52 protein-coding genes (2 of these 52 running past the window's edge) are annotated in these 57,127 nt (G+C 65.1%); 33 read left to right on the top strand and 19 right to left on the bottom strand.

Translation table 11 applies throughout. The features are described 5' to 3' along the window. A protein-coding gene (locus KKR91_RS15430) for a DUF6308 family protein (protein ID WP_210227511.1) crosses the window boundary here: on the top strand, nt 1–78 show its 3' portion. The gene continues 615 nt to the left of window position 1, outside the view; 78 of the gene's 693 nt are visible here — the last part of the coding sequence; the start codon falls outside the window, past its left edge; the stop codon is at nt 76–78. 37 nt (nt 79–115) lie between these two features. Here the strand turns inward: KKR91_RS15430 and KKR91_RS15425 are convergent, their stop codons facing one another. From KKR91_RS15425 to KKR91_RS15400, 6 genes are all read right to left on the bottom strand, one after another. Continuing rightward, a complete protein-coding gene (locus KKR91_RS15425) occupies nt 116–1,819 on the bottom strand; it encodes a hypothetical protein (protein ID WP_210227513.1) in 1,704 nt (567 codons plus the stop codon). A 301-nt stretch (nt 1,820–2,120) separates the two neighbouring features. Next, nucleotides 2,121–5,312, bottom strand: coding sequence for a type I restriction endonuclease subunit R (locus tag KKR91_RS15420; protein ID WP_210227515.1), 3,192 nt, complete (start codon nt 5,310–5,312; stop codon nt 2,121–2,123). Further along, complete coding sequence (locus tag KKR91_RS15415; RefSeq protein WP_210227516.1) at nt 5,309–6,331, bottom strand: 5'-nucleotidase; 1,023 nt, start codon at nt 6,329–6,331, stop codon at nt 5,309–5,311. The genes KKR91_RS15420 and KKR91_RS15415 overlap by 4 nt, the downstream gene beginning before the upstream one ends. Nucleotides 6,332–6,388: 57 nt before the next feature. Then, nucleotides 6,389–7,543: a restriction endonuclease subunit S gene (locus KKR91_RS15410; protein ID WP_210227518.1), complete on the bottom strand. Its 1,155-nt coding sequence runs from the start codon at nt 7,541–7,543 to the stop codon at nt 6,389–6,391. Then, on the bottom strand, nt 7,543–9,156 hold the full coding sequence (locus KKR91_RS15405; protein ID WP_210227520.1) for a class I SAM-dependent DNA methyltransferase: 1,614 nt from the start codon (nt 9,154–9,156) through the stop codon (nt 7,543–7,545). Before KKR91_RS15405 ends, KKR91_RS15410 begins: the two co-directional genes overlap by 1 nt. Continuing rightward, nucleotides 9,156–11,246, bottom strand: coding sequence for a hypothetical protein (locus KKR91_RS15400; protein WP_210227522.1), 2,091 nt, complete (start codon nt 11,244–11,246; stop codon nt 9,156–9,158). Before KKR91_RS15400 ends, KKR91_RS15405 begins: the two co-directional genes overlap by 1 nt. 255 nt (nt 11,247–11,501) lie before the next feature. On the opposite strand from KKR91_RS15400, the gene KKR91_RS15395 reads away from it, so the two are divergent. The 4 genes from KKR91_RS15395 (at nt 11,502) to KKR91_RS15380 (ending at nt 14,491) form a co-directional block, all read left to right on the top strand. Then, nucleotides 11,502–12,101 (top strand): hypothetical protein, encoded by a 600-nt coding sequence (locus tag KKR91_RS15395; RefSeq protein ID WP_210227524.1) that lies wholly within the window; start codon nt 11,502–11,504, stop codon nt 12,099–12,101. 11 nt (nt 12,102–12,112) lie between these two features. Next, nucleotides 12,113–12,328: a hypothetical protein gene (locus KKR91_RS15390; protein ID WP_210227526.1), complete on the top strand. Its 216-nt coding sequence runs from the start codon at nt 12,113–12,115 to the stop codon at nt 12,326–12,328. A gap of 64 nt (nt 12,329–12,392) precedes the next feature. After that, nucleotides 12,393–12,806, top strand: a complete 414-nt coding sequence (locus KKR91_RS15385; protein ID WP_210227528.1) for a DUF4352 domain-containing protein — start codon at nt 12,393–12,395, stop codon at nt 12,804–12,806. Between the two features lie 206 nt (nt 12,807–13,012). Further along, on the top strand, nt 13,013–14,491 hold the full coding sequence (locus KKR91_RS15380; protein WP_237687405.1) for an HNH endonuclease: 1,479 nt from the start codon (nt 13,013–13,015) through the stop codon (nt 14,489–14,491). Here the strand turns inward: KKR91_RS15380 and KKR91_RS15375 are convergent. Next, complete coding sequence (locus tag KKR91_RS15375) at nt 14,419–14,724, bottom strand: hypothetical protein (protein ID WP_210227529.1); 306 nt, start codon at nt 14,722–14,724, stop codon at nt 14,419–14,421. The genes KKR91_RS15380 and KKR91_RS15375 overlap by 73 nt on opposite strands. Nucleotides 14,725–14,883: 159 nt before the next feature. Here KKR91_RS15375 and KKR91_RS15370 point away from each other — a divergent pair, with 159 nt between their 5' ends. The 3 genes from KKR91_RS15370 to KKR91_RS15360 are packed head-to-tail and all read left to right on the top strand — an operon-like array spanning nt 14,884 to nt 17,571. Continuing rightward, on the top strand, nt 14,884–16,335 hold the full coding sequence (locus KKR91_RS15370; RefSeq protein ID WP_210227530.1) for an APC family permease: 1,452 nt from the start codon (nt 14,884–14,886) through the stop codon (nt 16,333–16,335). A 25-nt stretch (nt 16,336–16,360) separates the two neighbouring features. Beyond that, nucleotides 16,361–16,909 carry an acyl-CoA thioesterase gene (locus KKR91_RS15365; RefSeq protein ID WP_210227531.1) on the top strand — a complete coding sequence of 183 codons (549 nt, stop codon included), beginning with the start codon at nt 16,361–16,363 and terminating at the stop codon, nt 16,907–16,909. 47 nt (nt 16,910–16,956) lie between these two features. Beyond that, a complete protein-coding gene (locus KKR91_RS15360) occupies nt 16,957–17,571 on the top strand; it encodes a dihydrofolate reductase family protein (protein WP_210227532.1) in 615 nt (204 codons plus the stop codon). 107 nt (nt 17,572–17,678) lie between these two features. On the opposite strand, the gene KKR91_RS15355 is transcribed toward KKR91_RS15360, so the two are convergent. Further along, nucleotides 17,679–19,283 carry a YhgE/Pip domain-containing protein gene (locus tag KKR91_RS15355; protein WP_210227533.1) on the bottom strand — a complete coding sequence of 535 codons (1,605 nt, stop codon included), beginning with the start codon at nt 19,281–19,283 and terminating at the stop codon, nt 17,679–17,681. A 378-nt stretch (nt 19,284–19,661) separates the two neighbouring features. Here KKR91_RS15355 and KKR91_RS15350 point away from each other — a divergent pair, with 378 nt between their 5' ends. Beyond that, on the top strand, nt 19,662–20,696 hold the full coding sequence (locus tag KKR91_RS15350) for an NAD(P)-dependent alcohol dehydrogenase (RefSeq protein WP_210227534.1): 1,035 nt from the start codon (nt 19,662–19,664) through the stop codon (nt 20,694–20,696). A gap of 11 nt (nt 20,697–20,707) precedes the next feature. Here KKR91_RS15350 and KKR91_RS15345 read toward each other — a convergent pair whose 3' ends face one another. The 3 genes from KKR91_RS15345 to KKR91_RS15335 are packed head-to-tail and all read right to left on the bottom strand — an operon-like array spanning nt 20,708 to nt 23,824. Further along, the gene (locus KKR91_RS15345; protein WP_237687404.1) at nt 20,708–21,829 is read right to left on the bottom strand and encodes a phosphotransferase family protein; all 1,122 of its coding nucleotides are present in this window, start codon (nt 21,827–21,829) and stop codon (nt 20,708–20,710) included. Beyond that, the gene (locus KKR91_RS15340) at nt 21,819–23,024 is read right to left on the bottom strand and encodes an acyl-CoA dehydrogenase family protein (RefSeq protein WP_210227536.1); all 1,206 of its coding nucleotides are present in this window, start codon (nt 23,022–23,024) and stop codon (nt 21,819–21,821) included. The genes KKR91_RS15345 and KKR91_RS15340 overlap by 11 nt, the downstream gene beginning before the upstream one ends. 17 nt (nt 23,025–23,041) lie before the next feature. Beyond that, nucleotides 23,042–23,824 (bottom strand): SDR family oxidoreductase, encoded by a 783-nt coding sequence (locus KKR91_RS15335; protein WP_237686094.1) that lies wholly within the window; start codon nt 23,822–23,824, stop codon nt 23,042–23,044. A gap of 161 nt (nt 23,825–23,985) precedes the next feature. Between KKR91_RS15335 and KKR91_RS15330 the strand changes: the two genes are divergently transcribed. Next, on the top strand, nt 23,986–24,585 hold the full coding sequence (locus tag KKR91_RS15330) for a TetR/AcrR family transcriptional regulator (protein WP_210227539.1): 600 nt from the start codon (nt 23,986–23,988) through the stop codon (nt 24,583–24,585). A gap of 20 nt (nt 24,586–24,605) precedes the next feature. On the opposite strand, the gene KKR91_RS15325 is transcribed toward KKR91_RS15330, so the two are convergent. Further along, nucleotides 24,606–26,582, bottom strand: coding sequence for an acyl-CoA dehydrogenase family protein (locus tag KKR91_RS15325; RefSeq protein ID WP_210227540.1), 1,977 nt, complete (start codon nt 26,580–26,582; stop codon nt 24,606–24,608). A gap of 232 nt (nt 26,583–26,814) precedes the next feature. On the opposite strand from KKR91_RS15325, the gene KKR91_RS15320 reads away from it, so the two are divergent. The 7 genes from KKR91_RS15320 (at nt 26,815) to KKR91_RS15290 (ending at nt 32,763) form a co-directional block, all read left to right on the top strand. Then, the gene (locus KKR91_RS15320; RefSeq protein WP_210227541.1) at nt 26,815–27,252 is read left to right on the top strand and encodes a MarR family winged helix-turn-helix transcriptional regulator; all 438 of its coding nucleotides are present in this window, start codon (nt 26,815–26,817) and stop codon (nt 27,250–27,252) included. A gap of 83 nt (nt 27,253–27,335) precedes the next feature. Next, complete coding sequence (locus tag KKR91_RS15315) at nt 27,336–27,680, top strand: bifunctional 3-phenylpropionate/cinnamic acid dioxygenase ferredoxin subunit (RefSeq protein WP_210227542.1); 345 nt, start codon at nt 27,336–27,338, stop codon at nt 27,678–27,680. 149 nt (nt 27,681–27,829) lie between these two features. After that, nucleotides 27,830–28,876: an iron-siderophore ABC transporter substrate-binding protein gene (locus tag KKR91_RS15310; protein WP_210227543.1), complete on the top strand. Its 1,047-nt coding sequence runs from the start codon at nt 27,830–27,832 to the stop codon at nt 28,874–28,876. A 102-nt stretch (nt 28,877–28,978) separates the two neighbouring features. Further along, nucleotides 28,979–30,193: a mechanosensitive ion channel family protein gene (locus tag KKR91_RS15305; protein ID WP_210227545.1), complete on the top strand. Its 1,215-nt coding sequence runs from the start codon at nt 28,979–28,981 to the stop codon at nt 30,191–30,193. Between the two features lie 42 nt (nt 30,194–30,235). Then, entirely contained in the window at nt 30,236–30,547 is a 312-nt protein-coding gene (locus KKR91_RS15300) for a PRC-barrel domain-containing protein (RefSeq protein WP_210227546.1), read from the top strand. A gap of 103 nt (nt 30,548–30,650) precedes the next feature. Next, complete coding sequence (locus tag KKR91_RS15295) at nt 30,651–31,724, top strand: YhjD/YihY/BrkB family envelope integrity protein (protein ID WP_210227547.1); 1,074 nt, start codon at nt 30,651–30,653, stop codon at nt 31,722–31,724. A gap of 43 nt (nt 31,725–31,767) precedes the next feature. Continuing rightward, complete coding sequence (locus KKR91_RS15290) at nt 31,768–32,763, top strand: NAD(P)/FAD-dependent oxidoreductase (protein ID WP_210227548.1); 996 nt, start codon at nt 31,768–31,770, stop codon at nt 32,761–32,763. On the opposite strand, the gene KKR91_RS15285 is transcribed toward KKR91_RS15290, so the two are convergent. Beyond that, entirely contained in the window at nt 32,729–33,766 is a 1,038-nt protein-coding gene (locus tag KKR91_RS15285; RefSeq protein ID WP_210227549.1) for an NAD-dependent epimerase/dehydratase family protein, read from the bottom strand. The genes KKR91_RS15290 and KKR91_RS15285 overlap by 35 nt on opposite strands. 198 nt (nt 33,767–33,964) lie before the next feature. On the opposite strand from KKR91_RS15285, the gene KKR91_RS15280 reads away from it, so the two are divergent. The 6 genes from KKR91_RS15280 to KKR91_RS17140 all read left to right on the top strand — a co-directional run bounded on the left by KKR91_RS15280 (nt 33,965) and on the right by KKR91_RS17140 (nt 40,575). Next, the gene (locus KKR91_RS15280; protein ID WP_420481405.1) at nt 33,965–35,023 is read left to right on the top strand and encodes a glutathione S-transferase family protein; all 1,059 of its coding nucleotides are present in this window, start codon (nt 33,965–33,967) and stop codon (nt 35,021–35,023) included. A gap of 107 nt (nt 35,024–35,130) precedes the next feature. Next, nucleotides 35,131–36,210 (top strand): FecCD family ABC transporter permease, encoded by a 1,080-nt coding sequence (locus KKR91_RS15275; protein ID WP_420481436.1) that lies wholly within the window; start codon nt 35,131–35,133, stop codon nt 36,208–36,210. Then, entirely contained in the window at nt 36,207–37,277 is a 1,071-nt protein-coding gene (locus tag KKR91_RS15270) for a FecCD family ABC transporter permease (protein ID WP_210227551.1), read from the top strand. The genes KKR91_RS15275 and KKR91_RS15270 overlap by 4 nt, the downstream gene beginning before the upstream one ends. 1 nt (nt 37,278) lies before the next feature. After that, nucleotides 37,279–38,217: an ABC transporter ATP-binding protein gene (locus KKR91_RS15265; protein ID WP_210227552.1), complete on the top strand. Its 939-nt coding sequence runs from the start codon at nt 37,279–37,281 to the stop codon at nt 38,215–38,217. Continuing rightward, the gene (locus KKR91_RS15260; RefSeq protein ID WP_210227553.1) at nt 38,214–39,275 is read left to right on the top strand and encodes a siderophore-interacting protein; all 1,062 of its coding nucleotides are present in this window, start codon (nt 38,214–38,216) and stop codon (nt 39,273–39,275) included. Before KKR91_RS15265 ends, KKR91_RS15260 begins: the two co-directional genes overlap by 4 nt. Before the next feature lie 232 nt (nt 39,276–39,507). Next, nucleotides 39,508–40,575 carry a M23 family metallopeptidase gene (locus tag KKR91_RS17140; protein WP_273544672.1) on the top strand — a complete coding sequence of 356 codons (1,068 nt, stop codon included), beginning with the start codon at nt 39,508–39,510 and terminating at the stop codon, nt 40,573–40,575. A 53-nt stretch (nt 40,576–40,628) separates the two neighbouring features. On the opposite strand, the gene KKR91_RS15250 is transcribed toward KKR91_RS17140, so the two are convergent. Further along, on the bottom strand, nt 40,629–41,600 hold the full coding sequence (locus tag KKR91_RS15250; RefSeq protein WP_210227554.1) for a diacylglycerol/lipid kinase family protein: 972 nt from the start codon (nt 41,598–41,600) through the stop codon (nt 40,629–40,631). Nucleotides 41,601–41,732: 132 nt separating this feature from the next. Between KKR91_RS15250 and KKR91_RS15245 the strand changes: the two genes are divergently transcribed. From KKR91_RS15245 to KKR91_RS15200, 10 genes are all read left to right on the top strand, one after another. Continuing rightward, on the top strand, nt 41,733–42,512 hold the full coding sequence (locus KKR91_RS15245; protein WP_210227555.1) for an SGNH/GDSL hydrolase family protein: 780 nt from the start codon (nt 41,733–41,735) through the stop codon (nt 42,510–42,512). 266 nt (nt 42,513–42,778) lie between these two features. After that, nucleotides 42,779–44,287, top strand: coding sequence for an MFS transporter (locus KKR91_RS15240; protein ID WP_210227556.1), 1,509 nt, complete (start codon nt 42,779–42,781; stop codon nt 44,285–44,287). Between the two features lie 77 nt (nt 44,288–44,364). After that, nucleotides 44,365–44,874 (top strand): MarR family winged helix-turn-helix transcriptional regulator, encoded by a 510-nt coding sequence (locus tag KKR91_RS15235; RefSeq protein ID WP_210227558.1) that lies wholly within the window; start codon nt 44,365–44,367, stop codon nt 44,872–44,874. A gap of 6 nt (nt 44,875–44,880) precedes the next feature. After that, nucleotides 44,881–46,026, top strand: coding sequence for a glucose-1-phosphate adenylyltransferase family protein (locus KKR91_RS15230; protein WP_210227560.1), 1,146 nt, complete (start codon nt 44,881–44,883; stop codon nt 46,024–46,026). Between the two features lie 391 nt (nt 46,027–46,417). Further along, the gene (rpmB, locus tag KKR91_RS15225) at nt 46,418–46,654 is read left to right on the top strand and encodes a 50S ribosomal protein L28 (protein WP_210227561.1); all 237 of its coding nucleotides are present in this window, start codon (nt 46,418–46,420) and stop codon (nt 46,652–46,654) included. Next, entirely contained in the window at nt 46,654–46,821 is a 168-nt protein-coding gene (gene rpmG / locus KKR91_RS15220) for a 50S ribosomal protein L33 (RefSeq protein ID WP_013602737.1), read from the top strand. The genes rpmB and rpmG overlap by 1 nt, the downstream gene beginning before the upstream one ends. 2 nt (nt 46,822–46,823) lie before the next feature. Next, complete coding sequence (gene rpsN, locus KKR91_RS15215; protein WP_104053171.1) at nt 46,824–47,129, top strand: 30S ribosomal protein S14; 306 nt, start codon at nt 46,824–46,826, stop codon at nt 47,127–47,129. 288 nt (nt 47,130–47,417) lie between these two features. Beyond that, nucleotides 47,418–47,705, top strand: a complete 288-nt coding sequence (locus KKR91_RS15210) for an HU family DNA-binding protein (protein ID WP_273544392.1) — start codon at nt 47,418–47,420, stop codon at nt 47,703–47,705. 84 nt (nt 47,706–47,789) lie between these two features. Continuing rightward, nucleotides 47,790–49,910, top strand: a complete 2,121-nt coding sequence (locus KKR91_RS15205; RefSeq protein ID WP_210227564.1) for a bifunctional copper resistance protein CopD/cytochrome c oxidase assembly protein — start codon at nt 47,790–47,792, stop codon at nt 49,908–49,910. After that, nucleotides 49,907–51,886, top strand: coding sequence for an NHL domain-containing thioredoxin family protein (locus KKR91_RS15200; protein ID WP_210227566.1), 1,980 nt, complete (start codon nt 49,907–49,909; stop codon nt 51,884–51,886). Before KKR91_RS15205 ends, KKR91_RS15200 begins: the two co-directional genes overlap by 4 nt. A 28-nt stretch (nt 51,887–51,914) precedes the next feature. On the opposite strand, the gene KKR91_RS15195 is transcribed toward KKR91_RS15200, so the two are convergent. The 5 genes in view from KKR91_RS15195 to KKR91_RS15175 are tightly spaced (at most 38 nt apart) and all read right to left on the bottom strand, a layout consistent with a single transcriptional unit that may run on beyond the window. After that, entirely contained in the window at nt 51,915–52,898 is a 984-nt protein-coding gene (locus KKR91_RS15195; RefSeq protein WP_210227568.1) for a hypothetical protein, read from the bottom strand. A gap of 31 nt (nt 52,899–52,929) precedes the next feature. Then, nucleotides 52,930–54,198 (bottom strand): ABC transporter ATP-binding protein, encoded by a 1,269-nt coding sequence (locus tag KKR91_RS15190; RefSeq protein ID WP_210227570.1) that lies wholly within the window; start codon nt 54,196–54,198, stop codon nt 52,930–52,932. A 38-nt stretch (nt 54,199–54,236) separates the two neighbouring features. Then, nucleotides 54,237–55,079, bottom strand: coding sequence for a carbohydrate ABC transporter permease (locus KKR91_RS15185; protein ID WP_210227572.1), 843 nt, complete (start codon nt 55,077–55,079; stop codon nt 54,237–54,239). Beyond that, nucleotides 55,079–56,050, bottom strand: a complete 972-nt coding sequence (locus KKR91_RS15180) for a carbohydrate ABC transporter permease (protein ID WP_237687403.1) — start codon at nt 56,048–56,050, stop codon at nt 55,079–55,081. The genes KKR91_RS15185 and KKR91_RS15180 overlap by 1 nt, the downstream gene beginning before the upstream one ends. Further along, a protein-coding gene (locus KKR91_RS15175) for an extracellular solute-binding protein (protein WP_210227574.1) crosses the window boundary here: on the bottom strand, nt 56,047–57,127 show its 3' portion. The gene runs 239 nt beyond the window's last position; only the last 1,081 of its 1,320 coding nucleotides appear in the window; the start codon falls outside the window, past its right edge; it ends in the stop codon at nt 56,047–56,049. The genes KKR91_RS15180 and KKR91_RS15175 overlap by 4 nt, the downstream gene beginning before the upstream one ends.

The following is a 57,127-nucleotide window of genomic DNA, read 5'->3' as shown; positions in this document are numbered from 1 at the left end:
GTGATGGACGTGGTGCTCTGGATGAACGGCACGGACGGCGGGGCCAAGGCGCCGTCCAGCGAAGACGAAGTGGCTTAGCCTCGGATATCCCATGTTGCGCCGACCATATTAACGATTAACGGCGACGGATCGTGACCGTCGGGAGCAGCTTCATGTCCGCGAATGCGCCGCGTCCTCCTCGGACGTGCCCGCTGACAAATTCGGTTCGAGGAGCGCTGGGCGAGGATCCTTTGGGCCGGCGGTAGAAGGACCGGACTTGATGTGGTTTCTTGTCGTCCGGCGAGGTGAAAAAATCCTCGTCAAGGGTCGTGTCGACATGCCCGTCGGTGATCGTAATCGGGACCAGCCAGGTGTTCTCCGGTCGGTACCCAAGCGTCCTCGGCCCTGACGATGCCGACGCTCCCGATGTTCGAGACTGCAACGCGGCACCACCATTGGTGGCCTTTCTACCCCGGACTCCGCGGACACCTTGGCGAAGATTCTGTGCGGCTTCCGACATGAACTTCACGATGTCGTGATCCCGGTTAGATAAGTTCGCGCACGTGGCAAGGTTCGGATAATTCCCAAGGGGAATGTGGTGCGTTGTGAGTGGAACATATTCTCCGGCGGCCAGGCCCTCCAGCCAGTCATGCACGTCGTCGAACCGCACTTCTAATAGGTCCCAGATCTTTCCAACCCGCCAGAAAACAAAACGTCGGTGACACAGGTCCGTCAGTACGCCCTTGTACATAGGACGGAGGTTCATCAGAGCGGATTTGACCTTATTGGTGGACGGGGGTGGAAGGCTCCGGGCCTTTCGGCCGATCTTGGATCCCATCTCCCAATAGGCGAATATCCCGTAGCTGTACTCGCAAACGTCATTGATGATCCGGACATGCTCCGGGTCCGTCGCGAAGAATCCCCTCCCTGTCCGCATGGTCCTCGAGACCAGCCTGTCCACGTCCAAGACATCCCGGAACTGATCAAAGAATGTGGCATACATTCGCGGATGAAACTCTCTTAGGGTCTCCTGCAGGTCTGCAACCGCGGCGGAACCAGCACTGACGGTGGTGCGATAGGTCCGGAAGGCGGGTTCGGGAGACACCCCGGTATGCTGTCCACCCTCCACCTCCTTATTGATCAGTCCGACAACTTGCCGATTCTGAAGTTGCAGCACGGACGCGGGTTTCGGCGGGATCAAAGCCGTGTTTGTCGCTGCCGCGGCCTGTAATTTCTTCGGCGGCGTGGTCGAACTGGTAACTCTTATTTGGTTCGCGGGAGGTTGCTTGCTAGGGGAGACTGCGGCCCTCGCCATACGGGATGTTGAAAGGGGGGACACCGTAGGGGGGATTTGGGTAACCTTGCCGGCGAGAGCCGCCGATGTCACTTGTTTCTTGGCATGCGTTTGGTGCCGCAATATCTGTGGCCATGCGCGCAGCGGTTGACGAGAGATCAGCTTGCGTGAAGGTAAGAAACCTCCTCTTTCCAGGCGTTCGCGCTCGGAAAGGCGGATCCGTTCATATGTCTCGAAGGAGATCCGGCCGTCGGCGGAAGGTTGGTACTCGATCGGATGGTCCTGTCGCCACTTCCATCGCTCGGCGAAGAAGCCGAGCAAAATGTCTACCTCGGAGGCGTACAGAGCCAAGGATGGCCGTGCCTCTGAGCGAGGCAGCCCTTCTTGAACGGCCGCATGCAGAACGTCTGAGATGGGCACCCCAATCTCCACCGCCAACTCATCAATGGTCGAGGCAAACGGATTGTTCCGTTCGTCGCTTTGCGATTGAGGTGGCACGTGGGCGGGCTGCTCTTGGCCGACCCTCTCCTCCAACACGTCACTCATTCTCTGAACGGGGGCGTTGCTAGCGCCACGGACTCGAGTGACCCACTCCGGTGTTCGCTGCCCTTGCCCTGAGGGCCTTGCGGCCACGATTTCTGTTGTCTCGGTGGAGTCGGAAGCAGGGATCAGGCCCTTGAGGAGGGGCTGGAGTTTGTCGCGCAGTTCTTTATCTAGCAAGGTGAATCATCTTTCGGGCAGCGCGTCAGCGTTGACGCGGTGGAGAGGCAGAAGGGGAACGTAGAGCAGGACAAACTTGTGGCCCGGCACAACCTGCCGGGCCACTGAGTGGACCAGAAGCGGGAAGCTACCCCGCCCGAGCCTCCGCAAACCGAGGGGCCATGGACTCCATCTGCTCCATGACGAGCTTGATGGCGGCCGGCTGCTTGTCCGGCGGATAGCCGTTCAGGACCAGGAGCCGTTTGATGGAGGAGCGCAGCTTGGCCCGGACGTCGTCGCGCACGGTCCAGTCCGTACGGACGTCGCGGCGCATCACCTTCACCAGGTCACGGGCGATGTTCGCCAGCACGCCTTCGCCCTGCACATCCACCGCTGACTCGTTCTGCGACACTGCGTCGTAGAACGCCAGCTCGTCCTCGTCCAGCGCCGGGGAGAACTGCTTGCCGCGGTCCTTCTCCTGGGAGACCTCCTTGGCCAGCTCCACCAGTGCGGCGATAACTTCGGCCGAAGTCAGCTGCTGGTTGGTGTACTTGTTCATCAGCTCGGTGATCCGCTCCGAGAAGGCCCGCTCCCGGATCGCGTTGTTCCGCGTGGTGCGCGTGGCCTCCTCCGAGATGAGTTTCCGCAGCGCCTCGATGGCCAGCTGCGGGTTCCTCGCGTGCTGGGTCTTGGCCATGAACTCCGGCGTCAGATCATCCAGGGACGGCTTCGGCATGCCGGCTGCCTCGTAGATGTCCAGCACCTCCCCGGAGACGGTGGAGGTGGCGATCAATTGTCCAAGCAGCCGGGAAATGTCCTCGGGCACGGGCTCGCCGCGGGACTGGCGGTCCTCGGCATCCCACTTGGCCATCCAGACCCGGATTTCCTCGTAGACCTTGATCTCGGGCAGCAGCTGGGACAGATGATCGGAGCCCGAGCACAGCGCCCAGGCCCGGGCCAGCTGTCCGGAATACCGCCGGTACTGGGAGGCGAGGCTTTCGCCGTCGGGCTCCGGCTGGTTGCCGGGGGTGAGCGGATCGCGCAGGTAGTTCACCGCACCGGTGACGGCGTGCAGGAACGCCTTCGGGCCGCCCTTGTTCAGCGTGGCCTTCCAATTGTGCCCGGCGAGCAGCTCCCGCAGCTTTTCCACCAGAGTCTCGGTCAGCGCGATGGCTTCATCGATGTTCTTACCCAGGGGCTGCTGCTTGCCGTCCTGCCGACTGTATTCCTTCAGCGCGGCCGCCAGGTTTTCCGCCAGCGGGGCGTAGGCCACGAGCAGGCCGTCCTCCTTGCCGCGGAAGGTTCGGTTCACCCGGGCGAGGGTCTGCATCAGCAGGGCGCCCTTCAGCGGCCGGTCCAGGTAGAGGGTGTGCAGCGGCGGGGAGTCGTAGCCGGTGAGCATCATGTCCTTGACGATCACCAGTTCCAGCTCGTCATCCACGGTCTTGAGCCGTTCCTTGATGACGGCGTTCATCGAGTCGCGGCGGACATGGTTGGAGACCGGGGGCGTGTCCGAGGCGGTGCCGGAGTACACCACCTTGATCTTTCCCTTGTCGAGCTCATCCGAGTGCCAGTCCGGACGGATCTGCACAATGGCGTCATACAGCCGGGCACAGATCTCGCGGGTGGCCCCAACGACCATGGCCTTGCCCGGCGCGTCGATGAACTTGCCCATCTGCTCCCGGCGCCGCTCCCAGTGCTCCACCAGGTCCTGGGCGAGTTTGGCGATGCGCTCCGGAGCCCCGTACACGGCGTTGACGACGGCGACGCTCTGCTCGATGCGCGCCCGCTCGGTATCGTCCAGGCCAGCCGTGGCTTCGTCGGCCGCCTCGTCCAGGGATTCCTCGGTGATGCCCTCGGCCAGCCCGACCTTGATCAGCCGCGGCTCGAAGTACACGGGGACGGTGGCGCCGTCGTCGACCGCCCGGTTGAGGTCGTAAATGTCGATGTAGTCACCGAATACATCGCGGGTGTTGCGGTCCTCGAAGGAGATGGGGGTGCCGGTGAAGGCGATGAGGGTGGCGTGCGGCAGGGCGTCGCGCAGGTGCCGGGCGTAGCCGTCCAGGTTGTCGTAGTGGCTGCGGTGCGCTTCATCCACCACCACAATGATGTTGGTCCGGTCCGAGAGCAGCGGGTGCTCGGCGCCGGCGTCGCGCTCGGCCTGGCTGCGGCCGAACTTCTGCAGCGTGGTGAAGTAGATGCCGCCGGTGGTGCGGCTGCTCAGCTCCTCGCGCAGTTCGGAACGTTTGCGGATCTGCCGGGCGGTCTCGGGCAGCAGCTGGCTCTGCACAAAGGTTTCGAACAGCTGCCCGTCCAGTTCGTTGCGGTCGGTGATCACGACGACGGTGGGGTTGCGCAGCTTGGGGTGGCGGACCACCAGGTTGGTGTAGAGCTCCATTTCCATGGACTTGCCCGAGCCCTGGGTGTGCCAGACGACGCCGGCCTTGCCATTGCTGCCCACGGCCTGGACGGTGCTGCCCACGGCCTTGGTGACGGCGAAGTACTGGTGCGGCTTGGCGATCCGCTTCGTCAGCCCGGAGGCGCCCTCGTCGAAGGCCGTGAAGTTGTGGACCAGCTGCAGGAACCGTTCCTGGTTGTACAGGCCCAGCAGTGCGGTATCCAGTCCGGTGGCGGGTTCACCGTCGAGCAGGGCGCCGGGCGCGACGGGGTTGCCGTCGTCGTTCACGTTCCAGGGCGAGAAGTGGTTGAACGGGGTGAACGGGGTGCCGTACTTGGCGAACAGGCCGTCGGAGGCGAGCGTGAAGACGCAGAAGCGGAAGGCCATGGGGAATTCGCGCAGGTAGGTGGCGAGTTGGTTGTGGGCGGCGGCGACGTCGGCATTCTTGCTGCCGGCCTTTTTCAGCTCGACAATGCTTACGGGCATGCCGTTGCAGTAGAGCACCAGGTCGAAGCGGCGTTTGTAGTCGCCGTGCTGGAGGGTGACCTGGTTGACGGCCAGCCAGTCGTTCTCATCCGGGTCGTGGCTGAGCAGGCGCAGTGTGGGGCTGACCTCGGTGCCCTCCGCGTCGATGTAGGTGAGCCGGAAGCCGCCGGTGAGGTAGTCGTGGATGCGCTTGTTCTCGGTGATGGCATCGGCGGACTTCGGGGCGGCGATCTCCGCCAGCGCCTGCTTCAGGTACTGGACGGGCACCGCCGGGTTGAACTTCTGCAGGGCGGCCAGCAGCCGGGGCCGGATGAGGAGTTCATCCCAGGTGTCGCGCTCGCCGGTGCCGGGAGCGATGTCGTGTCCCATTCTCGGGTCCCACCCGAGTTGTTCCCCGAGAAGATCCAGTGCGCTGGCTTCCCAGTCGGCTTCGGAGTACCCCAGCTGCATGCTCATTCCTCTTCCGACCCATCCGTGGTCGTCCGACTGCCAGTTGTCAGACTCTCATTTGGGGCAAGGTGGTTTGGTTTCAGCGATGGCTGTTTGATCACTTGGTTGGCGACACCGTAGGGGACATGCACGCCTGCGACGAATGACGAGGAGGGAACAAGGTGTGTTGTCTGGTCATCAAAGAAGATATGCGGATGCAGAACTTCAAGCACCTTTGACTTTTCGATACCGCCGAGGAAGAAGGCGTCGTTGACGGTCACGCCCCAGTCTCGCAAGCTTCGAACAGCACGCTCGTGCGCCGGGGCGCTACGGGCGGTGATTAGAGAAACACGGAGCCGCACACCGTAGTCCGGTTCATCGGTCTTCCTTGCCAGCTCAAGTTCCTGAATCATGTTGAGGTCCTCCAGCAAGTTCTTGAGCGGGCCCGGGTCAAGGGCGCGGTCGACATTCTCGGTTTCATGTTTCTGGTATTCCGCCAGATCTGCGGATTCCTTGAAAACCCGCTCCGACTCATCTCCTCCCAGCACGCCGTCGAAGTCAAATGCAACGCGGAGGGCTGGATCGTTTTCGTCGTATTTCGCTGTCGACGGTAGAACATGGCCAGCCGGAAAGCCGAGAGCTGTTGCTGCGTCCACATCTTTTCGGTTGCCCGAAAGGAATAGAGACATGTCGAATGCCTCGATGTATTCCACAGGTGCCTTGCCTTGTGTAAAGACAGCCCTGGAAATACTCAGCTTGTGCGCTTCGACTGATCGCAGGAGTCGGAGTCCAGTTGATGGGTCATTTTTCGATAGCACAATCACTTCCACAACCGGGTCGCCAGGCCGTAGATCATTGAGCCCCAGCAGGCCTTTAATAAATGGAAATGCGTCTCCGGGTTCGAGCGTTTCACCTATGCGCTCATCCTGGTAAAGGCGATAGTCCTCTTCACCGTTTTCGACAAAAAAGGCATCTGATTCTGTGAGATCAAAGAGCGCACTCGACGCTATTCCGATCACCAAGCGGTTTTTGAGACTGTACGGCAAGATTCCCCCATTTTGTTCAAGCTGATCTAGTAGTTGTCCGGCAGCGAAACGCTATTTCTAGATATCTCCTACTCGCAGTTTTCCGGACATCAGCTGCGGGAGCAGCATGTCACGGGTGGCGGCGAGGGTTCTGTTTTCCTGCTGGAGACTACTGATCGACTTCCCCAGCGCTGTGATTTGTCTCTGTACGGCACCTGTGATTCGTGTGGGATCGACGACTTCTGTCGCAAGCAAATCTGAGGGTTTGACACGCTGGTGGCTTCCAGAGGTGCCCGCCACCTTCGATTCGAGCCGGAGGCCAAAATCGCTCTGTGAAAGGACAGCCCAGAGAACTGAAGTGCTGATTGGCTCCCGAGGTTCGAGGACCAAGAACTCGGTGGAGGCGAGTGCAGGGAATTCAGTGAGTTCCTGGATGTCCCAAACACGAGGAAAGCGTGGGTTCAATTTTGATATAAGCACGGACGGTACCTCGACCGAGAACTTTGAGCTCTTGATGGTGGCGGGACTCGTCATTTCCGGGGAACCGTCGACGTCGAAGGCTGGAAGGCTGTAGTGCGCAACCGTATTAGATGCCGCAGATGCTGGATCGACAGTGATCTTCCGATGCGTGACAAAATCCCAAAGAGGCGCTGTGTCCCCGCGGAAAGGTGCCACGGACTGGATCGCCAGACCCGCAGCGGTTTCAGCGAGCTTGGTGTTGGCGGCGATCTTGTCGTCGAGGGCACCCAGTACCTCTGCGATCGCTCGTTGCTCGGGCATGGGTGGGACGGACAACCGGTGACGCTTAACAATTTCTGTTTTCAGATTGGTGAAGATCGACCCGTTGCCTTGGCCAGCTAAGTCCTTTCTGTCGTTGAGGAAGACATAGTAGAAATACATCGGCTCGATGTCGTGGAGATCGCGGAGGAGTAACCAGCCATCATGGATGCACGCCTCGATACCCAGAAACTTAGGAATGCCGGGTGTAGCACTGTTGGACAGGATCAGATCTCCGGGATAAACAACGACGCTTTTACTACGTCCTTCGTTGCGAATGAACTCCTTTGTCTTCGTGATGTATTTTGACGGGTCAGCGGTAGCATCCGAAATCTTGATCCAGGGTGTGCCAAAGGTGGAAACCCATTCATGTATGGGACGAGGAGAGGCTCCTCTTGTAACACGGCAAAGCTCATCTACGCGCTTAAGCTGCCAGCCAGCGGGGAGTTCGGACATCAGATCCGCCCCAACTGCTCGCGCACAACCTTGGCGAGCCGGTCGGATTCCTCGAACTGCTCGAACAGTTCCTTCTTCAACCGCTCGATCTTCTCCTCGATCGGCTCGCCGTCATCCTCAACCGCGGCGGCACCGACGTACCGGCCCGGGGTCAGGGCATAGTCGGCAGCCTTGATTTCCTCGAGGGTGGCCGAATAGCAGAAGCCGGGCTCGTCGTCGTACTCCAGGCCCGATTCGACCGCGGAAGCCTTGCCGCGCCAGGCGCGGAAGGTGTTGGCGATCTTGCTGATGTCGTCCTCGGACAGAGCACGCTCGGCACGGTCCACCATGTAGCCCAGGTTGCGGGCGTCAATGAACAGCACCTGGCCGGAACGGTCGATGGAGCCGTTGGGGCCCGCGGCCTTGTCCTTGGCGAAGAACCAGGTGCAGACCGGGATGCCGGTGCTGCGGAACAGCTGGGTGGGCAGGGCAATCATGCAGGAGACCAAGTCCGCTTCCACCAGCTGGGCACGGATCTGCCCCTCGCCGCCGGAGTTGGAGGACATGGAGCCGTTGGCCATGACCACGCCGGCCTTGCCGCCAGGGGCCAGCTTGGAGATGATGTGCTGGATCCAGGCGTAGTTGGCGTTGTTGGCCGGCGGGACACCGAACTTCCAGCGCGGATCGGACTCGGAGCGGGCCCAATCCTTGATGTTGAACGGCGGGTTGGCCAGCACGTAGTCGGCTTCCATCTCCGGGTGCTGGTCCCGGGCGAAGGTATCGCCCCAGCGGGACGCCAGATTGCCGTTCAACCCGTGGATAGCCAGGTTCATCTTGGCCATCCGCCAGGTGCGCTCGTTCAGTTCCTGTCCGTATACCGAGATGTCCGAGCCCTCCTTCTGGTGGGCTTCGAGGAACTTCTCGGTCTGTACGAACATGCCGCCGGAGCCGCAGCACGGGTCGTAAACGCGGCCGTGGTCCGGTTCGAGGACCTCCACGAGCACGCGGACGACGCCGGCGGGAGTGTAGAACTCGCCGCCCCGCTTGCCCTCTGCGCGGGCGAACTTCTCGAGGAAGTATTCGTAGACCTCGCCGAGCAGGTCGCGGGCCTTCTTGGCGCCGTCACCGGTGAAGCGGGCCGAGTTCAGCAGGTCCAGCAGTTCGCCGACGCGGCGCTGGTCCACGTTGTCGCGGTTGTAGATGGTGGGCAGCGTGGCGGCCAGGGTGTGGTTGGCGGCCATGATGAGCGTCATTGCGTCATCGATCAGTTCGCCGATGGACTTCGCCGGGGCGTCGGCGGAGGCCTGGATGCCCTTGGCGTTTTCGGCCAGGTACTGCCAGCGGGCCCGGGCCGGCACCCAGAAGACGCCGCGGCCGGTGTACTCGTCCACGTCGTCGATCAACTGGGCGATTTGGTCCTCGTTCATGCCAGCCGCTTCGAGCTCCGCCCGGATCTGGCTGCGGCGTTCCTCGAACGCGTCGGAGACGTATTTCAGGAACACCAGGCCCAGGATCACGTCCTTGTACTGGGACGCGTCCATCGAACCGCGCAGCTTGTCGGCGGCCTTCCAGAGCGTGTCCTTGAGTTCCTTCATGGTCGACGGCACAGCGGCAACCTTGGTTTTCGGGGGCACTAGGGTGTTCCTTCCATAATGACGGATGTGTCGGTCAGGGCGAGGCTTCCGCCCGCTACGCCGTCCATGACAAGCGTAGTGAGTTCTTCAAGCTGTTCGAGCCGGGTGCGGGCCGCATCACGCTGCCGGGCAAGTTCGCCCAGCACCTGCGTGAGAGTTCCCCGTTCCGTCTCGTCCAACCGGCGCACGGGCCACCGCTTCCAGCTGCCGCGCCCGGAAGGCAGGTTGTTGATGTCGGCAGCCAGAACGTGCTGCTGCAGGCCGCCGGGACGCTGGGAATTGATCCGCAGAATGCGGGCCGGATAGAGCACGACGGCGGAGCCCTCGGTATCGACGAAGGCGGCGGGCCGCGTGCCGGTACAGAACACGACGTCACCTGCTTCGGTGAGCTGACCGGCCGGATAAGCCTGCGAAAACGTGAAAAAGCTGATGGTCCGTGAGCCTGGGGGAATGATGCCGGTAATTTCCTCCGGCCCGAAAACCGGGGTTCCGCCGTCGTGGTGGTCGATATGCGCCGCGTCGATGCGGTGGCCGGGCCGGTAGGCGAGATGCTTGGCTTCCATCAGATCCTGGATTGGCGATGACTGTCCCAAACCACTTCCCGGCCGGCCTCCCGTCAGCGTTCCGGCCGGCCCGCTGTCCGGGGCGGACTCGATCGAATAGCGGTACAGGACATCGGGCGTGGGCGGAGCGCTCAGGAGTTCCAGCAGTCCGTCGGCACGAAGTGCTGCTTCGGGGCCGCCAAGTGTTCGGCGGCCGCTTGAGGCCGCTGCTGCCGCGACGAGTGAACCGCGTGAGGCCAGCAGGACACGGGTCAGGGACAGGCGTGCAAAGCGGAATGAATGTGCGCGGATCTGCGCCAGCGTTCCCATTGCGGCAGAAATATCTCCGACCAGATCCTGGACCACATCGGGCGACAGATGGGCGCTGCTCAGGTCCGCCACCATGGTCCACTTGGCCGTATCCTCGACGGAGCGGTGGGCGGGGCCCAGCACCCACAGGGCGAGTGCCTGCCGGGATTTGCTGAGGAGCAGCCCCTGGGGCAGTTTCACCACGGCTCGAAGACGGCCGGAGCGCAGAAGATCCGAGCGGACGTTTTCGGCGTCGCCGCGCAGCGGTTCAGCCAGTGTGCCCGCCGGTCCAATGATGACTGCGCGTTGATCTTCGCGCATCTGCAGCTGGATGTGATCCACCGCTGAAAGGATCTGCAGCGGGTCCATCACCGGGGTGCCCGGCGCCGGATACTGGGCTACCAGGACAGCGGGGCGGGAGAGCGCAAATTCGCCGGCTGCATCGACATCCAGCTGTTCGCGATGGATGCCATGGACGGCAAGCCTCCGCCGTGCGAGCCGGGCGTCGTCGTCATCATGCGATCCGGTCATGAGGACAACGTCCTCGGTATCACTCAACCGGCGGGCCACCGCCATCAACAGGTCGCTACCGCCGCTGGTCGGATCGGCGAAGACCGGGGTCTCCGGCAGGCCGGCGGCCAGTTCTGCGGCGATGGCAGCAACCATGTCCGTTGCCTCTTCGGCCAGCGCGACGCGGGAAAGGCTCTGCAATCGGGCGCGGAACCGGTCGGCCATGAGCTTTTCAAAGGCGGCCGCCGGATGGTAGGCGGCATCCACCAGCAGGTCGGTGTAGCGCGCCAGCGGAACGAGGTCCGGTTCGACCTGTTCGAGCTCACGGTAGAGCAGGACATTGTCCGGATCCTGGTCGTCCGCGGCGTCCATCAGGTCCGCTTTGTCCAGGCCGGTGAGCTGGCTACCGGAGAGGGCCCGAAGGGCGAGGAGTGAGGTCAGCGCATTGAACAGCAGCTCACCCTGGGCGGAAACACCGGCCAGCACGGCGAAGGAGGCGACGTCGTCGAGCGCTTCCTGATTGTTGCCACGGCCGGTATCGCTGAGCCAGCTGGCCACCTCATAGGCGTCAAAGAGGTCCTGGCCGCGTATGTGCTGCAGCGGCTGGGGAAAGGGGTGCGCTGATTCCTTGGTGCGGGATCTCCACGTGGTTACAACCGGTCGTTTTACCCGGGCGAGAAGCGCGATATCCGGCAGCGAGATCAGCAATTGGTTGTCGCTGTCATTCATCGCTGCTCCTTTCCCGGATATGTGGTCTCCATCTCATCAGCGTAGTGCAGCACTGGCTTTTTCAACTCCAAGTCTTGATAAGGGGGGTTATCACTAATCGTTGGTGGAAAAGCAAAGGGCTGAGCCTAGGTTCATAGGGCAGGACAAACGCCAAGCGTTGGTTCTGCTGGAGCGGAAGCCGTTGCACGTTTAGTGGGGGGACGGCTTCCGCTCCGTATCCAACGCTTATTCGTCGTCCAGCCAGGGGAGCAATTCATGTCGCAACACCGAGAAACGGGTGAAATCCCGCCGGATTCAGTCGGACCGGAAGGCCGGCAGCAGACCGGTGTGCCGATGGCCGAGGCGCCGGGGATATGGCCTCCGGTAACGCCGGCAGCGCCGCCGGCTCCTCCCGGTGGGCCAGCCCCGGGTGCCCCGGAAGGTAGCTCGGGACCGGGACCGGGAACGGGAACTACCCGTGGCGGTCGTAAGCACCTGATCTTCGGTGCAGCCGGGCTTGGCATTGGCCTCATTGTCGGGCTCGCGTTGGGACAGATCGACATTCCCTTTGCGTCCAGCGCCATCAATGACGCTGCTGAGACCTGCAACGTCATGGAGACCGCCGGAATCGATATAGGTGACAACGGCCAGTCCATCTCTATGAGCAGCGAGGGCAACGAATCCTCGGGGGCAGAGTATTCCGACATCTACTGCGTACTCGGCGAACTGGAGGTCCCGGACAGTGTGGACAACCGCATTGGAACCACCAGGGCACTGGATGGACGCCAGAGTGCGGACTGGAACGAGTTCACGTCCTCTTGGGGTTACCACCCGGATAGCGGCTTGAACATCGTTATTGAAATCGCGGACAAGTAGGAGTCGCGGTGATGGAGGAAAACCTGGTCCCGGAGCAGGGCGAAGGAGAGGCGTCAGTGGATGACCAGCCGCAAAAGAAGCAACGCAAAGGCAAGTTGTGGGGATTGTTGCTGACCGCCGTCGTGCTCTTTGGCGGTGGGGGCGTGACGGGTGCCGTGCTGGTTGACCCGACCGGAAGCGAAGAATATGCCGCCTTGGAAACTTCCAAAGAGTCGGTCGATCGCTGAAGGATCATCAGGCGAAGCCGGTACCGCCGCGCCGGCCGGCGTGGCCGGACAGGAAGCGCCCGCCGTGGAGGCGGCACCGGAAGCAGCAGCTCCGGCTGTTGGGGTTCCGTTCACCGCTGACATGGGAGGTGGCAACACGGCCCGCATCACCATCATTTCCGCTGAATACACCGCCTCCGTGAGCGCCCAGTCATTCGCGCCGGCGTCACAGAACGGCGGCTTCCTGCTCTTGGACGTTCTCTGGGAAACCGAGGAAGGCGTCACGTCCTCCAACCCGCTGTACTTCGACGCCAAGGATGCCGAGGGCCGGAAGGGCGAAATGTACATGTTCGCCGACGGGCAGCTGGGCTCCGGCGAGGTGCTCCCGGGCGATAAATCCCGCGGCTTCGTCGCCTTCGATATGGCCCCGGGGGCCGCCACCGTGACAGTGACCGACCCATTGCTGCAGGCTGCAGCTCGAATCGAAGTCGGCGGTTAGTCTCGTCTCCAGCGGAATGCCCGGGTGCCCTGTTGGGTATTCGGGCTTTTGCTGTGTCTGGGGTGGTGTGTTGTGTCTGGGGGTGGAGGATGGGGCGGCATAGGTAATTCAGCCCGTACTACTTGGGTAATCGGACAGAAAACTCCGGTATCGGATAAGCCAGTTTTACCTTCGTATCGTTAGGACGCTTCTATAAAATAGAACACATGTACGAGGAAGCGTCGGAAGACGAAGTGCAGGCGGATTACCGGTTCAGCAAATCTGCTGAATCGGTTAATCCGACTCGCGATATCACCGTAGCTCTCGTGCAGAGCTGGGCCGGTGCGCTGGCTGACCGGGCAGGCCGCGCGTTCAATGCCGTGGATTCCTCATCGGCGGTGGAGGAGCAATACCTCGCCGGGATGATCGACCAGGTGCGGGCCTTGGAGGAATTGAAGGCGGCTGCGGCAGCGGCACAGGTCCGGGTGACCGCGGTCTTTGATGCCCTCACGCGGCGGGCCCAGGCCGCAGCGGGTGTGAAGGCCGATCAGCTCGGTAAAGGGGTCGGGGCTCAGATTGGGCTGGCGCGGCGGGAGTCCCCGAACCGCGGCACCCGGATGCTGGGCACCGCCCGGATCCTGACCGGGGAAATGCCGCACACCCTGCAGGCCCTGACCCTGGGGGTGATCAACGAGTGGCGGGCCACCATCCTGGTGAAGGAAACCGCTTGCCTGTCCCTGGAGGACCGGCAGCGGATCGATGAGCAGGTCGCCGGGAACCTGGCCGAGCTGGAAACGCTGGGGGATAACCAGTTGATTGCCCGGATCAAGAACCTCTCCTACGCCCTGGATCCGCACAGCGTGGTGAACCGGGCATCCAAGGCGGCCTCGGAACGCTATGTGTCCTGCCGTCCGGCACCGGACACCATGACGTATCTGACCGGGCTGCTGCCGGTGGCCCAGGGCGTGGGCGTGTTCGCGGCGCTGACGCGGGAGGCGGACCGGCTGCGGGCGGTCGGGGATCCGCGCACGAAGGGCCAGATTATGGCCGACACCCTGGTGGAGCGGGTGACCGGCTGGGCGAAGGCCGAGGATGTGCGGGTTCAGGTGCAGTTGGTGATGACGGACCGGGCCCTGTTGGCCGGGTCCGTGGAGCCGGCGGTGCTGCCCGGTTATGGGATGGTTCCGGCGCAGTTCGCCCGCGATCTGGTGCGGAAGACAGGCAGCCGCACTGATAAGGCCGCCCGGACCTGGCTGCGGCGGCTGTACACGGAGCCCTCCACCGGTCAGCTGGTCGGCATGGATTCCCGGGCGCGACTGGTGCCGGAGGGTTTGGCGAGGTTTATCGCGGTCCGGGACCAGGTTTGCCGGATGCCGTGGTGCGGGGCGCCGATCCGGCATTTCGACCACATCAAGCCGTTCCGCGACGGCGGCACAACCAGCGCGGAGAATATTCAGGGCTTATGCGAGGCCTGCAACCAGGCCAAGGAAGCACCGGGCTGGAGCATGAACACCGTGTCCGCCGGATCAGCAGCACTCAGGGGCGCTTCGCACACGGTGGAGACCCGCACCCCCACCGGCCATCTATACCGGTCCGCAGCTCCACCTTTGCCTGGAACGGGCAACGACCCGGTTCAGTCCAGCAGTCCTTCGGGGTGTTCACCCACCGGGATCATCGCCCCGAACCACTCCGGGTCCTCTATGTAATTGCGGAAGAACAACCGCCCCGACGCTTTGTCCACCAGTGTGCTTGGCCTGCCAATCGGCTCAAAGCCAGACTCCTCGTCGACGATGCTTTCCCGGGCGCCGTCAATTAGCAGCCACGTCGTGGCGTTTTCAAACCCGTAATCGGCCACCATGTATTCACCCCGGTACTGCCTGCGCCATTTTGGAGCGATGGATTTATGGGCGATGGAGCGGGCCTGTTCAAAACTGGTCACGTGACTTCTCCTTGTGTCGCATCCAGCCTATAAGCCCCGCATAGACCCAGCCGCAGAAACCGGAAAATGTCACAAATGGTGTGCCCCGCATCACTCGCCGGTAGGTTGTAGGTCCGCATTGCACCCGATGCGGAAGTCTCGACAGAAATGGGAACCGACATGGCGATCACTACGCCCGGAACCGAACCCGCATTGAAAAAAGTACTGGGCAGAATGGACGTCCTGGCCCTCGGCTTCGGAGCGATGATCGGCTTCGGCTGGGTTGTCCTCACCGGCGGCTGGCTGGAATCGGCAGGGACCATGGGGGCGGTGACCGCGATGGTTGCCGGCGGCATCATCATGTCCGTCGTCGGCCTGACCTATGCCGAGCTCTGCGCCGCCATGCCGAAAGCCGGAGGCGAGCACAACTACATCATGCGGGCCATGGGGCCGCGCACGTCATTCATTGGTTCCTGGGCCATCATCGGCGGTTATGTCACCATCGTGGCCTTTGAGGCAGTGGCCCTGCCGCGCACGGTGGAGTACATCTTCCCGAACCTCAGCCAGATCCCGCTGTGGGAAGTTGCCGGCTTCGAAGTGAACCTGACCTGGGCGCTCGTAGGTTCCCTGGCCGCCGTCGTCATCACCTGGATCAATATCCGCGGTGTGAAGGAAGCCGGAATCGTCCAGACCTTCGTCGTGCTGTTCCTGCTGGCCATCGGCGTCGTCATGATCGCCGGATCCTTCACCGGTGGCTCCGTCGCCAACATGGAGCCGTGGTTTAACGGCGGAATGAACGGCTTCTTCGCGGTCCTGGTTGTGGTTCCCTTCCTGTTCATCGGCTTCGATGTCATTCCCCAGTCCGCCGAGGAAGTGAACATTCCCGCCAAGCAGATCGGCAAGCTGGTGGTGGTGTCGGTTGTCCTGGCCACCATTTGGTACGTGATGGTCGTCCTAACGACCTCCTCCGCCATGCCTGCCTCGAAGCTTGCCGGAGCCGACATCGCCACGGCAGACGCCGTCGGCGCCATGTTCGGGTCGGACGTTATGGCCAAGATCCTCATTGCCGGCGGCATCGCCGGCATCCTCACTTCCTGGAACTCGCTGCTGATGGGCGCCTCGCGGCTGATGTACTCGCTGGCCCGCTCCGGCATGCTGCCCGCGTGGTTCGGCCGCCTGCACCCCAAGTACCACACCCCGCACAACGCCCTGCTGTTCATCGGCGCGCTCAGCTTCCTGGCCCCGTTTGGCGGCGCGGAAATGCTGGGCTGGCTGGTGGATTCCGGCGCGCCGAGCATCGTGCTGGCCTACACGCTCGTCGCCGTGGCCTTCGTGCTCTTGCGCCGGCGCGAGCCGGCCATGGACCGGCCGCTGCGCATCGGCGGCCGCGGCCGCGGAGGCGAGCTGATCGGCGTCCTGGCCGCGGTCTTCGGTACGGCGTTGTTCAGCCTCTACATGCCGGGCATGCCGGCCCAGCTGGGTATGGAACCGTGGATCCTGTTCGGTCTGTGGTGGGTCATCGGCGGAGTCTTGTTCTTCCGCGTTCCCGGCGGCATCAAGGCTGGTCCCGACGCTGAGGAGCACGTTCTCGCGAAGCTGAGCCGGAAGCAAAAAGTCATGGCAGAAAACTAAGTTACTGAGCGGTAATATAGCGAGCATGCATCTTCTTCTCCGCACCCTCTTGGTCCTCTTCCGCTCCCGGCGGCGCCCCAAAATGGGCTTCTTCGAACCCTCGTCGCTGCCCATGCGGGTGCTGCCGACGGACATCGACATCGCCATGCACCTGAACAACGGCATGTACCTGTCGCTGATGGACCTGGGCCGCTTCGACCTCATGGTCCGCAGCGGCTTCTGGGCATCGATGCGCCGCCACGGCTGGAGCCCAGTGGTGGGCAATGAGACCATCAGCTTCCGCAAGTCCCTGCAGCTGGGCCAGCGCTACACGATCGAAACCCGGGTGATTGGCTTCGACGATCGCGCCAGCTACATCGAGCAGCGGATGGTGGCCGACGGCGAAATTTACGCCCGCGCCTACATCGCCGCGCGCTTCGTGTCCAAAGAGGGTCCGGTCAGCAATGAGGACATCTTCAAGGCTGCCGGGGTTCTCCCGCCGTCGGACCTTGTGCTGCCTCAGTGGGTGAAGCAGTGGCGTGAGGACGGCGCCCTGCCCAGCACCCGCCGTCCTGCCCCGCACCACTGGGGTTAGCCCTCCCCGCTCTTCCTCGGGCCCGGACCGGGGCGTAAATTTGCGCCATGACTCTCTCTGTCAATGTCTTCCTGACCCTGGACGGCGTCATGCAAGGTCCCGGGGGAACGGATGAGGACCGGTCCGGCGGGTTCGAGCGCGGCGGCTGGCTGGTGCCGCACGCCGGACCTGCCATGGATCAGATTGTTGCCGGCTGGTTTGCCCGAGCCGATGCGCTGCTGCTGGGCCGCAGCACCTACGAGATGATGCAGCCGTACTGGGAACCGGCCGTCGATCCAGACGATGCGGTGGCCTATGCGCTGAACAACCTGACCAAGTATCTGGTCTCCTCGACGCTGACCGATCCAACCTGGAACAACACCCGTCTGCTAACCGGAGATCCTCTGGAAGCCGTCGCTGCGCTGCGGGACCACCGCGGCGAACTTCAGGTCCACGGAAGCCACCAGCTGGCCCGGAGCCTGCACGACGCCGGGTTGGTGGACGAATACCGGCTCCTCGTTTTCCCTGTGGTGGTCGGCGCCGGCAAACGGCTCTTCGAAACGGGATCCGTGCCGTCGGGCTTCCAGCTGCTGGAATCCGAAACCCTGGACAATGGCGCGGTGCATCTGCGGCTCCGTCCCGTACCGTTCACGACGGCGGAGATTGGGCCCGGGAGTTCGTAGCCTCCGGCGATGTGCAGTTCCCAAACAAGCAGAAAGGGCGGGACCGCTGGTGCGGCCCCGCCCTTTCTGTAGAACTGTGTTCGGTGGTGCGGTTAGTGCTGTTCTGCCTAGTGCTGGTTACGGCGTGCGCGGCCGGACAGAAGCATCGCGATCGGAACCAGGAGCAGGATCAGCGGGATCAGCACGGCCAGGACCTTCGGGGAGGTCATGATTTCCCCGGGGGTCATTGCGGAGGTGCGCTCCATCATGCTGTCGGCGCCTGCGGAGATTTCCCCGTTGCCGCTGGCCAGCGTGGTGGAGCCGTCGGCCAGCTTCGTGTTTCCGTCGGCCAGCTCAGAGGCGCCCTTCTTCAGGTCAGCCGTTCCGGCGGTCAGCGTCTTGCCGCCGTCGTCGAGCTTCACGACACCCTCATCGAGGGTGCCGGCGCCGGTGGCCAGCTTGTTCGTGCCCTCGGCGAGGCTGATGGTGCCGTCGTAGATCTTGTAGTTGCCGTCGGCCAGCGAGTAAGCGCCGGCTTCAAGGGTGGAGATGCCCGAGGCCAGGCTGCCCGCGCCGGTGGCGAGTTTGTTGTTGCCGGCGGCGAGCGTGCCGGCTCCGACCTCAAGGGTCTTCAGCCCGGTGTTCAGCTCGGTGGCTCCGGCGGAAAGCGTTCCGGCACCTGCGTAGAGCTGTTCGATTCCGGCGGCTGCGGTCTGAGCACCGGCTGCCAGGGTGGGAGCTGCTGCAGGATCATTCAGTGCGGCGAGGCCGGCGGAGAGCTGCTGCGATCCATCCATGAGGCCGGTATACGAAGCGCCGGTTACGGGGTCAATGCCCTGTAGGCCGAGGTCGATGCTGGCTATAAGGCGTTCAAGACCTTCGAGCTTGGCCGCTGCTTTGAGGATGCCTTCTCTTGCACCAGGAATAAGCGGGCTTTGGTATTCAGCAAGGAGCTCGAGCTCGGCGGAACCAGCAGATTCTCCCGTGGGGCCATAGACCGACAAGTCCTTCCTGATCTGTGTGGCGACACTCTCGGTCTGGCCGTCTTGAATCCCGTTGATGCCACCGTTTACCTTCTGGATTCCACCGCTCAGTGCGGCAGCGCCCGGCGCAGCGACAGCAATGCCACTAGCAACCTTCTGTGCACCTGCAGCAAGTCCCGGTGCGCCTTCAGCCAGCGGCTTCATCTCCGTATAGAGCTTGTTCGCACCGGCCGCCAGGGTATCGGAACCTACGCGTGCGTTGGTGGCACCGGCAGCAAGCTGGTTGGCACCCTCGGCGGCGCTGTTGGCACCCGTGACGAGCTGACCGGCACCGTTGTTCGCCGTGGTCGCACCGGCGGCGAGCTTGTTGGCGCCGGTGTTGGCCGCTTCCGCGCCGGTGAGGAGCTTGAGAGCGCCTTCATCCAGCGTGGTGGCACCTTCCTTGAGCGAGACAACACCGGTCTTGGCGGAGGCGATGCCCTTGGCCAGGGTGTTGGCGCCGGTATCGACCTTCTCGGAGCCGGCGGCAACCTTGTCGGCGCCTTCCTTGGCCTTGGTTGCACCTGCCTCGAGGTCGCCGGCACCGGTGGAGGCGCGCTGGGCACCTTCACTGAGCTGGGTGGCGCCGTTGGCAACCTGGTTGGTGAACAAGACGAAGAAGGCCAAGAGGAGCACCAGGAACAGGGCCAGAAGGGCCGTTAGGAGGGTATGTGGCCGGGAAGTGGCCTGGCCGGACGGAGAACTCGTCATTGAAATTCCTTTATTTTCTCGTCATAAGCCGGTCCAGGACCGGGTGGGCAGCGAGTTTGCCTGTGGGCAAATCCGCTATCGGTGGTGTCGGACCGAAAGCGCATCTGCTCTGATGACGAATCCCCCCGACACAATGTGATGTCGGTTACATCTAACTTACTGTCCGGTAACAAAGCAAGGTTTCCCGGAAAAAACTTACTGGCCGGTAGGTTTCGGACCGGACATTGAGTAGGTAGAGCCGCAGAACCCGCGCGGAGCGGCGCAGATCGGCCCCGGGGGCTGTGCAACCAGACGCTGGGTGCAACCATTAAGGGGCCTATCCCAAACCACCGACCCGGGCGGTTCCCCAGCGTCCGGTGCGGAGACCAGGAGCTAACCATGAAGGCCCTTCAATACCGCACCATTGGTTCCGCGCCGGAAGTCGTCGAGATTGAAACACCGGAACCCGGCCCGGGGCAGGTGCGCCTCAAGGTGACCGCCGCCGGGGTCTGCCACTCCGACGACTTCATCATGAGCCTGCCGGAAGAGCATTACGTCTACGCGCTCCCGCAGACCCTGGGCCATGAAGGCGCCGGAACGGTGGACAAGCTGGGCGACGGCGTCGCGCACCTCGAGCTGGGAACCTCCGTTGCCGTCTACGGTCCCTGGGGCTGCGGACGCTGCTACGAGTGTTCCAAAGGCAGTGAGAACTACTGCACCAACGCCCACGAGTTCGGCATCCGGCCGCCCGGGCTCGGCTCGCCGGGATCCATGGCCGAATACATGATTGTGGACTCCGCGCGGCATCTGGTGCCGCTGGGCGACCTTGATCCGGTGAAGAACGTGTCCCTGACCGACGCCGGACTCACCCCGTACCACGCGATCAAGGGATCGCTGGATAAGCTGCACGCCGGTTCCACATGCGTGGTGATCGGCGTCGGCGGACTGGGGCACGTGGCCGTCCAATTGCTGCGGGCGATGACGCCGGCCACCGTGGTGGCGCTGGATATCAGCGAGGAGAAGCTGAACCTGGCGACCGACGTCGGCGCCCAGTACACCTTCCCCTCCGAACCCGGCGCTGTGGCCACGGTCCGGGACCTCACTCGTGGCGAGGGTGTCAATGTGGTGTTCGACTTCGTGGCGAACCAGGCCACTATGGATCTGGGCCACGCGATGATGCGTCCGCAGGGCGACCAGGTGCTGGTGGGCGTGGGCGCCGGAGTGCTTCCGGTGGGCCTGACCACCGGTGCCATGGAGTCGGCCATCCGCTCGCCCTACTGGGGCAGCCGGCCGGAGCTGATCGAAGTGCTGGACCTGGCCAGGACCAGCGGCATCAACGTCCATACCGAGGTCTACTCGCTGGACAACGCCCCCGAGGCCTACGCCAAGCTGCACCGCAACGAGATCATGGGCCGCGCCGTCGTCGTTCCCTAGTGCGGAGCGTTCTAATGCCTGCCTTCCGGTGACAGGCCCGCAAATAGCCGGGCCTGCGCCAGCAGCTGCGGCACCCCGGCTTCCAGGGTGGGCGCGAACCGGGTGTCGCCGGGCCGCTCGCCCCTGAGCCAGCGGGTGTAGATGGCCTCGCAGAAGATCGACGCCTTCCACAGCGCCAGCGCCTGATACCAGGGCAGGGCATCCAGCGACAGATCGCTCTGCGCCCGGTAGCGGGCGATGACACCGGCCCGGTCCAGATAGCCGGGACTGCGGGATACGGAGGTCAGCTCCAGGGGAGTGGATGCACTGCCCGGCTCGGCGTAGGTGGCGGTCAGGTAGCCCAGGTCCGCCAGCGGATCACCGATCGCTGCCATCTCCCAGTCCAGGACGGCGCTGACGCGGGCCGGAGCGGAACTGGCGAACATCAGGTTTCCCGGACGGTAGTCCCCGTGCAGCACGGCCGCGGCCTGGCTGTCCGGCAGGTTATCCGCCAGCCAGCTACCCAGGAGCGCGACGTCGGGCAGTGACCGGGTGGTGTTGATGTCCCAAAGTGCGGAGAAGCGCTCCACCTGCCGGCGCAGGTAACCGTCCGGACGCCCGAACGCCGCCAGCTCGCCGTCCGAAACGTCCACCCGGTGCAGCTGCACCAGGGTGTCGACGACGGCGTTGCTGGTCGCCAGCCGCTCTTCCAGCGGGTCCAGGGGTGCGGGAATGGTGTCGGCGATGACCAGTCCGTCGAGGTAGGTCATGACGTAGAACGGCACGCCCAGCACCGACTCGTCCTCGCAGACGGCCAGGATGCCGGGGACTGGAATCCCGCGGGTTTGCAGGAGCTGCTGGATCCGGGCTTCACGGACCATGTCATGCGTGGATCGGGGCAGCGGCGGCCGCGGTCCGCGGCGCAGCACATAAACGTCGCTGCCGCGCTGGATCCGGTAGGTGATGTTGGATTGCCCGTCGCCGATCTGGGCCCAGGACAGGGGGCCCGATCCCAGGTTGTTGGCGTCCAGAAACGCGGTGACGGCGTCCAGGATGAGCAGGGGCGGGGAGGCCAGGAGTGCTGCCTCGGCGGCGGTGGCAACCACTTCAACGCCGTCGGGTACCGAGTGCAGGAGGACTGTGTCAGCGGGCACTGGCCACCTCGCGGCGCCGGGCGGATGAGGCGCGCCGGGCAATGGCCCATTTGTGGGTTTCGTTGGAGCCGTCGTAGATCCGGAAGGCGCGGACCTCGTTCAGGTAGGAGGCCAGTGGCAGGCGGTCGGAGACGCCGTCGCCGCCGCACAGCTGCAGTGACCGGTCGATCACCCGGTACACCGCTTCGGAGGTGTGGGCCTTGGCCACCGAGGACAGTGCGGAGCCGGCCCTCGCGTCGGATTCGAGCAGGCCGGCGGTCTTGGTGATGATCGCGTCGGAGGTTTCCAGATCCATCACATTCAGGGCCAGCATGTCCTGCGCGATGCCCAGCTCATGCAGGGCGGCGCCGAACATTTCCCGGGTGTTGGCCCGGTCCAGGGCAATATCCATGGCCCGCCGGGCCAGTCCAAGCCAGCGCATGCAGTGGGTCAGCCGCGCCGGACCCAGCCGGACCTGCGCGTACCGGAATCCCTCGCCTGGAGCACCCAAAACCGCGGTGTCCGGAACGAACACGTCCTCGAAATGCAGGTGTGGATGCCCGCCGCCAATGGCCCGGTCCATGGTGGAGATCTGCTCGCCGATGCGCACCCCGGGAGCGTCCATGTCCACCAGCAGCATGGTGGCTCCGGCCTGCGCTGCGGCGGAGGTTGGGGTGGCCTCGAGTGCCGGAGTGCGGACCATGGCGATACAGAAGGTGGCGTTGTTCGCGCCGCTGGTGAAGCGCTTGTGTCCGGTGATGACCCAGCCGCCGTCCACCTTGGCGGCAGAGGAGCGCAGCGCGGCGGGATCCGACCCGGCACCGGGATGCGGCTCGGTCATGCCGAAGCAGGAGCGCGCGGCACCGGAGACCAGGGGGCGCAGATACTGTTCCTTCTGCGCCTCGGTGCCGATCAGCTCGAGCATGTGCATGTTGCCTTCATCCGGTGCCTGGCAGTTCAGCACCGTAGGGCCAATCAGCGAGTACCCGGCTTCCTGGAAGATGGGGGACCAGTACCGAAGCGGGACGCCCTGGCCGCCGTATTCGCGGGGAGCGTGCGGTGCGTAGACACCGGCTGCCTTGGCGGCGTCCTGCAGCCGGGTCCGGTCGGCTTCCTTCAGGCGCTCGCCGGGAGCCGGTTCGGCGGGGATGACCACCGTGCGGATGAAGTCCCGGGTGCGCAGGCGCAGGTCTTCGATGTCGGAAGGAAGGCTCATGGGGTGTCCTTTGCTGCCTAGGCGTTGCCGCCGGCAGCCAGCAGGCCGCCGTCGAGGTTCAGGATCTGGCCGGTGATCCACGCGGCGTCGTCGGAGGCCAGGAAGGCCGCGGCAGCGGCCACATCCTCAGGGGTGCCCAGCCGGCCCAGGGGGTAGGCGGCCGCCACCTGCTCTTCCCGGCCCTCGTACAGTGCGCGGGCAAACTGCGTCTTGACGACGGCGGGGGCCAGCGCGTTGACGCGGATGGCCGGACCCAGCTCGACGGCGAGGGACCGGGTGAGCTGTTCGATGGCGGCCTTGCTGATGCCATAGAAGCTGATGCCGGGGGAGGGGGTCTGTGCGCTGACCGAGGACAGGTTGATGACCGAACCGCCGCGGCCGGCGAAATCCAGCTTCTCGTGGTGATAGGCGGCCTGCACCCAGCCGAGGGTGCCGTACAGGTTCACGTCGATGATCTTGCGGGCCGCATCGGGCTCCAGATCCATCAGCGGGCCGTACACGGGGTTGATGCCGGCATTGTTCACCAGGATGTCGAGCCGGCCGAACTCCGCGGCCACCGTGTCCAGGACCTCCGCGCGGTGCACGGCGTCGTCGGACTTGCCGGCAATCGCCAGGACCGTCCCCTCGGGGAAATCAGCAGCAGCCTCCTTCAGCGGCCCGTCCTTGCGGGCGGTGATGCAGACGCGGGCACCTTCGGCGACCAGCCGCTGCGCGACAGCCAGCCCGATGCCGCGGCTGGCGCCGGTCACGACGGCGGTCTTGCCCTCCAAGCGGCGGACGGCTCCGGAGCTGTTCTTCATCATGGCGTCCTTTGGGTCTGGATACGAGGAAAAACCGAGCAACCGCTCGGTATGCGCTGCGGGTACGCTTAGTCTGGTTCCAGTGCCCAAAAGTGTCAAGGGTCACATTTACGTGGGACTGCAGTATCCGACCGGGGATGCATGAGCCAAGGAAGCGGACAGTGGACGATCAGAGGGACTGGCGCGATTACGGCACCACGCCGCTGCCTCCGGTGCTGGGTGCGGCCCTGGCCTGCTTCGTGGAGCAGGGGTACCACGGCACCACCATCCGGGAGGTGGCAGCCCGCGCCGGACTGTCCGTTCCGGGGATCTACCACCACTATCCGTCCAAGCACGCCTTGTTATCGGGCATCGCGGAGCGGGCCATGGCTGACCTGTTCTCCCGCAGCCGGCAGGCGCTGGACCAGGCCGGCGCGGGTATAGAGGAGCGCTTCGCCGCCCTGATCCGCTGCCTGGTCCTGTTCCACGCCCACCGGAGCGACCAGGCCTTCATTGCCGCGTCCGAAATCCGCAGCCTTGACGGGCAGGCCCGCGCCAGGCACATCGCCGCCCGCGACCGCCAGCAGCTGCTGCTGACGGAAATCGTGAACGACGGCGTGGCCGCCGGCATCTTCACCACGCCGTTTCCGGCCGAAGCCACCCGGGCGGTTCTCACCATGTGCACCTCGGTGGCGCAGTGGTACCGACGCGACGGCGGCCTGCCGCCCGAAGAGCTGGCCGACCGCTACCTGGTCATCACCCGGGCGGCCCTGGGCGGCTGACGTGTGCCCGCCAGCCGCTGCTACCGGTAGCGGCGGTGCAGGTTTTCACCTGCGACAGTTCCGTTCGCTGTCTCTGAAATCCAGGGCCCGGTGCCTTCGGACTGGTCCAGGACCCCGGCTTCCAGCCAGGTGTAGCGGTCGCCGAGCACGCCCTTGGCGAGCCTGCGGTCCTCGGCATCGGAATTGCGCCACAGGTCATCGAACAGCGTGTCGATCCGCACCCGGGACTGGGCGCAGAAGGCTCCCGCCAGCTCATAGGCCGCGGCGCCTTCCTGCGGATCCTTGCCCCGCATGGTTTCGGCACGCATGCACACCGCCGACATGGCGAACAGCTCCGCACCGATGTCCACGATCCGGCCCAGGAACACCTGATGGTGCTCCAGCCCGGCCTGCCAGCGCGCCATCCCGTAAAACGTGGAGCGGGCCAGCCGGCGCGAGGCACGGTCCGCGTAGCGCAGGTGGCCGGACAGTGGGCCGAACTCCGCATACGCGGTGGGAACCGAACCCCGGCCCGCCGCCAGAGTGGGGAGCCACCTGCCGTAAAAGCCGCTGGCCTTCACTGCCGACTGGACCTTACTGCTCAGCGACGAACCCGCCACCGCCAGGTCCCCGGCCGCCTTCAGGTGCGCGTCCACGGCATCACGGGCAATCAGCAGATGCATGATCTCCGTGGATCCCTCGAACACGCGGTTGATGCGCAGATCCCGCAGCTGCTGCTCGGCCGCCACGGCGCGTTCACCGCGGGCCGCCAGCGAGGATGCCGTTTCAAATCCCCGCCCGCCGCGGATCTGCACCAGTTCATCGCCGATCCGGAAGGCCATTTCGGAGGCCCACAGCTTGGCGAGCGCTGCCTCGATCCGGATGTCCTTGGTGCCGGCGTCGGCCATTTCCGCGGACAGTTCAAAGACTGATTCCACGGCGAACGCTGTGGCGGCAATGAAGGCCACCTTCTTCCCCACTGCCTCGTGCTGCCAGATCGGCCGGCCCCACTGCTCCCGGGCACCGGTCCAGCCGCGGGCGATCTTCAGCGACCATTTGCCGGACGCCGCACACATCGCCGGGATGGACAGCCGCCCGGTGTTGAGGGTGGTCAGGGCGATCTTCAGGCCCTGGCCCTCCCGGCCCAATCGGTTCGCGGACGGCACGCGGACTCCGCGCAGACGGGTGACACCGTTTTCAATGCCGCGCAGGCCCATAAAGTTGTTCCGGTTCTCCACCGTGATCCCCGGAATATCCATCTCGACCACGAAGGCGCTGACACCGCCCTTTTCGGTGCCGTGCGGCGGGACCGCGGCCATCACCACCACCAGCTCGGCGATCACTCCGTTGGTGGTCCAGAGCTTCACGCCATCCAGGACATACTCGCTGCCGTCTTCTGAGGGAACCGCAGTGGCGCGCATGCGCGCCGGATCGGAGCCGACGTCGGGCTCGGTCAGCAGGAAGGCGGAGATGGCCCCGCCCGCGCAGCGCGGCAGATACTCTTCCTTCTGCTCCTCGGTGCCGAACACCTTCACCGGCTCCGGAACGCCGATGGACAGGTGCGCCGAGGTCAGTGCGCCCAGGCTGGGATGCACTGAACTCAGCACCATCAGGGCCCGGCCGTAGGAGAGCAGTGACAGCCCCAGTCCGGAGTACTTCCGGGGGATCTTCATGCCGAAGACCCCCAGCTCCGCCAGGCCCCGGAGGTATTCATCGGGAATGGCGCCGGTGCGCTCGATCAGTTCCCCGTCCAAGGTGGCGCAGTATGCGGTGAGCTGGTCCAGGAAGCCACGGGCCCGGATGTCCTCTTCAGGGTCGCGCTGATGGGGGCGGATGAGATCCAGGTTGTAGCTGCCCATGTAGATTCCCTTGGCAAAGCTGGGCCTTTGGTCCTCGGCGATGCGGGAAGCTTCGGCCAGTGCCCTGGCGTCGGAGGCGGTGACTTCCCGCTCCCGTACCTCCCTGGCGCCGTCGTTCTCCGCGCTGTCGGCGGCCTGCTGCAGGTCCTTGGTGCTCATGCGAAATCCCCTCGCTTGTGGCTGCATTAGGCAGCCGACGCTGGCTGTGCGGCTCAGACTACGCGCCGGAGGAGCAGGCAGAAAGGGGGTCCGGGAGGCGGCTTGGAATGTGTCGCCGGGACACTGCAACGCCGCCCCGAATCTTGACAAGACCCCCCTTTGTAGCGTTGGAATAGTAAGCACACTGAGTATTTTGATGCCAACCGATGACATGTACAGGGGAAGCAAACAGATGCAGAACGAGGGGGAATGGGAAGCCGTCCGACTGCTTTCAACTGCAGCCCGATTGGTGCGGCGGGAAGTTGATAACCGTTTGCGGGAGCTGGGCCTGACCCAGGAACGTGTGACAGTGCTGCGGGTCCTGGCCGGTGACGGGCCGATGAAGCGGGCGGAGCTGGCCCGCAGGCTGCGGGTGACGGCACAAACGCTGGGAACCTCGCTGGTAACCATGACCCGGCAGGGACTTGTGGGCGAGCTGCCTCCGGCGGCGGAGGGCGGCGCCCGCCGGGTGGTGGACATCTCCGAGCATGGCCGCCGGATGCTGGGGCGGGCCGACGAGATTGAGCAGGTCGGATTCAGCGCAGACATCCGCCCAGAGCTCCGCCGGGAACTGGTCTCCCTGATCCACGACCTTGAGGTCCACCGGGCCGGAGCCTCTGCATCGCTGTAGCTGCGAAACCGGCGGCTCTTCGCGGGGTAACGTGATGAGGGAACCAATAGGCACATCACGGCTCCGGCCGGAAGAGGGAAAACATGAGTGAAGGCATTCGGGTTGCCGCTGTGGACGACATCGATGAAGGCACTGCCCTCAAAGTAGACGCCGACGTGGCGGGTACCGACGATGACATTGCGGTGTTCCATAGCGACAACGGCAGCTTCTATGCGCTGAATGACACCTGCACCCACGAGGAAGCGTCCCTGGCAGAGGGGTGGATCGAGGACAACGAGGTGGAATGCCCCATCCACTCCGCCCGTTTCTGCCTGCGCACCGGCGAGGCCCTGTGCCTGCCGGCAATCGTGGGAACCAAAACGCACCGGGTCGAGGTCCGCGACGGCGACGTTTACCTGTATCCGGGCGAGGCGCCCGCAGCATCCTGAGGCCTTTCGGCTGATACCTGCATGCTGCAGATTTGTGATTACGCAAGATCCGTGTTGCGTAATTGCACCGAGGATAGGTTAGCCTTACTTCGTTCGGAATTATCCGGGCGCAAATACCTGTAATCCCTACCTCTGCCTAGGAGCCCCACATGGCCCTGTCTCGGATGCGCCGCGTTGCGGCCGTTGCCGCCGCTGCCGTTCTGTCCCTTTCCGCCTGCTCGACCGGGGCCACCGGCGAGGAAGGCGGCAACAGCTCCGCTTCTGAAGCCAGCGACTCCTTCCCGGTAACCATCGAGCACGTCTACGGTGAAACCACTATCGAGTCAGCCCCGGAGCGCGTAGCAACCATCGCCTGGTCCAACGCTGAAACGGCCCTGGCCCTGGGCGTGGTGCCGGTCGGTATGCCGATCATCGGCTACGGCGGCAATGAGCAGGGCACCATCCCCTGGATCGACGAGGCACTGGAAGAGCTGGATGCCCCGATCGGATCCGAGAACGCCCCGGCCCAGTACTCCGAGACAGACGGCATTGCGTTCGACGACGTTGCCGCCACCAACCCGGACGTCATCCTGGCCGCGTACTCCGGCCTCTCCCAGGAGGACTACGACAAGCTCTCCAAGATTGCCCCCGTTGTCGCCTACCCGGACGCACCCTGGGGCACCTCCTGGCAGGACACCGCCACGATGATCGGCAAGGCCCTGGGCATGAGCAGCGAGGCAGACAAGCTGGTCGCCGACACGGAACAGTCGATCAAGGACGCCGCTGCCGAGCACCCGGAGCTTGAGGGCAAGACCTTCATCTACGGCAACCTGGCCAAGGGTGCTTCCTCCGTCTACACCGCCCTGGACAACCGCCCCAAGTTCCTCACCGAACTGGGAATGGTGCAGGCGCCGATCGTGGATGAAAACACCCCCGAGGACACCTTCTACATTCCCTGGGCCGATGAAGATGCCAACCAGCTGGACTCCGATGTGTTCGTGACCTGGGTGGCGGACGACGAAGCAGCCGCCTCGATCGCTTCCGACCCGCTGCTGAGCCAGATCCCCGCCGTCAAAAACGGCGGCCTGGTTGCCGATTCCAACGCCGAACGGGTCTTCTCCGTCTCCGGCATCAACGTCCTGAGCGTGCCCTACGCCCTGGAAAACGTTGTACCGATGATCGCCGAGGCAGCAGCGGCTTCCGACTCAGCGAAGTAGAACAAATAGTCTCCACGACAGCCGGGCTGTAGCCGATCTCACCGGCTCCAGCCCCGCTGTCGATTGGACAGGCCCCCCGGGGTGGCTGAAACGATCGGACATATGGAAGATCTGTTAGCCATGGCCTCAGGCCTGAAACCCGTGTTCGCCGTCCTTCTAGCCGTGGCGGCGGCACTGCTGCTGGCGCGGGCCGTCCGTGAAAGCACAGCCAAGATCTTCCGGCGGGTGCCGCGGATCCGTGAGGTGATCACGCTGGGACGGAACCCCCTGCGGCTGGTGCTGTCCCTGATCGGTGTGCGGATTGCCCTGGGGGCCACAGCTTCCGGCTTCGACTGGTTTAAACCGGTCAGTTACGTCCTCACCCTGGCCCTGATCGCTTCGCTGTGCTGGCTGGGCGTCGTCGTCCTGCTCATCGTCGAAGTGATGCTGCTCAGCAAGTACAAGACGGACACCAAGGACAACCGCCGGATGCGCCGGCTCAAGACGCAGGTGATGCTGGGCCGGCGGGTCGGGGTGGCCGTCATCATCACGATTGCCGTGGCCTGCGTGCTGCTCACCATTCCGGAGGTCCGGGCCCTCGGCGCTGGTATCCTCGCCTCGGCCGGTTTGATCTCCATCGTCGCCGGTCTGGCGGTGCAGAGCACCCTGACCAATGTTTTTGCCGGGATGCAGCTGGCCTTCACCGACGCCATCCGCGTGGACGACGTTGTTGTCGTGGAAACCCAGTGGGGCACCATCGAGGAAATCACCATGACGTATGTGGTGGTGCACCTCTGGGATGACCGGCGGCTGATCCTGCCCTCCACCTACTTCACCACCACCCCGTTCGAGAACTGGACCCGCAAGCAGTCCGCCATCCTGGGCACCGTCGAACTGGACCTGGACTGGGGCGCCCCGGTCGGGGACCTGCGCGCCCACCTTAAGGAAACCCTGGCCGGCACCGAGCTCTGGGACGGCCGCACCGGCGTCCTGCAGATCACCGATGCCGTCAACAGCCTGGTGCGCGTGCGCATCCTCGTCAGTGCCGCGGACAGCGGCGCACTGTTTGACCTGCGCTGCCTGGTCCGCGAGGCGATGGTGACCTATCTGCAGGAATGGCACCCCGGAGCCCTGCCCCGGCAGCGCTGGGCCCAGGTCCAGGAGGACGGGCCGAAGGTCCACAGCGGCCCGCGGTCGATCCCCGGCGGCGACCCCCAGGACACCAGCACCTCCCAGTTCTTCACCGGCTCCATCGAGGCCGTGGACCGCAGGCATTCCTTCGCCGGGCCGGGTAAAGAGGTCTACGAAGAGCGTGAGGAAAACTCCCCCGAGGACTAGCCTTGGCAGCAACAACTCGGCAGTACTGACGGGAGTGCGGTTATGGCGGATGAATTTGTGATTCATGAACTTCAGGGCTCCAACGTCTGGGCGAAGGACGGGGAGCGGCTGGGTGTGGTCGGGGAGGTGCATCTTGACCGCGCCACCGGGGAGCCGGAGTGGATTACCGTAGCCCTGGGCCTCTTCGAGACCCGGCAGCATTTTGTCCCGCTGGCCGGGGCCCGGCGGGACGAGGACGACATCTATGTGAACTACAGCCGGCAGGCAGTGGATGACTCGCCGCACCTGGACCCCGACGGCGCCCTTACCGCCGAGGAGGAAGTCCAGCTGACAGACTATTACCGGCAGTTCTGACCCGCCCGCAGTCCGGCGTGCCGGGAAGCCCCTAATCCCTTTGGTAGTAAGTCCCCTTACCAATAGGATGAATGCAGTATCCACACGCACCCAGGAGGCCGTCATGGCGCAGCAGGACAGTGGGGGACGGGCCCAGACGGCTCCGGACCCGGAGCACGCGAGCAAGCCGGACACTCCGGCCCAGGTGACCAAGCCCAGCTGGAAGTACATCCTGCGCAAGACCCTCCGGGAGTTCGGCAAAGACCAGTGCACCGACCTGGCCGCGGCGCTGACGTATTACACCGTGCTGGCAATGTTCCCGGCACTGCTGGCCTTGGTCTCCATCCTCGGCCTGATCGGCCAGGCGGAAAGCACCACCAACACCATGCTGGATTTCCTTGAGGAGTTCGCCCCGGCCAGCGCCGTCGACGTGCTCAAGGATCCGATCACCCAGCTGACCACCTCCGGCGCCGCCGGACTTGCGCTGATCATCGGTATCGCCGGCGCCCTGTGGTCGGCGTCGGGCTACGTGAAGGCCTTCGGCCGGTCAATGAACCGGATCTACGAGGTGGAGGAAGGCCGTCCGGCCTGGAAGCTCCTGCCCGCCCAGCTGCTGGTGACCCTGGTGCTGATCCTGCTCGTGGCGGCGCTGCTCATCATGCTGGTGGTCAGCGGCCCCATCGCCGAGACGCTGGGTAACTTCATCGGCCTCGGCCCCGAAGCCCTCATCATCTGGAACATCGCCAAATGGCCGGTGATGGTGATCTTCGCCGTGCTCGTCATCGCGATCCTCTACTACACCACCCCCAACGTGAAGCAGCCCAAGTTCCGCTGGATGAGCATGGGCGGCTTCATTGCCCTGGTGATCCTCGCCATCGCCACCCTGGGCTTCAGTTTCTACGTGTCCAGATTTGGCAACTACAACGCCACGTACGGCGCCATCGGTGGCGTGATCGTGCTGCTGCTGTGGCTGTGGCTGGCCAACCTGTCGCTGCTGTTCGGTGCCGAGTTCGACGCCGAAGTGGAACGCGGGCGCGAGCTGCAGGCCGGAATCCAGGCCGAGGAAAGCGTCCAGCTGCCTCCGCGCGATACCCGCCAGACGGAAAAACGCCAGGAGCAGCTCGAAGAAGACATTGAGGAGGGCCGGAAACTGCGCCAGCAGCACGCCGGCAAGGATTACGACGACGACCTCAAGTAGGTAAGTGTGCTGACGATTGGCGAAGATCGGGTAGAAATAATCCATGACTTCTGCTTCTGACGCCGATTCCACCTGCTATGACGCCGTTATTATCGGCGGTGGAATAGCCGGGCTCACGGCCGCAACCGTGCTCGGACGGGCCCGGCGCCGGGTGGCTGTCATCGACGCGGGCCACCCGCGCAACGCCCCCGCCGGCCATGTCCACGGATTTCCCTCCCGCGACGGCGTTACGCCCGCTGAACTGCTGCGGCTGTGCCGGCAGGACCTTGAGCAATACGACGTCGACCTGCTCAGCGGGCAGGCCACGCACGTGGGTGAGGGCGGCCCGGAAAGCGGAGACGGCGGCCGGAGCGTGGTCCTGGCCGACGGCCGGGTGCTGCAGGGACGGCAGGTGGTGATCGCCGCCGGCCTTCGGGACGTGCTGCCCGACGTCGCCGGTGCCGCTGAGTGCTGGGGCAAGAGCCTGCTGCAGTGCCCTTACTGCCACGGCTGGGAGATTGCGGGTCAGCCGCTTGCTGTCCTGGGCACGGCGGAGAGCTCAGCGCACCATGCACTCCTGGTGAGCACGTTTTCCCCGGACGTCACGCTGATCCTGGATGACAAGGTGGAGCTGCCGGCCGAGGATGCCCGCTCCCTGGCGGCCATGGGTGTGACAGTGGTGCCCGGCACGGCAGCGGAACTTCGGGTCACCGACGGGGAATTGTCCGCAGTGGTGCTGTCCGACGGCCGCAGCGTGCCGTGCCGGGCGGTGTTCTGCGAGCCCGAAGCCACCGTGGACCCGGCACTGGCAGGCACCCCGGGATGCCGCCTGACCGCGGACGGCTGCATCGAAACCGACGCCGAGGGCCGCACCGGAGCAGACCGCGTCTGGGCGGTCGGTAACGTCACCGACCCCTCGAGCCAGGTAGTGGCGGCGGCCGGTGACGCCTACCGCCTGGCCGTCGCCCTGAACGCTGCCCTGCTGGAGGAGGACATCGCGGCAGCCCTCAGCTCAGCCCCCACGGTCAGCGCCGGGGAGCCAGCAGCGGCGACCCTTTAACGCCGTCGCCCCCGGCCATGCCGTCCAGCACGTAGCGCAGCGCTTCGACCGAGGTCCAGCGGGGCTGCCAGCCCAGCAGGTTCCGCGCCCGCGAGGTGTCCATCAGAGGCGACCCCGCTGCCATGTCGATCCAGCCGGGGTCGGACCGCTGCAGGTGCGCTGCCCAGGTCAGGCCGACGACGGCGCGCACCAGCTTCACCGGGATGTTGAGGATGCGCCGGGCGCCCAGCACTCCGCCCAGCAGCTCAGGAGTGATCACCGGATCGGCTGCAATGTTGAAGGCCCCCTCGGCGCGCTGGTCCAGCACCCGCCAGTACGCATCGGCAAGGTCATCGGCGTGGACAACCTGGAAGGAGAATTCCTTCGGCAGCGGAAGCAGCGGCAGGCGCAGCTTGTTCAGGATGAACTTGGGCACCAGCGGGCCCAGGAAGTAGTTGCCGATCTCGGTGCCCACCTCGGAGGAGAACGACAGCCCCTGCCGCAGCCTGGCCACCGGAATCTCCGGATATTCGCGCTCAAAGCCGTCCAGCAGCGCTTCCTGCTCGCCCTTTTGGCGGCTGTAATGCGAGCTGGCAATGCCGCGTGCCGGCCAGGACTCATCAGTGAGCCGGTCTTTCGGGGCGGGGCTGTAGGCACCGACCGAAGAGGCACAGACAAACTGGCGGACCCCGGCGGCAGCCGCTGCGGCGAGGGCGTTTTCGGTCCCGTGCACATTGACGCGGTGCAGCTGCGCTTCGTCGCGGTTGGGTTGGAGCGCCCACACCAGGTGCACGACGGCGTCGGCCCCCTGAAGTGCCTCCGTCAGCCGTTCCCGGCCATCACCGGTGGTGATATCGATGCTGTGCCATTGGACGCCGTCGTACGGCGGAGAGCCGGGTTCGGGCACCCGCCGGGCGATGCCCACAATCTCCAGGCCGTCCGGACGCTCGGTCCTGGCCCGGTCAAGCCGGCGCAACAGCGCGGTGCCGACATTTCCGGTTGCTCCGATTACAGCTACTCGCATCGGTTGGTCCTTCCCTGGCATGGGATCCGGAAGCGGAAATCCTTGGGCCGTTGGTGGGGCGGTATCGCGGACGTTGGGTAAGACTCTACCGCCGGGGCGGGCAGCGCAGCAGGGCAGCGAAGGGTGTTAACAAGCAGTTAGGGTTGTAACGACTCCCCAGCAAGCAGCATCAGGCAATCGCACGAGGATAGGAGCGCCATGACTGAGCGCACCATGACAGGTCAGGAAGCCGGCTCCGACTTCAGCACACGCGGAGCGTATGTCACCGGCGGGACCGAATTCACCCGGGACACCAACTACATTGAAACGCGCATCACCCGTGACGGCCGCGACGGCTATCCGGTAGAGCCCGGCAGGTACCGGCTGATCGCGGCCCGGGCCTGCCCCTGGGCCAACCGCGCCATCATTGTCCGGCGGCTGCTGGGTCTCGAGGATGCCATCTCCCTGGGCACTCCCGGGCCGACCCATGACTCCCGGTCCTGGACCTTCGACCTGGATCCGGACGGCAGGGACCCGGTCCTGGGCATCGAACGGCTGCAGGAGGCCTTCTTCCGGCGGGACCCCGGCTACAGCCGCGGCATCACCGTGCCGGCAATCGTTGACATCCCCAGCGGCGCGGTGGTCACCAACAACTTCCCGCAGATCACCGAGGACTTTTCCACCGAGTGGACGCAGTTCCACCGTGAGGGCGCCCCGGACCTGCTGCCCGCTGAGCACCTGGAGGAGCTCCGCGCCGTCAACAAGCGGATCTTTACCGAGGTCAACAACGGTGTATACCGCTGCGGGTTCGCCGGCTCACAGGACGCCTACGACGCGGCCTATGACCGGCTGTGGACCGCCATGGACTGGCTGGAGGACCGGCTTTCCCGCCAGCGCTACCTGGTGGGAGACACGATCACCGAGGCCGACGTGCGGCTCTTCACCACACTGGTGCGGTTTGACCCGGTCTACCACGGCCACTTCAAGTGCAACCGGAACAAGCTCACGGAAATGCCCAACCTCTGGGGCTACGCACGGGACCTGTTCCAGACGCCCGGCTTCGGCGACACCGTCGATTTCGAGCAGATCAAGGCCCATTATTACGTGGTCCATGAGGACATCAATCCCACCGGAATCATCCCCAAGGGGCCGGACGTTTCCGGCTGGCTGTCCGCGCACGGCCGCGAGGAACTCGGCGGTACGCCGTTCGGCACCGGAACCGCTCCAGGGCCGGTCCGTGCCGGCGAGGAAGTGGAGCCGGGACACGGCGCAGGCTAAAGACTGCCGCAGGGCCTAATAAGGGCACACAAATGTTTCGTAAGCGACCCGGGCGTAGGTTAGCCTTACTTAAGATCATTCCAGCTTAAGGAGGTGCCGCCGTGGGCGTGAACTTTCGCCACCCCGCGCAGGCATCTCAGGACATCGAGCAGGAGCAGGGTCCAGCGGCCCTGGCACCGGCCAGGCCCGCGCAGCCCGCCCGAAAGGCCGCCCTGCTGGCCGCCGCCGTCGTGCTGCTCGCGGTATCCTGCCTGGCCTCAGTGGCCTTCGGCGCGCGGGCCGTGTCCTTTGAAACGCTGGTGCAGGCACTGACCGCCTTCGACCCTGAGAACGGCGACCACGCGGTGGTCCTGTCCCGGGTGCCACGCACCGTCCTGGGCCTGTTGGCCGGCGGTGCGCTGGGCCTGGCCGGAGCCGCGATGCAGGGGGTGGCCCGCAATCCGCTGGCCGATCCGGGAATCCTGGGCGTAAACGCCGGCGCTGCATTCTTCGTGGTGATCGGCATTTACCTGTTCGGCATCTCGGCCTTTAGCGGCTACGTCTGGTTTGCCCTGGCCGGCGCCGCGGTGGCCGCAGTGCTGGTGTACACCGTGGCCAGCCTGGGCCGTGAAGGGGCGACGCCTCTCAAGCTGGCCCTGGCCGGAGCCGCCCTCTCCGCAGGACTGAGCTCCCTGATGAACGCCGTGCTGGTCTCCAGCCAGCAGACGCTGGACATCTTCCGGTTCTGGCAGATGGGCTCTCTCGCCGGCAGCGGCTGGGACGTGATCACCGCCGTCCTTCCGTTCCTGGCTGTCGGCGCCGCCATCACCCTCGGGGCGGGCCGCGCCCTGAACGGTCTTTCCCTGGGCGATGACCTGGCCCGGGGGCTGGGCCAGCGGGTGGCTCTGAGCCGCGGCATCACCGCGCTCGGCGTGGTTCTTCTGTGCGGTGCAGCCACCGCCGCAGTCGGACCCATTGCGTTTGTCGGGCTGGTGATTCCGCATATGGTGCGCTCCTTCACCGGGCCGGACTACCGCTGGATCCTGCCGTTCTCGCTGGTCCTGGCACCGGTCCTGCTGCTGCTCGCCGACATCGCCGGCCGCCTGGCCCTGCCTCCGGGCGAAATCCCGGTAGGGGTCATGACCGCTGTGATCGGTGCCCCGGTCTTCATCTGGCTGGTCCGGCGCCGGAAGCAGGCCCAGCTGTGAGTGCACTGTTGGACCGGAACCCGAAGGCCCCGGGCTCCGGAACCGCGGCAGACATTGTCCGCTCAGCCCGCCGCCGCACCTCCCGGCGGTTGGGCACCGTCATCGCCGCCCTGGGCGCCGCCGTCGTCGTTCTCTTTGCCGTGAACATCCTGCTGGGCACCTACACGGTGACCATTCCCGACTTTTTCCGCATCCTTGGCGGCGAGCAGCTGCAGGGCGCCACCTACATCGTGATGGAGAGCAAGCTGCCCCGGGCCGTGATCGGCACCATGGTGGGTGCCGCCTTCGGGATCGCCGGCAGCATTTTCCAGACCATGCTGCGCAACCCGCTGGCCAGCCCGGACATCATCGGTATCAGCTACGGCGCCAGCGCCAGTGCCGTGGTGGCCATTATCGTCTTCGGCGCGGCCGGCACCTCCGTGTCCCTGGCCGCGCTGGCCGGTGCCCTGCTGGTGGCACTGGCGATCTACCTGCTCGCCAGGCGCGGGGGAGCGGCCGGGTACCGGCTGATCCTGGTCGGCATCGGCTTCGCCGCCGTCCTGCAGGCCATTGTCACCTTCCTCATGACGCGCACCGACGCCCGGACCGCCACGCAGGCCCTGGTTTGGCTGAACGGGTCGCTGAATCCGGCCAGCTGGGACCGCGCCGTGGTGCTGGCCGGCGCGCTGCTGGTGCTGCTGCCGGCCGTGGCAGTGCTCGCGCGGCAGCTGCGCGGTCTGGAACTGGGCGACGACGCCGCCGCCGGGCTCGGCCTGCGCGTGGAGGCATCCCGGCTGGGACTGCTCATCACCGGCGTCGCCCTGGCCGCAGTGGCCACAGCAGCAGCCGGACCGATCTCCTTTGTGGCCTTCCTGTCCGGGCCCATCGCGCACCGCCTGCTGCGCGGCCGCCATTCCCTGGCAGCATCCGCCCTGGTGGGAGCGGTGATCGTGCTCGCCGCTGACTTTGCCGGCGCCAACCTGGTGCCTGGCATTTCCCTGCCGGTGGGAGTGGTGACCGGCGCCCTGGGTGCCCCTTTCCTGCTGTGGCTGCTGGTCACATCCAACCGTGTAGGCCGAGGAGGCTAAGATGGGCAACCCGAAAAACTCCCAGACCCCGGAAGCTCCCCAGACCCCGCAGTCGCTCAGCGCGCAGGACCTGGTGCTCTCCTACGGGGAGCGCATCGTGGTGGACGGCCTGTCCGTGACGCTGCCCGCCGGCAAGATCACCATGATCGTTGGCGCCAACGCGTGTGGAAAGTCGACCCTGCTGCGCGGACTTTCCCGCCTGCTCAAGCCTGCCGGCGGCACAGTGCTGCTCGGCGGCAGCGATATCCGCTCCAAGCCCGCCCGCGAGGTCGCCCGCACCCTGGGCCTGCTGCCGCAGACCCCCACCGCCCCCGACGGCATCACAGTGGCCGACCTGGTGGGCCGCGGCCGCTATCCGCACCAGGGCTGGTTCCGGCAGTGGACCCCGGCAGACGACGACGCCGTGGCCGCCGCGCTGGAAGCCACCGGAACGCTGGAGCTGGCCGAACGGAATGTGGACGAGCTCTCCGGCGGGCAGCGCCAGCGGGTCTGGATTGCCATGGCCCTGGCGCAGGAGACGGAGATCCTGCTGCTGGATGAGCCGACCACCTTCCTGGATGTCACCCACCAGATCGAGGTGCTTGACCTGGTCACCGACCTGAACCGCCGCGCCGGCACCACGGTGGCCATTGTCCTGCATGACCTGAACCTGGCCGCCCGCTACGCGGATCACCTGATCGCCATGAAGGGCGGCGCCATCACTGCCCAGGGCGCACCCGCCGACGTCGTGACCGAAGACCTGGTCCAGGACGTATTTGGACTTGTTTCCAGGGTCATCACTGATCCCGTCTCCGGGACGCCTATGGTGGTTCCTTTGGGCCGTCACCACGGGTCGGCGCCGAAACCGGCTGCTCCGCCCGCTCCCGGCGGATACCTGCCGAACCCGCACGAGATCCGATCCGCCCGGAACACCGATACCCGCCTGGAGGCAGCATCATGACGCAGGTCAGCACCCGAACCGGAGCAACGGCGCTTCCCCGCAGGGCACGCCGTGCTTCAAGCGCGGGAGCGGTGATCTGCTTCGATGTCGAAGTGCGGAAGGTGGTGCGGCTGAGCGGAAACTTCCAGCGGATCACGTTTGCCGGGCAGTGCCTGTCCGAGTTCGGCGTGCAGGGGCAGACCCACGACCTGCGGATCAAGGTGGTGGTGCCGTCGGTGGACGACGGCGGCAACCGGCTTCCGCTGCCGGAGTTCGACTGCAGCGACAACGGCTGGTACCGGAACTGGCTGGCCCTGGCACAGGAGGCCCGCGGTTCGATGCGCACCTACACAGTCCGCGCCGCCCGCTGCTCCGGTGAGGACCCGGAGATCGACGTCGACTTTGTGCTGCATTTCGATGCCGAGGGCAAGGGCGGCCCGGCTTCCAGCTGGGCGGCCACGGCGGCACCCGGGGACCGGGTCAGCATCATCGGCCCCAACGTGGCTCAGTGCGTTACCGCGGAATCCTACGGCGGCATCGAGTGGCGCCCCGGGATGGCACGGCACATCCTGCTCGCCGGCGACGAGACAGCAGTTCCTGCCATCACCGCCATCCTGGAGTCGCTGCCGTCGGACATCACCGGGCACGCCCTCCTGGAAGTCCCTGACAGCGCGGATATCCAGCCCGCTCCCACCGCCTCGTCGGTCCAGATCAGGTGGCTGCCCCGCGCCGGCCGACCGCACGGCGAGCTGCTGGAAGGGGCGGTCCGCGCAACAGTGGCCCTTCCCGGCTGGGCATCGGTGGACGGCGGGCCCATTCCGCACCCCCGCCCCGAGATGGAAGACGTCAACGTGGACGAGGCCATCCTGTGGGAAACACCGCAGCGGCTGACTCCGGCCGCGGTGTTGTCCTCGCCGAATCCGCAGACCCCCGCCGGTGCGCTGCCCTTTTACGCCTGGATCGCCGGTGAAGCTGGCATGGTCCGCGGCCTGCGCCGGTATCTGGTGAGCGAAGCGGGGATTGACCGCAAGCAGGTCGCCTTCATGGGTTACTGGCGCAGCGGACGCGCTGAACTCTAGTCCTGAACCAGTGCAAGCGGCGCCTCCCTGCACTGCTCGCGGGGGTAAATCGGCCTTGGTCACACCTGTTATGGGCCTTGGTCACATTCTGTGTCACTGAAAAACCATCATCGGTAAAGTGGACTATGGGTTGGACGAAGACCGCCCGGCCCACACTCTGAGGTTCATTTTTCACTACCCCTTTGCCGAGATTGCACAGAGGTGACGAATTACGAATATCTCAACAGAGACCATGCGATACATTTCCGAGCTCAAGGCCCGGGTTCTGAACTGGGCCACTGATAACCGGCCCCCGGGGCTGGAGATGAAGTCGGCAGTTGGAAAGCACCTGCCCGAGAAGGTTCCGACGAAGGTGTCCGCCTTTGCCAAGCAGCTGCCCGAGAAGCTTCCTCCGGCGGTAACCGAACTCGCCAAGCAGCTGCCCGAAAAGCTTCCCCCGGCGGTTAGGGCCGGGTCCCTGAAGCGGGACTGGTTGTCCACGCCGCTGCGCAAGACCGCTGTCCTGAGCGCCGGAACGGCCGTGGCCCTGGGTGGGGTCGTTGTGGGAACAGCGCATGCAACAGAGCCGTTTGAGATAGAGCGCACGTCGGTTGTTTCGCAACTGGATGAGCTCCTGTACGGCAAGACGGATCCGGGAGCCGGGAACGCAACCGGTTCTGCGGCGAGCGGCGGCGAAGCCGGCGCAGGGGAAGCCGGCGCAGGTGAAGGCCAGACAGGCGGAGACCCCGGGACGGGCGCCGCAGGAGCCGAAGCCTCGACAGAAGGCGGCGACGCTGCCGCTGATGCCGAAGGTGGCAAACACGAATCCGCAGCCGCACCGGAAACCGGTGAAGCGCAGGCCCCGGCAGAAGAGGCAGCTCCGGCTGAGGAACCCGCTCCCGAGCCCGTCGCCGAGGAACCGGCACCGTCGGTGCCCCTGGACGACATTTGGGTGACCAATGAGTTTGGCTGGCGGTCCAATGTGAATCCGCTGATGCCCGCAGGAGCCGCGGAGCTCCATAACGGCATCGACTTCGGCGCCAATACCGGTACCCCCGTAAAGTCCTTCGCCGAGGGCACGGTCACCTACGCGGAATACCACCAGTACGGCGGCCTGCGGGTGGTGATTGACCACGGTAACGGCCTGGAGACCACCTACAACCACATGAACGAGATCCTCGTCGACGTGGGACAGCACGTGGACTTCAACCAGCAGATCGGTACGGTCGGTACCACCGGTAACTCCACCGGACCCCACCTGCACTTCGAGATGCTCCGCGACGGCGAGTACATCGATCCCGCGCCCCTGCTGGGTCTCTGACCCGGCAGGCGCCCCGGAGCGTCAGCCCCGGAACGTCATCCGGAGCGTAATCCCTAGACCTGCGGGTCGGACAGGATCGCCGGGTCTTTCTTCCCGTGCGCCATCCGGACCCGCAGGGCACTGGGGTCAACCCGGAAGGCCACGTGCGAGGCCTTCCCCAAATGGTCGCCGTCGACCTCGAATTCCTGCGGAACCTCGGTGAAGATCTCCGCTTCCTTGCACTGGTAGTACTCCACCGAGGTTCCTTTTCCTTTGCCCCGGCGCAGCAGCCCGGCGACGACGGCGAACCAGCCGAACCGCCCCTTGGGCGCCATGGTCATGATGTCCAGCAAACCGTCGTCGATCCGGGCGCCGGGGAAAATCTCCAGGCCGCCCACGATCTTTCCGCAGTTTCCGCCCATCACAGAACGGGGATGGCCGGAGATTTCCTTGCCGCCGTCCATCCGGATGGTGCTCTTGACCGGCTTGCCGGGGAGATTGCGGACGCCGGCGTCAACATAGGCCAGCCAGCCAACGCGGTCCTTGAGCGCGTCATTCGTATCGCCCATCAGGGCTGCGTCGTAACCCAGGCCTGCCATGACCAGGAAAACGTCGCCCTTCAATTCCCGGTCCAGGGTGACATGCACGACGTCGATGCGGCGGTCGGTGCCAGTGAGGGCTGCGGTGACGGCGCCTTCCGGATCATCCACGGCTATGTCCAGGTTCCGGGCCAGGAGGTTACCGGTTCCCAGCGGCAGCAGGCCAAGCGGGGTGTCCGTACCGGTCAGCTCCGCTGCGACGCAGCGCACCGTGCCGTCTCCACCAGCGGCGATCACCAGGTCCACACCGGCTTCCAAGGCCTCGCGGGCCATGCCGCGGCCGGGATCCTCCTTGGTGGTTTCCAGCCACATCGGCTCATCCCACCCCTCATCCCTGCAGATTCCGTCGATAAGGGCACGGATGTCATAGTCCGTCTTCTTGATGGGATTCACGACGACGGCGGCGCGCCGGCGCGTTCCGGCGGCTGAGCTGGCTGAGCTGGCCATGGAGTCCTTTTGGTTGCAGCGAAACAGGGTGGCGTTTCACGAAGTATGCGGGCTTGTTCCGAGTCTAATCCGCCCGAAGGCCCCGCGGTGCCCGGTGCGGGAACGGGGAAGGAGGACTTGTAACCTGTGAAGGTGACTTTTGATTCTCGTTATGTGGCCTTGGGCGATTCCTTTACCGAAGGCGTGGGGGACTGGGACGAATCCCGGCCCAACGGCGTCCGCGGCTGGGCGGACCGCGTGGCCGAGCAGCTGATCCTTGCGGATTCCTCCTGGGGCTACGCCAATCTCGCGATCCGCGGCAAAAAACTGCATCAGGTACTGGCGGAGCAGGTGGACGCAGCGATCGCGCTGGAACCGACCCTGGTCACCATTTATGCCGGCGGCAACGACATCCTGCGCCCGAAGGTGGACATTGATGCGATTGTGGACGCCTACGACGCCGGCATCGCGAAGCTCTGCGCGTCCGGGGCAGCAGTGCTCGTATTCACCGGCTTTGACTCCGGCAAATCTCCGGTTTTCGGTGCCACCCGCGGACGCACCGCCCTGTACAACGAGCTGGTGCGGGAGGCCGCGGACCGCCATGGGGCCGAGCTGGTGGATTATTGGCGGATGAAGGAACTCCAGGACGAGCGGTTCTGGGACATCGACCGGCTCCACATGTCACCGGCCGGGCACATGCTCACCGCCAAGAAGGTCCTGGAAGTCCTGCGCCGCACCGACGCGATCGACCTGCCGGAGCTGGAGGCGCCGCCCGCCCGGACCCGCGCCGAGCGGCTGCGGCATGATGCCCAGTGGGCCCGGGAATACCTGGGGCCGTGGGTCGGACGCAGGCTGCGGGGCGTCTCCTCCGGAGACAACCTCACCGCGAAGTACCCGGTGCCGGTGCATATCCGGCCATCGGCAGGCAATTGACCTGCGAATGACGCTGTGATTCATCTTCCCGGAGGGTAAAAGCGGCCGCAAATACGCCCTAGTGACGTGTTTCATAGAATGGCCCCCAGTTCTTATGGGAGCAGGGAACAGCGTTGCCTCCGGCCCCGCCAATCGGGGTTTTCAGCGGCCTGCAATTCGGCAACTCAGGCAGTCTTTCCTAAACTTAATGGTCTCCCAGAGCCTCATATGGCCCTGGGCTGGTTGCTTCCGATACACGCAGCTGACTTCTAGGAAAGAAAGCCAACATGCCTACCGATGCACCGATTAAGCGCCGCCCTGCCCTGAGGCGGCGGCGCCTTCGTGTCGACGATGTGAACGTCGTCGACAAATCAATGATGAAAAAGGCCGTCGGCGGAACCGTCGTCGGCAACACCATGGAATGGTTTGACATCGGTGTCTACGGCTACCTCGCCGTCACTATGGGTGCTGTATTCCTCTCCGAGGCTGACGCCTCCGCCCAGCTGATCTTCAGCCTGGGCGTCTTCGCTGCAACCTTCCTGGCCCGCCCGCTCGGCGGCGTCATCTTCGGGCGCCTCGGTGACCGCCTGGGCCGCCAGAAGACCCTGGCCACCACGCTGATCCTGATGGCAGCCTCGACATTCGTCATCGGGCTGCTGCCCGGCTATGACCAGATCGGCATGTGGGCTCCGGTCCTCCTCGTGCTCATGAAGCTCATCCAGGGGTTCTCCACCGGCGGCGAGTATGCCGGCGCCACCACCTTCGTGACCGAATACGCCTCGGACAAGCGCCGCGGCTACCTCTCCAGCATCCTGGACCTGGGCAGCTACATGGGCTTCGCCCTGGGTGCCGGCGTGGTCTCCATCATGCAGCTGTCCCTCAGCGCCGAGACCATGCTGGACTGGGGCTGGCGCATTCCGTTCCTGATCGCCGGCCCGCTCGGCATGATCGCGATCTACTTCCGTTTGAAGATCGAAGAATCCCCGGCATTCCAGGCCACCCTGGATGCCCAGGAGGAAAACGCTGCTTCGGACAACCCCGACGAGTCGGTCACGCCTCCCGGCACCATGGCCATGATCGGCCTCTACTGGCGTCCGATCATCGTCGCCATGGTCCTGGTCGCCGCTGCGAACACCGTGGGCTACACACTGACGTCCTACATGCCGTCCTACCTGACGGACTCCATGGGTTATGACGCCCTGCACGGCACCCTGCTGACCATCCCGGTCCTGGTGCTGATGGCCCTGTGCATCCCGATGGCCGGGAAGCTCTCAGACCGCATCGGCCGCCGGCCGGTCCTGCTGATGGGTGCCGGTTCCACCATTGTGCTGGCGGTTCCGGCGTTCATGCTGATCGGCCTGGGCCCGGTCTGGTCCACCCTGCTGGGCCTGGTCCTGCTGGCCGTGCCCGTCACGCTGTACGTGTCCAACCTGGCCTCGGCGCTGCCTGCCCTGTTCACCACGGCCAGCCGCTACGGCGCCATGGGCATCTCGTACAACTTTGCCGTGGCCATCTTCGGCGGCACCGCGCCGTTGATCATGCAGGGCCTGATCAACCTCACGGACAACGAAATGATGCCGGCCTTCTGGCTGATGGCGACCTCCGTCGTCGGCGCCGTCGCGGTCTTCATCATGAAGGAATCCGCCAACCGTCCGATGCCGGGCTCCATGCCCAGCGTGGACACCGTGGCCGAAGCCCGCGAGCTGGTGGCGACCCAGGATGAGAACCCCCGGCTCGACGTCGATTCGCTGCCTTTCGGCGCCGAGTCCGAATCGGTGGATTCAGAGCGCAGGTAACGCTCGGACGACAGCTCGAAACCAGCCCGGCCCGCCGCACCATTGAAGGCTCAACCCGCCATGGGAGGATGGATTGCATGAGTGACTCAGATGCTCCTTCGCCCCGGTGGCTGAACCCCGATGAGCGGCGGGCCTGGCTGGCCCTGTACGCCGTGGCAACCCGGCTGACACCCACGCTGGACGCCGAGCTGTTCCGTGAATCACGCATCACGCTCTTCGATTACCACGTGCTCGCGATGGCCTCGGAGGCACCCGGGCGCAAGCTGCCGATGAGTGAACTCGCAGCCCGCTCCAACGCCTCCCTCTCCCGCCTCTCCCACGTGGTCAAAAAGCTGGAAAACCGTGGCTGGATGGAACGCCGCCCGTCCCCCGACGATGCGCGGGTCACCACCGCCGCACTGACCGGCGAAGGCATGGACGCCTTGGCCGGGCTGGCCCCGGGGCATGTGGAAACGGTGCGGGAGCTCGTCTTCGACGGCCTCGATGCCCGCGATGTTGAAGACCTGGAACGGGTGGGCAGGAAAATCCTGGCCCGGATTGAGCCCGGAACCAACGTCCTCGACCCACTGAACCCCAGCGAGAGGTAGTTCCCCATGCAGGTGCCACGGATCCTGACCATCATTCTTGCCGGCGGTACCGGCGGCCGCTTGGGCCCGCTCACCGACCACCGGGCCAAGCCGGCCATGCCCGTGGCCGGCTCCTACCGGCTGATCGACATAGCACTGTCCAATCTGCACAACAGCGGCATGACCGATGTGTGGATCGTGGAGCAGTACAAACCCAAATCCCTCAATGACCATCTGGTCAGCGGGCGGCCCTGGGACCTGGACCGGACCAATGGCGGCCTGCGCGTGCTGCCGCCGTACCAGGGCGGTGAAGGCGAAGGGTTCGCAGAAGGAAACGCCGATGCCCTCTACCGGCAGGCCGGTTACATCCGCGAATACGATCCGGATCTGGTCCTGGTGCTCAGCGCGGACCACCTCTACACGATGGACTTCCGCGACGTCGTCGCCACGCACCACGACGCCGGGGCTGCCCTGACGGTGGTCACCACCAAAATCCGCAACAACCCCTCGGACCACGGGGTGGTTCAGGTCAACGGCGGCACCGTCACCGGCTTCGAGTACAAGCCGGAACAGCCGAAAACGGACCTCGTGGCCGCCGAGATCTTCCTGTACGACGCCGGCGTGCTGCTCACCGCCATGGACGACCTGGTGGAGCGGGAGGGCCAGCTTGAAGACTACGGCGACCAGCTGATTCCCTACCTGGTGCAGACCGAGAAGGTCGCCGAACACCGGCTGGAGGGCTACTGGCGGGACATGGGCACGCCGCGCAGCTACCACCAGGGCCACATGGACCTCATTGACGGCCACGGCCTGGACTTCGACAATCCGCAGTGGCCCATTCTCAGCGCCGCACCGCGGCGGCTGCCCGGTTTCGCCGGAGAAACCGCCAAGGTCTCCAGCAGCCTGCTCGCACCCGGCTCCCGTGTGGAGGGAACCATCCACCGCAGCGTCCTCGGCCCGGGCGCGGTTGTCGAGGCGGGGGCCGAGGTCGATTCCTGCGTCATTTTGGGCGATGTCCGGATCAGCTCCGGAGCGAAGCTGCGCAACGCGATCGTCGACGCCGGGGCCGTGATCGGCGGCGGGACGAGCCTTGACGGGGCGGAGCTGGATCCCGACGCCGGCGTGGTGGTCATCGGTGCCGACGGCGCCCTCGGCACGCCGCCGTCGTCTTAAAGTCCGTGAGGTGGGGCACCTTTTGGGGTAGGGTGTCCCGCCGGTTTGAATGATCCCCCGCTTGCCCCTAGGATAGAGAGGCGTTAAGTTGCGCCTGTGTCCACCGGGCCCGCTTCCATGCGGTCGGACGGACATTTGCGCGGCCACCCGTATAAACCTAGAATTGAAGGCTGTCCCGGCAGATACTGCTTGGCTTCCTGAACTTCACCGTCTTCCCCGCGGCGAGGCACTTCGGCTGGATCTCACCCCGCCAGGTTCACCTCCGGAAAGTCGCAGTAATAACGGTGTCAAAACTGGTGGCGGGACGCTCTTTATGGCAGGTGCTTAGGCAAACGCCCTGTGTCTGTTTTTTGAGGACCGTCATATTTACTACAACTGGAGGAGAGAGATCATGGCAGCATACTGCCAGGTAACCGGAGCCATTCCCGGCTTTGGTCACAGCATTTCGCACTCGCACCGCCGCAACAAGCGCCGGTTCGACCCGAATATTCAGAAGAAGCGCTACTGGGTTCCGTCCCTGCGCCGCAACGTGACGCTGCAGGTTTCGGCCCGCGGGATCAAGACGATCGACGTGCGCGGTATCGACGCCGTCATCACTGACCTTATCTCGAAGGGTGTGAAGCTCTAGTGGCTAAGGACAAGGACGTACGTCCGATCATCAAGCTGAAGTCGACAGCTGGCACCGGGTACACCTACGTGACCCGCAAGAACCGTCGTAACGACCCGGACCGCATGGTCCTGAAGAAGTACGACCCGAAGATCCGCCAGCACGTCGAATTCCGTGAGGAGCGCTAAACATGGCTAAGAAGTCAAAGATTGCTCGCAACGAGCAGCGCAAGGTCATCGTTGAGCGTTACGCTGCAAAGCGTCTCGAACTGAAGAAGACCCTGGTAGACCCGAACGCTACCGACGAAGCCCGCGAAGCTGCACGCCTCGGCCTGCAGAAGCTGCCGCGCAACGCCTCGCCGGTCCGCCTTCGCAACCGCGACCAGATCGACGGCCGCCCCCGCGGTACCCTCCAGAAGTTCGGTATCTCGCGTGTGCGTTTCCGCAACATGGCCCACGCAGGCGAACTGCCGGGCGTCAAGAAGTCCAGCTGGTAAGCACTGCTTTACGAGCTAAAAAGGGCGGCCACCTTCGGGTGGCCGCCCTTTTTGCTGCGCCAGGGGAGCCGGTGCGCGGCAACGGCCGGAAATCCCCGCCGTTACAGGGAAGCAGCACTGGAGCCGGGGAGGGGCCCAAGTCACCCTTTTCTGGGCTGAGAGCGGAAAAAACCGCTAAAAACAGCGGATTTTGCCGGATTTTGCGTGCCGGACTGGTAAGTTTTCCAACAGTGGCGGTTTCGCATCCGTGATCCGCTCGAGCTAACCCCTAGTCCAGGAGGACATAAATTGGCTATGAACCGCAGTGAACTTGTTGCAGCAGTGGCAGAGAAGTCCGGCAACAGCCAGACCTCGGTGAACGGCGTTCTCGACGCTGTCTTCGACATCTTCGCAACCTCCGTTGCCAACGGTGAGAAGATCACCATCCCGGGATGGCTTGCAGTCGAGCGCACCGACCGCGCCGCCCGCCAGGGCCGCAACCCGCAGACCGGCGAGACCATTCAGATCCCCGCAGGCCACAGCGTCAAGCTGACCGCGGGCTCGAAGCTGAAGGCTGCTGTCTCCACGAAGAAGTAACTTCTTCGCACGACTCAAGGGCCGGCGCCTGTAGGTGCCGGCCCTTTTCGTGCAATTAGCCCAAATTTCTACCGTGGGTAGACAATGGATACCGTGCCTAACACTGCCAACTCCGATACCGTGGCCGCTCCCGCCGTCCGCAACGGCTGGCTGGCCGCAGCCGGCGCCGTGATGATCATGGCCCTGTCAGCAGGGCTGCTGTTCTCCGGCGCTGCAGCCGCCCAGCAGCTTTCCGACCCGGGAGCCCTCACCCGGTGGGCCCTGCCCATGGCCAAGGCAGTGCAAAACGGTGCAATGGCTGCCGTGATCGGCGCACTGGTCTTCTCAGTGGCCATTCTGCCCAAGTCCCTCACGCTCAAGCGCGGCCGGCGCATTGAAGCCGGTGAACCGGAGCATCCCGCGTTCGCCCGCGCCCTTACCCTGGCCGGGGCAGCCGCGGCCGTATGGACCCTGTCCGCGGTCGCGGTGCTGCTGTTCACCTACTCGGACGTTTCCGGGCTGCCGCTGAGCGCCGACGCCACCTACACCGCCGGCCTCGGTGCATTCGTTACCGACTTCTCCACAGGCCGGGCCTGGCTGGCCGTGAGCATCATTGCCGCCGTGGTCACCACCCTGGCCTTCGGTGTGCGGTCACTGAACATGCTGGCCGCCACAGCGGTCCTGGCCGCCGGCGCCATCATCCCGATTGCCCTGGTCGGACACTCCGCCGGCGGCGACGACCACAGCGCAGCGGTCAACTCGATCGGGCTGCACCTGGCCGGCGTGTGCCTGTGGATCGGCGGGCTCATCGTCCTGGCCGTCATCTCGCGCCAGCTCGGACCCATCACCGGGGTGGTGCTGCGCCGCTACTCCGCACTGGCTGGCTTCGCCTTTGCACTGGTGTTCCTGTCCGGGGTCGTCAACGCCTCGCTGCGCATCACCTCGTTCGACCAGCTGGACTCCGAGTGGGGCTCCCTGGTCATCTTCAAGGCGGCGGCCACGCTGCTGCTGGGCGTGATCGGCTTCCTGCACCGGCGCTGGATCATTCCGCAGCTGCCGGCCAAGGTGCCGGGTTCCGCCGAAAGCGCCGCCCCCAACGCCGGCGGGCCCCGGCAGAAGGGCGCCGGCCGGATCCTCTGGCAGCTCATCACGGTGGAGCTGCTGATCATGGGCGCCGTCTCCGGCGTCGCCGTCGCACTGGGCCGGACCGCCACTCCGCGGGCCGAAGAGCTGCCGCCCAACGCCTCCCCGGCCCGGATCCTGACCGGATACGATCTGCCGCCGGAGCTCACCCCCGAGCGCTACCTGACCGAGTGGCGGTTTGACTGGCTCTGGGTCGCCATTGTGGCCACCCTCGCCGTTGCCTACCTGCGCGGCGTCTTCAAGGTCCGCCGGCGCGGAGACAAGTGGCCGGTGGTCCGGTCCCTGTGCTGGCTCGTGGGACTGGCTGCGCTGACCTACGTCACCTCCGGCGCCCCCGCCGTGTACGGCATGGTGCTGTTCAGCACGCACATGCTGGCGCACATGGCGCTGACCATGGTGGTTCCGCTGTTCCTGGTCCTGGGCGCGCCCGTGACACTGGCCCTGAAGGCACTCACCCCGCGCGGAGACGGAACCCGGGGGATCCGGGAATGGATCCTCATCGGCGTACATTCCTGGTTCTCCAAGCTGGTCACGAATCCGATCTTCGCCGCCATCAACTTTGCCGGCTCGATCGTGGTGTTCTACTATTCGGAGCTCTTCGGCTTTGCCCTGCGCCAGCACGTGGGCCACGAACTGATGGTCGTGCACTTCCTGCTGACCGGCTACATCTTTATCCTGACCATGATCGGCATCGATCCGCTGCCCTACCGGGCGCCGTATCCGCTGCGCCTGGTGATCCTGCTCGCCACCATGGCCTTCCACGCCTTCTTCGGCGTGGCAGTCATGGGCGGCACCTCGCTGATCCAGGCCTCCTACTTCGGCAACATGGGCCGGGAATGGGGCCTGTCCGCCCTGGAAGACCAGCAGCTGGGCGGATCCATCATGTGGGGCATCGGTGAAATTCCGACCGTGATGGTCGCCATCGGCGTCGCCCTGCAGTGGTCCCGGACCGATGCGCGCGAGACCCGGCGCAAGGACCGGGCGGCCGAGCGGAATAACGACGCCGAACTCACTGCTTACAACAACATGTTTGCCAATCTGGCCCAGCGGGATGCCAGCAGCTTTGAAGGAGACCGTAAATGACTGAAACCGTGCGCGCCGGCTACCGGGTGCGAGCCTCCGAACTTGAGGGCCGCAACTGGCTGAACACCGGCGGCCGGCAGCTGGGTCTCGAAGACCTGCGCGGCAAGATCGTGATCCTGGACTTCTGGACCTTCTGCTGCATCAACTGCCTCCATGTACTGGATGAGCTGCGGCCGTTGGAAGAGAAGTTCTCCGACGTCCTGGTGACGGTGGGCGTGCACTCGCCCAAGTTTGAGCACGAGGCGGATCCGGTGGCGCTGGCCGCGGCCGTGGAGCGCTACGAAATCCACCATCCGGTCCTGGATGACCCGGAGCTGATCACCTGGCAGGCCTACACGGCGCGTGCCTGGCCCACCCTGGTGGTGCTGGACCCCGAGGGCTACATCGTGGCCAACCTCTCCGGCGAAGGCCACGCTGCCGGGCTCGAGTCGCTGATCAGCGAACTGGTGGCTGAGCACGAAACCAAGGGAACGCTGCACCGCGGCGACGGCCCCTACGTCCCGGCCGAGCCCACCGCGGGGAACCTGCGCTTCCCAGGCAAGGCAGTGCCGCTGCCCGAGGGCACCTTCCTGGTGGCCGACACCGGCCACCACCGGCTGGTGGAACTGGAGGCAGACCTCGCCACCGTCCGTACCGTGATCGGCGACGGCACCAAGGGCTGGCGTGACGGCACCGCCGAAACCGCCAGGTTCAACGAACCCCAGGGCGTGGCGGTGCTTCCGGCCGCCGCAGCGGAGGCTGCAGGGTACGACGTCGTTGTGGCGGACACGGTCAACCACCGGCTGCGCGCCGTGGCACTGGCCTCCGGAACCGTAACCACGGTGGCCGGGAACGGCGTCCAGCGGCTGCTGGACGCCGGAAACCAGACCAAGCGGGCTCCCGGCGAAGAACACCCTTCCGAGTCCCGCACGGCCGAAGCAGGCGCAAACGCAGGAGCAGTCCTGACGCACTCCGGCCTGGGCACCAATCCGCTGGACGTATCGCTGTCCTCACCGTGGGACCTCACCTGGTCCACCGCACTGCGGCGCGTGGTGGTGGCCATGGCCGGCACCCACCAGATCTTCACGTTTGATCCCCTCACGGGCGCCGTCGACATCCTCGCTGGCACCGGCCTGGAGGGCCTGCTCGACGGCGAGGGGTCCACGGCCTGGTTCGCGCAGTCCTCCGGGCTGGCCGAAGACGCCGCCGGGAACATCTGGGTCGCCGACTCCGAGACCTCCGCGCTGCGCCGGCTCTCCTTCACCGATACCGACGGACAGATCCAGGTGTCCGTTGGCACCGCCGTCGGCGCCGGGCTGTTCGACTTCGGCTTCCGCGACGGCGCCGCCGGCGAGGCACGGCTGCAGCACCCGCTCGGTGTGGCGGTGCTGCCGGACGGTTCGGTGGCCGTCGCCGATACGTACAACGGCGCAGTGCGCCGGTATGATCCCGCGACCGAAACCGTTTCCACCCTGGCCCGCGGCCTCTCCGAGCCCTCCGATGTGCTGGTTGACACCACCGCGGGCGAGCCGCTGCTGATTGTGGTCGAAGCCAACAAGCACCAGCTGATCCGGCTGCCGATCCCCAAGGAAGCCCAGTCCGTGGACGAGGGCGCACGGCAGACGCAACGGCCAGCCAGCCCGGTTGCTGCCGGTCCGGTGGCGCTGTCGGTACGGTTTGCCGCACCGAAGGGGCAGAAGCTCGATGACCGCTGGGGGGATCCCACCCAGTTGAAGATTTCCTCCTCCCCGGAGGAACTGCTGGTATCGGGCGGCGGGACCTCCACCGGCCTGACGCGTGAACTGGTGCTCTCGGACTCCGTGCCCGGCGGCGTCCTGCACATTACCGCCCGCGCTGCGGCCTGCGACGGCGAACCCGGCGGCGAAATCCCCGACCACGCCGCGTGCCACCTCTACCAGCAGGACTGGGGTATTCCGGTGACTATGGACGCTGCGGGCGAGACGGCACTGACCCTGGACCTGCGCGGGGTGGACTAAGCCGGGGCCGCCCGGTCCCGGGCGGGGTTCAGTCCACCAAGGGGGTGACGGAAACCCCGTCGGTGCCCACCGCGAGCTGGGCGCCGAAGCTGAAGTCCGTCTCGGCCTCCAGCGGGCTCTTGGCGCCGCTGAACAGGTCGGTCTGGGTGGTTTTCACGCGCGCCTTGCCGGTCAGCGGGGAGAGCACCCAGGAACCGGAAACCGGCCTGATGCTGACCACGGGATATTCGGTGATCTCCCAGGTGATCGGCAGTTCCACCTTGTTGTCAGTGAAGTGGAAGAACGGGCAGCCCGGGGGAGCCAGACGGTCCTGGGTGCTGGCGCAGCCGTCCAGGAAGGTGCGCAGCTCCGCGTCCACCGCGCCTGTCAACGCTTCGGTGGCCTCGGTGGCCAGGGTCAGTTCCTTGGTATCCAACGGACCCGCCAGGACCGCGGCCGACGGCGGCGCGGCGAAGAACTCGGAGGTGTAGGAGACCTCGGGGCGGGACGGATAAAAGGCGGAGAAGGTGGTTCTCTCCTGGGGCAGGGAGACAGGGACCCCGTTCAGGGCAGCCTGCCGCTGGCTCGGCGAGAGAACGGTCACCGTTGGCAGGGTGGACGGCACGAAGGACCACTGGTCGAAGAACAGCCACTCGCGGCCGGTCCGGTCCAGCCGGTAGGTGCTCTGCGCTTCCTCCCCGCCAAGGGAGTACCGCACTTCGATGTCCACGCGGTTCTGGCCGGCGCTGCTCGGCTCGCCGATCTCCAGGATCTCGAGGCCGGCGGTGGAGGCCTTCAGCGCTTCGCCGTCGAGGAGGGCTGGATTCCCCGCCGGCACCTTGGCCGCCAGCAGTCCCAGGGCGCGTTCGCCGTCGCCCTCCTTGAGGGCTGAAAAGTAGCTGCTGACCTGATGCTGCGGACCGTAGGCCTTGGCGTTGACGAAGTAGATGACCACCACGGCCGCGGCGATAGTGAGCATGAGCGCAAGCAGCCATGTGGCCACTGCCTTGATTACCGGATTTGTTCCCTGCACCGCTCAAACGATACCGGGTGACTCAGACCGGCTAGGACTCGACGCCGCTGGCGACCCGGTCAGTTTCCCGCGCCATGGCGATCTCCTCGGCCCGGGCAGCGTTCGCTTCCTCCGTCAGCTCGGCACCTGCCTTGGCATCGCGGGTCAAGTTGTCGCCGGTTTCCGGGTCAAACAGATGCACCTTGCGGGTGTCCAGCCACAGTTCGGCGTCCCGGCCGCCGCGGATCCGGCTGGCAGAGTCAAGGGTCACGACAATCTGGGGCCGCAGCGCATCGGCGTCCATGTCGCGTGCCAGGTTATCCAGCAGTTCCTTCACCTCGGGGTCGGGGTTGAAGGGGATGTAGCCGTACTGTTCATTGCCCAGCCATTCGGTATGGCTGATGGGGGCGCTGAACACGGAGCCGTGCGGACGCTTGGCCTCGTCCACGAACTTGGCATCCTCAAAGAACTCCGGACGGATGCCCACGAGCACAATGCCCTTGCCCGCTGCCTTCGCCGCTTTCTCCTGCGGGATGGTCAAGTCGCCGACGGCGGTCCGCAGCACGTTTCCCTCCACGGTAGCCGGCAGGAAGTTCATGGACGGGGAGCCGATGAAGCCGGCAACAAAGAGGTTGACGGGCTGCTCGTAAAGCTCCCGGGGCGAGGCCACCTGCTGCAGGATGCCCTTCTTCAGGACCGCGACCCGGTCACCGAGCGTCATGGCCTCGGTCTGGTCGTGGGTCACGTAGACACTGGTGGTGCCGAGCCGGCGCTGCATCTGCGAGATCTCGGAGCGCATCTGGCCGCGCAGCTTGGCATCCAGGTTTGAGAGCGGCTCATCAAAGAGGAAGGCATCGGCCTGGCGGACAATCGCCCGGCCCATGGCAACCCTCTGGCGCTGCCCGCCGGAGAGGTTCGCCGGCTTGCGGTCCAGGTGCTCCGTCAGTTCCAGGGTGGCTGCTGCGTCGTTGACGAGTTTGCGGACCTGTTCGTCGGTGTATTTGCCCTTGGCCAGGCGCAGCGGGAAGGCGATGTTCTCGAAGACCGTCAAATGCGGATAGAGCGCATAGTTCTGGAACACCATGGCAAGGTTCCGGTCCCGCGGTGCCTTGTCATTTACGCGCTCCCCGTTTATGAGCAGGTCTCCGGAGGTGATGTCCTCCAGCCCGACAATCATGCGCAGCAGGGTGGACTTTCCGCAGCCCGAGGGGCCCACGAGGATGATGAACTCGCCGTCGGCAATGTCCAGGGAAACGTCATTGACGGCGGGGAATCCGTCGCCGTACTTCTTGACGAGGTTCTTGAGGGTGATCGATGCCATGAGAACAGATCCTTTTCTTCGACCGGAGGTCCAGGGCGCTAGCCCTTGACGGCGCCCTGGGTGAGGCCTGAGACGATCTGGCGCTGGAATGCCAGCACCAGTACTACAACGGGGATGGTGACAATGATTGCAGCCGCCGAAATGGCGCCGGTTGGTTCTTCGAACTGGGAGGCCCCGGTGAAGAACGCCAGGGCAGCCGGCACGGGACGGGCCGCGTCGGTGGAGGTCAACGAAATGCCGTACACAAAGTCGTTCCAGGCGATGAAGAAGGCGATAATCGCCGTGGTGAATACGCCGGGGGCCGCCAGCGGAACGATGGCCTTCCGGAAAGCCTGCCAGGTGGTGGCTCCGTCCACCTGGGCGGCCTGCTCCAGCTCCCAGGGGATCTGCCGGAAGAACGCCGCCAGGGTCCAGATCGAGATCGGCAGCGTCAGCGACAGGTACGGAATGATGAGCCCGGCCCAGGTGTCGTACAGGCCGATGTTCCGCCAGAGGTTGAACAGCGGGGTGACGATGGAGATGACCGGGAAGATCGATACGCCCAGTGCCGTCGTCAGGACCAGCCGCTTGCCGGGGAAGTCCAGGCGGGCAATTCCGTAGGCGCACAGAGTCGCCAGGACGACGGCGATGAAGGTGGCAATCAAGGAGATGCCCACCGAGTTGCGCAGCGCCGAGAGGAACAGCGACTGCGCGTCGCCGACCAGGATCTGCTCATAGTTGGTGAATGACCAGGTGTTCGGCAGGAACGTGCCGGACGTCAGGTCGCTGGGAATCTTGAAGGACGTGGCTAAAATCGAGGCCACCGGGAACAGGGCGTAGACGATGACCAGGATCGAAATGATCGTCCAGATCACGCGGCGCCTTACGGGCGAGGCTTTCATTAGTTACCCCCTCGTGCACCGGTGAGGTCCACCTTGAACAGTTTGATGGCGATGAAGCAGATGATGATCACGCACAGGAACAGCAGGACCGAGACGGCCGACCCCATGCCTATCTCCAGGCGGGTAATCGATGTCCGGTAGGCCAGCAGTGAGAGTACCTCGGTGCCGTAGGCGCCGTTGGTCATGATGTAGACGTTGTCGAAAATACGGAAGGCGTCAAGGGCCCGGAACAGGACGGCCACCATGATGGCCGCCTTCATGTTGGGAATGATCACGCGCCGCATCCGCTGCCACCAGGTGGCGCCGTCGACCTCTGCCGCCTCGGTCAGCTCGCCGGGAACCTGTGCCAGTCCGGCCAGGAGCAGCAGCGAAATGAACGGTGTGGTCTTCCAGATCTCGGATGCCATGATCACGAACAGCGCGGTCCAGGTGTCGGCAAACCAGTTCAGGTCGGCGTTGATCCCCGGCACCCAGCCGAACCAGGAATTGATGTAGCCGGAGTTGATGTCGAAGGCGTAGAACCAGGCGAAGGCCGAGACCACCGTGATGATGCCGTAGGGGACCAGGATTGCGGTACGGAGCCACCCGCGGACGGCTTTGAGTGCACTGTTCATGACCAGGGCGAGGGCGAAGCCCAGAATCAGCTCCACCACCACGGTCACCACGGTGATGAGTGCGGTGACGCCGAGATCCCGCCAGAACAGGCCATCCGACAGGATCACGCCGTAGTTCCCCAAACCGATGAATTCCCTGTCCCCCGGGGCAGTCAGCCGGTAGCTGAACAGGGAGTCCCACAGGGCCAGCAGGATGGGATAGGCGGTGACCGCCAGCATGATGATGAAGGCCGGGCCGGCCAGGATGAACCCGAGCCGGCGCTCGGCCCGGGCGCGGTCGCTGAGCCGGGGCTTGGCTTCGACCCCGGTCCTCTTGGCGGCGGCACCGGGAACGACGGCTTCTACAGAGGTACTCACAGCAGTTTCTCCCCTCTCAGGACCTCAAGGATGAATTCCTGGCTGGATGCCGGAGTGGTCTCCGGGCTGACGTCGCTGGGCGGGGTCCACGTCTGCTGGATGCCAGTGGAGATTTCGTTGTAGTACGGCGTCTGCGGCCGGGGCTTGGAGAGCTCCAGCGACTCACGGATGGTCCCTGCCATGGGGAAGGTGGAGACGGCTTCGGGATCGTTGTAGGCATCGGTGTTCGACGGCGGGTTGCCGTTGGTTGCGAAGTAGTAGGCCTGGTTCTCCGGGCTGACGATGCACTCGATGGCCTGGTAGGCCAGGTCAATGTGCTCGCTCTTGGCCCCCACGCCCAGGTTGATGCCGCCCAGCGGGGGAGCGGTGTCGGTGTCAGCGTCGACCCGGGGGTACAGTGCCCAGCCGATGTCGTCGATCAGGGACTGGGGCAGGGTGCCGGCTTCGACGGCGGCGTTCGTGGCCGGCCAGACGAAGGGGTAGTTGACCATGAAGGATCCCTCGTCACCCTGGAACTGCACCATGGAGGTGTTCTCCGTCTGGGTGGGAAGCCCCGGGCCGCCGAGCCCTTCCTTGCCGATGGTGGACACGATCTCGGCCGCTGCCTTGCCGGCTTCGGTATCGATGCCGAGCTTGATCTCGTCAGCTGACGCATCGGGGTTTTCGACGATATGGCCGCCGGCGGATTCGATCAGGGCGTTGACCCAGACCGTCATGGACTCGGCGCGGGCGCCCTGGACGCCCAGGAACTTGTCCTGGCTCTCGGCGGCTTCCATCAGCTGGTCCCAGGTCACCGGCTGGGTCATGTCCAGGCCGGCGGCCTCGGCAACCGACTTCCGGTACCAGAGGATCTGGGTGTTGGCCCAGAACGGTACCGCGACGACCTTGTCCTTCCATTGCGCGCCGGCGAGGGCACCCTCCACCACGTTGGCGGTGGTGCGCTCGGCGACGTCATCGGGAACCGGTGCGAGGTATCCCGGTTCGGCGTATTCCGGGACGTTGGGCGGGTCCAGGCTCATGATGTCCATGGTCTTGTCGTTGGCTGCCAGCCGCCGTGCCAGCTGTTCACGCTGGGCC

Origin of the sequence: Arthrobacter jiangjiafuii (genome assembly GCF_018622995.1) — a bacterium.
Classification (GTDB): Bacteria; Actinomycetota; Actinomycetes; order Actinomycetales; family Micrococcaceae; genus Arthrobacter_B; species Arthrobacter_B jiangjiafuii.
The sequence above is the reverse complement of the archived record's forward strand: the minus strand, read 5'-3'. Positions and strand labels throughout refer to the sequence as shown.

Excerpts from the sequence above, each read along its gene's own strand:
- KKR91_RS15425 (WP_210227513.1), bottom strand. The coding sequence starts at position 1,819 with ATGAGTGACGTGTTGGAGGAGAGGGTCGGCCAAGAGCAGCCCGCCCAC.
- KKR91_RS15420 (WP_210227515.1), bottom strand. The coding sequence starts at position 5,312 with ATGAGCATGCAGCTGGGGTACTCCGAAGCCGACTGGGAAGCCAGCGCA.
- KKR91_RS15410 (WP_210227518.1), bottom strand. The coding sequence starts at position 7,543 with ATGTCCGAACTCCCCGCTGGCTGGCAGCTTAAGCGCGTAGATGAGCTT.
- KKR91_RS15400 (WP_210227522.1), bottom strand. The coding sequence starts at position 11,246 with ATGAATGACAGCGACAACCAATTGCTGATCTCGCTGCCGGATATCGCG.
- KKR91_RS15395 (WP_210227524.1), top strand. The coding sequence starts at position 11,502 with ATGTCGCAACACCGAGAAACGGGTGAAATCCCGCCGGATTCAGTCGGA.
- KKR91_RS15390 (WP_210227526.1), top strand. The coding sequence starts at position 12,113 with ATGGAGGAAAACCTGGTCCCGGAGCAGGGCGAAGGAGAGGCGTCAGTG.
- KKR91_RS15380 (WP_237687405.1), top strand. The coding sequence starts at position 13,013 with ATGTACGAGGAAGCGTCGGAAGACGAAGTGCAGGCGGATTACCGGTTC.
- KKR91_RS15370 (WP_210227530.1), top strand. The coding sequence starts at position 14,884 with ATGGCGATCACTACGCCCGGAACCGAACCCGCATTGAAAAAAGTACTG.
- KKR91_RS15365 (WP_210227531.1), top strand. The coding sequence starts at position 16,361 with ATGCATCTTCTTCTCCGCACCCTCTTGGTCCTCTTCCGCTCCCGGCGG.
- KKR91_RS15360 (WP_210227532.1), top strand. The coding sequence starts at position 16,957 with ATGACTCTCTCTGTCAATGTCTTCCTGACCCTGGACGGCGTCATGCAA.
- KKR91_RS15355 (WP_210227533.1), bottom strand. The coding sequence starts at position 19,283 with ATGACGAGTTCTCCGTCCGGCCAGGCCACTTCCCGGCCACATACCCTC.
- KKR91_RS15350 (WP_210227534.1), top strand. The coding sequence starts at position 19,662 with ATGAAGGCCCTTCAATACCGCACCATTGGTTCCGCGCCGGAAGTCGTC.
- KKR91_RS15340 (WP_210227536.1), bottom strand. The coding sequence starts at position 23,024 with ATGAGCCTTCCTTCCGACATCGAAGACCTGCGCCTGCGCACCCGGGAC.
- KKR91_RS15335 (WP_237686094.1), bottom strand. The coding sequence starts at position 23,824 with ATGAAGAACAGCTCCGGAGCCGTCCGCCGCTTGGAGGGCAAGACCGCC.
- KKR91_RS15325 (WP_210227540.1), bottom strand. The coding sequence starts at position 26,582 with ATGAGCACCAAGGACCTGCAGCAGGCCGCCGACAGCGCGGAGAACGAC.
- KKR91_RS15320 (WP_210227541.1), top strand. The coding sequence starts at position 26,815 with ATGCAGAACGAGGGGGAATGGGAAGCCGTCCGACTGCTTTCAACTGCA.
- KKR91_RS15315 (WP_210227542.1), top strand. The coding sequence starts at position 27,336 with ATGAGTGAAGGCATTCGGGTTGCCGCTGTGGACGACATCGATGAAGGC.
- KKR91_RS15310 (WP_210227543.1), top strand. The coding sequence starts at position 27,830 with ATGGCCCTGTCTCGGATGCGCCGCGTTGCGGCCGTTGCCGCCGCTGCC.
- KKR91_RS15305 (WP_210227545.1), top strand. The coding sequence starts at position 28,979 with ATGGAAGATCTGTTAGCCATGGCCTCAGGCCTGAAACCCGTGTTCGCC.
- KKR91_RS15300 (WP_210227546.1), top strand. The coding sequence starts at position 30,236 with ATGGCGGATGAATTTGTGATTCATGAACTTCAGGGCTCCAACGTCTGG.
- KKR91_RS15295 (WP_210227547.1), top strand. The coding sequence starts at position 30,651 with ATGGCGCAGCAGGACAGTGGGGGACGGGCCCAGACGGCTCCGGACCCG.
- KKR91_RS15290 (WP_210227548.1), top strand. The coding sequence starts at position 31,768 with ATGACTTCTGCTTCTGACGCCGATTCCACCTGCTATGACGCCGTTATT.
- KKR91_RS15285 (WP_210227549.1), bottom strand. The coding sequence starts at position 33,766 with ATGCGAGTAGCTGTAATCGGAGCAACCGGAAATGTCGGCACCGCGCTG.
- KKR91_RS15280 (WP_420481405.1), top strand. The coding sequence starts at position 33,965 with ATGACTGAGCGCACCATGACAGGTCAGGAAGCCGGCTCCGACTTCAGC.
- KKR91_RS15265 (WP_210227552.1), top strand. The coding sequence starts at position 37,279 with ATGGGCAACCCGAAAAACTCCCAGACCCCGGAAGCTCCCCAGACCCCG.
- KKR91_RS15260 (WP_210227553.1), top strand. The coding sequence starts at position 38,214 with ATGACGCAGGTCAGCACCCGAACCGGAGCAACGGCGCTTCCCCGCAGG.
- KKR91_RS17140 (WP_273544672.1), top strand. The coding sequence starts at position 39,508 with ATGCGATACATTTCCGAGCTCAAGGCCCGGGTTCTGAACTGGGCCACT.
- KKR91_RS15250 (WP_210227554.1), bottom strand. The coding sequence starts at position 41,600 with ATGGCCAGCTCAGCCAGCTCAGCCGCCGGAACGCGCCGGCGCGCCGCC.
- KKR91_RS15240 (WP_210227556.1), top strand. The coding sequence starts at position 42,779 with ATGCCTACCGATGCACCGATTAAGCGCCGCCCTGCCCTGAGGCGGCGG.
- KKR91_RS15235 (WP_210227558.1), top strand. The coding sequence starts at position 44,365 with ATGAGTGACTCAGATGCTCCTTCGCCCCGGTGGCTGAACCCCGATGAG.
- KKR91_RS15230 (WP_210227560.1), top strand. The coding sequence starts at position 44,881 with ATGCAGGTGCCACGGATCCTGACCATCATTCTTGCCGGCGGTACCGGC.
- rpmB (WP_210227561.1), top strand. The coding sequence starts at position 46,418 with ATGGCAGCATACTGCCAGGTAACCGGAGCCATTCCCGGCTTTGGTCAC.
- rpsN (WP_104053171.1), top strand. The coding sequence starts at position 46,824 with ATGGCTAAGAAGTCAAAGATTGCTCGCAACGAGCAGCGCAAGGTCATC.
- KKR91_RS15205 (WP_210227564.1), top strand. The coding sequence starts at position 47,790 with ATGGATACCGTGCCTAACACTGCCAACTCCGATACCGTGGCCGCTCCC.
- KKR91_RS15200 (WP_210227566.1), top strand. The coding sequence starts at position 49,907 with ATGACTGAAACCGTGCGCGCCGGCTACCGGGTGCGAGCCTCCGAACTT.
- KKR91_RS15190 (WP_210227570.1), bottom strand. The coding sequence starts at position 54,198 with ATGGCATCGATCACCCTCAAGAACCTCGTCAAGAAGTACGGCGACGGA.
- KKR91_RS15185 (WP_210227572.1), bottom strand. The coding sequence starts at position 55,079 with ATGAAAGCCTCGCCCGTAAGGCGCCGCGTGATCTGGACGATCATTTCG.